Source organism: Massilia sp. KIM (assembly GCF_002007115.1).
Classification (GTDB): domain Bacteria; phylum Pseudomonadota; class Gammaproteobacteria; order Burkholderiales; family Burkholderiaceae_D; genus Telluria.
In genome coordinates, this window is sequence record NZ_MVAD01000004.1 from 397,633 (window position 1) to 455,303 (window position 57,671).

General features: G+C 67.5%; 46 protein-coding genes and 1 tRNA gene (2 of these 47 only partly in view). 23 read left to right on the top strand and 24 right to left on the bottom strand.

What is annotated here, in order from left to right:
- The 4 genes from B0920_RS24380 to B0920_RS24395 form a co-directional block, all read left to right on the top strand.
- Positions 1–908: the 3' portion of an HprK-related kinase A gene (locus B0920_RS24380; RefSeq protein WP_078035281.1), read on the top strand. Its footprint begins 4 nt before the window's first position; the window shows 908 of its 912 coding nt (coding positions 5–912); the start codon falls outside the window, past its left edge; its stop codon occupies positions 906–908.
- Positions 905–1,996: a nucleotidyltransferase family protein gene (locus B0920_RS24385; RefSeq protein ID WP_078035282.1), complete on the top strand. Its 1,092-nt coding sequence runs from the start codon at positions 905–907 to the stop codon at positions 1,994–1,996. Before B0920_RS24380 ends, B0920_RS24385 begins: the two co-directional genes overlap by 4 nt.
- Before the next feature lie 220 nt (positions 1,997–2,216).
- A complete protein-coding gene (locus B0920_RS26165; RefSeq protein WP_078035283.1) occupies positions 2,217–3,215 on the top strand; it encodes an EDSAP-1 family PEP-CTERM protein in 999 nt (332 codons plus the stop codon).
- 213 nt (positions 3,216–3,428) lie between these two features.
- Positions 3,429–4,493 (top strand): molybdopterin biosynthesis protein MoeY, encoded by a 1,065-nt coding sequence (locus B0920_RS24395; protein WP_078035284.1) that lies wholly within the window; start codon positions 3,429–3,431, stop codon positions 4,491–4,493.
- Positions 4,494–4,503: 10 nt separating this feature from the next.
- On the opposite strand, the gene B0920_RS24400 is transcribed toward B0920_RS24395, so the two are convergent.
- From B0920_RS24400 to B0920_RS24415, 4 genes are all read right to left on the bottom strand, one after another.
- Positions 4,504–5,376, bottom strand: a complete 873-nt coding sequence (locus tag B0920_RS24400) for a ThiF family adenylyltransferase (protein WP_078035285.1) — start codon at positions 5,374–5,376, stop codon at positions 4,504–4,506.
- Between the two features lie 84 nt (positions 5,377–5,460).
- A complete protein-coding gene (locus B0920_RS24405) occupies positions 5,461–6,123 on the bottom strand; it encodes a GNAT family N-acetyltransferase (protein ID WP_229456850.1) in 663 nt (220 codons plus the stop codon).
- Between the two features lie 223 nt (positions 6,124–6,346).
- Positions 6,347–9,124, bottom strand: coding sequence for an XrtA/PEP-CTERM system TPR-repeat protein PrsT (prsT, locus tag B0920_RS24410; protein WP_078035287.1), 2,778 nt, complete (start codon positions 9,122–9,124; stop codon positions 6,347–6,349).
- 228 nt (positions 9,125–9,352) lie between these two features.
- Positions 9,353–9,670 carry a hypothetical protein gene (locus B0920_RS24415; protein WP_078035288.1) on the bottom strand — a complete coding sequence of 106 codons (318 nt, stop codon included), beginning with the start codon at positions 9,668–9,670 and terminating at the stop codon, positions 9,353–9,355.
- A 105-nt stretch (positions 9,671–9,775) separates the two neighbouring features.
- Between B0920_RS24415 and B0920_RS24420 the strand changes: the two genes are divergently transcribed.
- Positions 9,776–10,045: a MoaD/ThiS family protein gene (locus B0920_RS24420; RefSeq protein WP_078035289.1), complete on the top strand. Its 270-nt coding sequence runs from the start codon at positions 9,776–9,778 to the stop codon at positions 10,043–10,045.
- Entirely contained in the window at positions 10,042–11,124 is a 1,083-nt protein-coding gene (locus B0920_RS24425) for a sialidase family protein (protein ID WP_078035290.1), read from the top strand. The genes B0920_RS24420 and B0920_RS24425 overlap by 4 nt, the downstream gene beginning before the upstream one ends.
- A 54-nt stretch (positions 11,125–11,178) precedes the next feature.
- Here B0920_RS24425 and icmF read toward each other — a convergent pair whose 3' ends face one another.
- The 3 genes from icmF to B0920_RS24440 all read right to left on the bottom strand — a co-directional run bounded on the left by icmF (position 11,179) and on the right by B0920_RS24440 (position 19,417).
- On the bottom strand, positions 11,179–14,466 hold the full coding sequence (gene icmF, locus B0920_RS24430) for a fused isobutyryl-CoA mutase/GTPase IcmF (protein ID WP_078035291.1): 3,288 nt from the start codon (positions 14,464–14,466) through the stop codon (positions 11,179–11,181).
- Between the two features lie 262 nt (positions 14,467–14,728).
- A complete protein-coding gene (locus tag B0920_RS24435) occupies positions 14,729–18,310 on the bottom strand; it encodes an indolepyruvate ferredoxin oxidoreductase family protein (protein WP_078035292.1) in 3,582 nt (1,193 codons plus the stop codon).
- Positions 18,311–18,469: 159 nt separating this feature from the next.
- A complete protein-coding gene (locus B0920_RS24440) occupies positions 18,470–19,417 on the bottom strand; it encodes a LysR substrate-binding domain-containing protein (RefSeq protein WP_078035293.1) in 948 nt (315 codons plus the stop codon).
- Positions 19,418–19,535: 118 nt separating this feature from the next.
- On the opposite strand from B0920_RS24440, the gene B0920_RS24445 reads away from it, so the two are divergent.
- Entirely contained in the window at positions 19,536–20,759 is a 1,224-nt protein-coding gene (locus tag B0920_RS24445; RefSeq protein WP_078035294.1) for an HD-GYP domain-containing protein, read from the top strand.
- 70 nt (positions 20,760–20,829) lie between these two features.
- On the opposite strand, the gene B0920_RS24450 is transcribed toward B0920_RS24445, so the two are convergent.
- Positions 20,830–21,867 carry a GGDEF domain-containing protein gene (locus tag B0920_RS24450; protein WP_078035295.1) on the bottom strand — a complete coding sequence of 346 codons (1,038 nt, stop codon included), beginning with the start codon at positions 21,865–21,867 and terminating at the stop codon, positions 20,830–20,832.
- A 345-nt stretch (positions 21,868–22,212) separates the two neighbouring features.
- Here B0920_RS24450 and B0920_RS24455 point away from each other — a divergent pair, with 345 nt between their 5' ends.
- From B0920_RS24455 to B0920_RS24505, 11 genes are all read left to right on the top strand, one after another.
- Positions 22,213–22,398 (top strand): Flp family type IVb pilin, encoded by a 186-nt coding sequence (locus B0920_RS24455; RefSeq protein WP_078035296.1) that lies wholly within the window; start codon positions 22,213–22,215, stop codon positions 22,396–22,398.
- Positions 22,399–22,456: 58 nt separating this feature from the next.
- Positions 22,457–22,969, top strand: coding sequence for a prepilin peptidase (locus B0920_RS24460; RefSeq protein WP_078035297.1), 513 nt, complete (start codon positions 22,457–22,459; stop codon positions 22,967–22,969).
- Between the two features lie 137 nt (positions 22,970–23,106).
- Positions 23,107–24,489 carry an ATP-binding protein gene (locus B0920_RS24465; protein WP_078035298.1) on the top strand — a complete coding sequence of 461 codons (1,383 nt, stop codon included), beginning with the start codon at positions 23,107–23,109 and terminating at the stop codon, positions 24,487–24,489.
- The gene (gene cpaB, locus B0920_RS24470; protein ID WP_078035299.1) at positions 24,486–25,346 is read left to right on the top strand and encodes a Flp pilus assembly protein CpaB; all 861 of its coding nucleotides are present in this window, start codon (positions 24,486–24,488) and stop codon (positions 25,344–25,346) included. The genes B0920_RS24465 and cpaB overlap by 4 nt, the downstream gene beginning before the upstream one ends.
- Positions 25,347–25,366: 20 nt before the next feature.
- On the top strand, positions 25,367–26,953 hold the full coding sequence (locus tag B0920_RS24475) for a type II and III secretion system protein family protein (RefSeq protein ID WP_078035348.1): 1,587 nt from the start codon (positions 25,367–25,369) through the stop codon (positions 26,951–26,953).
- Positions 26,954–26,995: 42 nt separating this feature from the next.
- Positions 26,996–27,304: a hypothetical protein gene (locus B0920_RS24480; RefSeq protein WP_229456852.1), complete on the top strand. Its 309-nt coding sequence runs from the start codon at positions 26,996–26,998 to the stop codon at positions 27,302–27,304.
- 31 nt (positions 27,305–27,335) lie between these two features.
- A complete protein-coding gene (locus B0920_RS24485; protein WP_078035300.1) occupies positions 27,336–28,502 on the top strand; it encodes an AAA family ATPase in 1,167 nt (388 codons plus the stop codon).
- 68 nt (positions 28,503–28,570) lie between these two features.
- The gene (locus tag B0920_RS24490) at positions 28,571–29,917 is read left to right on the top strand and encodes a CpaF family protein (protein WP_078035301.1); all 1,347 of its coding nucleotides are present in this window, start codon (positions 28,571–28,573) and stop codon (positions 29,915–29,917) included.
- Between the two features lie 9 nt (positions 29,918–29,926).
- Positions 29,927–30,904, top strand: a complete 978-nt coding sequence (locus B0920_RS24495) for a type II secretion system F family protein (RefSeq protein WP_078035302.1) — start codon at positions 29,927–29,929, stop codon at positions 30,902–30,904.
- Positions 30,905–30,925: 21 nt separating this feature from the next.
- Positions 30,926–31,885: a type II secretion system F family protein gene (locus B0920_RS24500; RefSeq protein ID WP_078035303.1), complete on the top strand. Its 960-nt coding sequence runs from the start codon at positions 30,926–30,928 to the stop codon at positions 31,883–31,885.
- A gap of 18 nt (positions 31,886–31,903) precedes the next feature.
- Positions 31,904–33,100, top strand: coding sequence for a LytR C-terminal domain-containing protein (locus B0920_RS24505; protein WP_179119285.1), 1,197 nt, complete (start codon positions 31,904–31,906; stop codon positions 33,098–33,100).
- Between the two features lie 42 nt (positions 33,101–33,142).
- Here the strand turns inward: B0920_RS24505 and B0920_RS24510 are convergent, their stop codons facing one another.
- From B0920_RS24510 to B0920_RS24520, 3 genes are all read right to left on the bottom strand, one after another.
- Positions 33,143–33,907, bottom strand: a complete 765-nt coding sequence (locus B0920_RS24510; protein ID WP_078035305.1) for a head GIN domain-containing protein — start codon at positions 33,905–33,907, stop codon at positions 33,143–33,145.
- Positions 33,908–34,033: 126 nt separating this feature from the next.
- A complete protein-coding gene (locus B0920_RS24515; protein ID WP_078035306.1) occupies positions 34,034–34,861 on the bottom strand; it encodes a family 16 glycosylhydrolase in 828 nt (275 codons plus the stop codon).
- 17 nt (positions 34,862–34,878) lie between these two features.
- Positions 34,879–35,751, bottom strand: a complete 873-nt coding sequence (locus tag B0920_RS24520; protein ID WP_078035307.1) for a polysaccharide deacetylase family protein — start codon at positions 35,749–35,751, stop codon at positions 34,879–34,881.
- A 605-nt stretch (positions 35,752–36,356) separates the two neighbouring features.
- On the opposite strand from B0920_RS24520, the gene B0920_RS24525 reads away from it, so the two are divergent.
- From B0920_RS24525 to B0920_RS24545, 5 genes are all read left to right on the top strand, one after another.
- A complete protein-coding gene (locus B0920_RS24525; RefSeq protein ID WP_229456853.1) occupies positions 36,357–39,356 on the top strand; it encodes a TonB-dependent receptor in 3,000 nt (999 codons plus the stop codon).
- 89 nt (positions 39,357–39,445) lie between these two features.
- The gene (locus B0920_RS24530; protein WP_078035309.1) at positions 39,446–40,999 is read left to right on the top strand and encodes a tryptophan halogenase family protein; all 1,554 of its coding nucleotides are present in this window, start codon (positions 39,446–39,448) and stop codon (positions 40,997–40,999) included.
- A 21-nt stretch (positions 41,000–41,020) separates the two neighbouring features.
- Positions 41,021–41,740, top strand: coding sequence for a SapC family protein (locus B0920_RS24535; RefSeq protein ID WP_078035310.1), 720 nt, complete (start codon positions 41,021–41,023; stop codon positions 41,738–41,740).
- A complete protein-coding gene (locus B0920_RS24540; RefSeq protein WP_078035311.1) occupies positions 41,721–42,734 on the top strand; it encodes a cupin-like domain-containing protein in 1,014 nt (337 codons plus the stop codon). The genes B0920_RS24535 and B0920_RS24540 overlap by 20 nt, the downstream gene beginning before the upstream one ends.
- A 12-nt stretch (positions 42,735–42,746) precedes the next feature.
- Entirely contained in the window at positions 42,747–44,258 is a 1,512-nt protein-coding gene (locus tag B0920_RS24545; protein WP_229456854.1) for a tryptophan halogenase family protein, read from the top strand.
- Between the two features lie 234 nt (positions 44,259–44,492).
- Here the strand turns inward: B0920_RS24545 and B0920_RS24550 are convergent, their stop codons facing one another.
- The 13 genes from B0920_RS24550 to B0920_RS24610 all read right to left on the bottom strand — a co-directional run.
- Positions 44,493–45,803: a sugar MFS transporter gene (locus tag B0920_RS24550; protein WP_078035312.1), complete on the bottom strand. Its 1,311-nt coding sequence runs from the start codon at positions 45,801–45,803 to the stop codon at positions 44,493–44,495.
- Positions 45,804–45,816: 13 nt separating this feature from the next.
- Positions 45,817–46,779 carry a glucokinase gene (locus B0920_RS24555; protein WP_078035313.1) on the bottom strand — a complete coding sequence of 321 codons (963 nt, stop codon included), beginning with the start codon at positions 46,777–46,779 and terminating at the stop codon, positions 45,817–45,819.
- On the bottom strand, positions 46,776–49,271 hold the full coding sequence (locus tag B0920_RS24560; RefSeq protein ID WP_078035314.1) for a glycoside hydrolase family 3 protein: 2,496 nt from the start codon (positions 49,269–49,271) through the stop codon (positions 46,776–46,778). The genes B0920_RS24555 and B0920_RS24560 overlap by 4 nt, the downstream gene beginning before the upstream one ends.
- A 37-nt stretch (positions 49,272–49,308) precedes the next feature.
- Positions 49,309–50,673 carry a GH1 family beta-glucosidase gene (locus B0920_RS24565; RefSeq protein WP_078035315.1) on the bottom strand — a complete coding sequence of 455 codons (1,365 nt, stop codon included), beginning with the start codon at positions 50,671–50,673 and terminating at the stop codon, positions 49,309–49,311.
- Positions 50,674–50,776: 103 nt separating this feature from the next.
- Positions 50,777–51,808, bottom strand: a complete 1,032-nt coding sequence (locus B0920_RS24570; protein WP_078035316.1) for a LacI family DNA-binding transcriptional regulator — start codon at positions 51,806–51,808, stop codon at positions 50,777–50,779.
- 61 nt (positions 51,809–51,869) lie between these two features.
- Entirely contained in the window at positions 51,870–52,919 is a 1,050-nt protein-coding gene (locus B0920_RS24575; RefSeq protein ID WP_078035317.1) for an ABC transporter ATP-binding protein, read from the bottom strand.
- 4 nt (positions 52,920–52,923) lie between these two features.
- A complete protein-coding gene (locus B0920_RS24580; RefSeq protein WP_229456856.1) occupies positions 52,924–53,796 on the bottom strand; it encodes a carbohydrate ABC transporter permease in 873 nt (290 codons plus the stop codon).
- 20 nt (positions 53,797–53,816) lie between these two features.
- On the bottom strand, positions 53,817–54,722 hold the full coding sequence (locus tag B0920_RS24585; protein WP_078035318.1) for a carbohydrate ABC transporter permease: 906 nt from the start codon (positions 54,720–54,722) through the stop codon (positions 53,817–53,819).
- Positions 54,723–54,726: 4 nt separating this feature from the next.
- The gene (locus B0920_RS24590; RefSeq protein WP_078035319.1) at positions 54,727–55,968 is read right to left on the bottom strand and encodes an ABC transporter substrate-binding protein; all 1,242 of its coding nucleotides are present in this window, start codon (positions 55,966–55,968) and stop codon (positions 54,727–54,729) included.
- 213 nt (positions 55,969–56,181) lie between these two features.
- Complete coding sequence (locus B0920_RS24595) at positions 56,182–56,724, bottom strand: hypothetical protein (RefSeq protein ID WP_078035320.1); 543 nt, start codon at positions 56,722–56,724, stop codon at positions 56,182–56,184.
- Complete coding sequence (locus B0920_RS24600; RefSeq protein WP_078035321.1) at positions 56,721–57,167, bottom strand: L,D-transpeptidase; 447 nt, start codon at positions 57,165–57,167, stop codon at positions 56,721–56,723. Before B0920_RS24600 ends, B0920_RS24595 begins: the two co-directional genes overlap by 4 nt.
- A 173-nt stretch (positions 57,168–57,340) precedes the next feature.
- A tRNA-Thr gene (locus tag B0920_RS24605) sits at positions 57,341–57,416 on the bottom strand.
- Positions 57,417–57,453: 37 nt separating this feature from the next.
- A protein-coding gene (locus B0920_RS24610) for a ClpXP protease specificity-enhancing factor (RefSeq protein ID WP_078035322.1) crosses the window boundary here: on the bottom strand, positions 57,454–57,671 show its 3' end. Its footprint extends 268 nt past the window's final position; 218 of the gene's 486 nt are visible here — the last part of the coding sequence; its start codon lies beyond the right edge, outside the window — the gene reads right to left on this strand; the stop codon is at positions 57,454–57,456.

Consider the following 57,671-nt stretch of genomic DNA (forward strand, 5'->3'; position numbering starts at 1 on the left):
CCACGCTTTCCGAGCTGACGGCGCCCACCCTGCGCGGCGCCCTGCGCGAAGGCAAGCTGTGCCTGCGCACCGGCGCCTTCAGCGTGCGTGTGCGTTCGGGGCTGCCCGCCGTCGCCGACACCCTTGCCCTGCTGTATGGCGACTACCCGGCCGAGGTCGGCGCGCCCTTCGCCGATTTCCACATCCACCTGCGCCGTCCGTATGGCCCGCGACGCTGGCTGCGGCCCCAGGTCGCCTTCGACATGGAGGGCGCCGCGCCCTTCCTGCCGCTGCCGCTGGACCAGGCGTTTCCCATGTTCGAGTGGGTATTCAACTGGTATATCTCGAGCCGCGCCCATAGTTACCTGATGATCCACGCCGCGGCGGTCGAGAAGAACGGCAGGGTGGCCGTCCTGCCGGCGCCGCCCGGCTCCGGCAAGAGCACCCTGTGCGCCGCCCTGGTGTGCTCCGGCTGGCGCCTGCTGTCGGACGAGCTGTGCCTGGTGCGCCTGGCCGATGGCCTGGTCCAGCCGGTGCCGCGACCGGTCAGCCTCAAGAACGCGTCGATCGGCGTGATCCGCGCCTTCGCTCCGCAAGCCGTGTTCAGCCCCGAAGTCAGGGACACCGCGAAGGGCACCATCGCCCACCTGAAGGCGCCGCGCGACAGCGTGCAGCGCGCCGAGGAAGCTGCCCGTCCGGGCTGGATCGTGTTCCCGCGCTACGTGGCCGGCGCGGCCGTGCAGATGGACACGCTCGCGCCGGCGCGCACCTTCACGCGGGTGGCGGAGAACAGCTTCAACTATGGCCTCCTTGGACGCGAGGGCTTCGAGGCCCTGGCCGGCCTGGTCGAGGCCGCGCCCGGTTTCGAGCTGAGCTACGGCCACCTGGACGAGGCGCTGGCGCTCTTCGATCGCATGGCGGCCGCATGAAGGCGCAGGCTTCGCCGCTGCTGCAGGTCCTGCGCGCGCCGGAATCCATGGCTGCGCTCGGGCTGGCCGACTGGGACCTGCTGTTGCGCCAGGCCGAGCGCGCGGAGATGAGCGCGACCGTTCTGGCCCTGGCCGAGGAGCACGGGCTGCTGGAGCGGCTTCCGGCCCCGGTGCGCGAACAGTTCGCCTGGCTGCCGCCACTGATGCGGCGCCACCGCCAGGGCTTGACGTGGGAGGTCGGCGAACTGGCGCGGCTGCTGGAGCCGCTGGGCGTTCCGCTGCTTTTGCTCAAGGGCGCCGCCTACGCGCTGGCCGACCTGCCGCCGGCGCGCGGCCGCCTGTTCTCCGACATCGACATCCTTGTTCCCCCTGAGCACCTGGGCGAGGTCGAGGCGGCCCTGATGCTGGAAGGCTGGGTCACCAGCAATCCCGACCCCTACGACCAGCGCTACTATCGCGAGTGGATGCACGAGCTGCCGCCGATGCAGCACGCCCGTCGCCAGACCGTGCTCGACGTGCACCACGCGATCCTGCCGCGTACCGCGGCCGCGCGGCCGGACTCGGCCAAGCTGTGGCGGGCTGCGCTGCCGGTGCCGGGCCAGCCGCGGCTGCGCACCCTCGCTCCGGTGGACATGGTGCTGCACAGCGCGGTCCACCTGTTCTACGAGGGCGAGTTCCACCATGGACTGCGCGGCCTGTACGACCTGCACCGCCTGTTTGCCCACTTCGGCGCCAGCGAGGATTTCTGGGATGCCTTGCCGCGCCGCGCGCGCGAGCTGGAGCTCGGACGCCCGCTGTTCTACGCCCTCCGCTACGGCAGGCGCTTGCTCGGCACGTCTGTGCCGCAGCGGGTGCTCGAGGCCATGGCGCCGGCCGCTCCCGCCGCCCCCCAGCTGGCCTTGATGGACGGCTTGTTCGAGCGCGCCCTGCGACCCCAGCACCCGAGCTGCGACGATTGGCTCAGCCCGATCGCCCGCTTTTTCCTCTACATCCGCGGCAACTGGCTGCGCATGCCGCCCTTGCTGCTGGCGCGGCACCTGACACGCAAGGCGTTTGTTTCCAAGAAGCAGCAGGTAGCTGGCGTCTGACCGCCGCCCTTGGCCGCCGCTCCCAGGCCTGGAAGCTGTCGATTTTTTTTACACCTGACCCGGCTTTGTCGCGATAGCCGGCGGCCGGAATTTACAAGTTGTTGAATAATAAAGTAAAAAATTTTCTGGCACGCTAGTTGCTTAATGATGATCGAGCGTCAACACAAAGCGAGCTCGACGAATATTACTGCTGATTGCAACGCACAACGAGGACTTACACATGAAAAACCTTAAACTGAAACTGGTCGCCGCAGCCTCGACCATGGTCATGCTTGGTGCTGCAGGCAGCGCTCAGGCAGGTTCGCACGCACTGGCTGCGATGAACATCCAGAACTTCAACATCGTCACGACCAACGTGAGCTTCTTCGCCTCGGTCGATACCTCCTCGACCAGCGCGATCCTGAACGGCGCCGGCGCAGGCCCGAACGGCGGCACCGGTATCTCGGACGCCAATATCGCCGTGGCCCCGGGTTCGAACCCGGTGCTCGGTAACAACGCCGCATTCACCGGCGGTACGATCACCCCGGTGGGCCGCGCCCTGCCAGCGACCAACTACTCCTATGCTGACGCGCTGATCGAACACGGCCCTGGTGGCGGCCTGCCGTTCAACGCCTACACCATCGCTGAAAGCCACCTGCGCGACGCAGGCTCGGCATCGGGTACCTCGACCAACTCCTCGGCGACCGGCTTTACGGCCAGCTTCACCGCTGGCCAAGGCGCGACCCTGGACTTCAGCTTCCTCGCCGACCCGCTGATCCGCACCTTCCTGCAGCCGACCACCGGCACCTTCGCACAAGGTACCCTGAGCGCCAGCCTGACCATCGCCTGCGCCTCGAGCGTTGGTTGCGGCACGCTGCCGGACGGCTCGACGATCATGGAAGGCGAGACCGTGTTCAGCTGGGCTCCGAACGGCCGTGCCGGCGGCGCCAACGGCGTGACCGGCCTGATCGGCGGCATGGAATACCTGGATGCCGAGAACCTGAACCAGTCGATCAGCCGCCTGACCGCCGGCGAATCGAACTATTCCGACCTCGCCACCCTGGGCGCCTTCCGCGCCATGACCGGCATCCTGAATGCAGGCTCCTACACCCTGACCCTGGCGATGACCTCGACCGACTCGACCCGCAAGGCCGTGCCGGAACCGGGCTCGCTCGCCCTGCTGGGCCTCGGCCTGGGTGGCCTGGGCCTGATGGGCCGTCGCCGCCAGCGCAAAGCCTGAGCTCTTCGGCGCTAGCAATCAAAGCAGTTCCGGCCTTGCCGGAACTGCTTTTTTTTATGGGCGGCAGGGCGCCCCCCGCCATGGGGGCTTTCGCTGTCCTGCATGCACAAAATGCTCTCCGGTCCCACTCACTGCGTTATCATGATCCTCGATTTACACAATGCAACTTGCAACGCTGTTGACCGCGTTGTTCGAGACAGTCGAGAGTAAACCATGAACACAAGTCAGATCGAGCAGATCCTGGACCTCGCGCGCTGGGCGCCGAGCGGCGACAACACCCAGGTCTGGCGCTTCGAGATCCTGGGCCCCGACCACTTGGTCGTGCATTGCTTCGATACCCGCGAGGATTGCGTGTACGACCTCGACGGCCATCCCAGCCAGATTTCCTACGGTGCGCTGCTCGAAACGATGTCGGTCGCGGCGACCAGGTTCGGCTTGCGTACCGAGGTCAAGCGCCTCGAGGGCGGCGCGCCGACCGAGGCGAAGTTCGAGGTGCGCTTCCTCGAGGATGGCGCGGTCGCGCCCAGCCCCTTGCTGCCGGCGATCACGGCGCGCACCGTCCAGCGCCGACCGATGAGCACCAAGCCCCTGACGGACCAGCAGAAGCGTGCGCTCGAGGAAGCCGTCGGCCCCGGCTACCACCTGATGTGGATCGAGGGCGCCGGCCCGAAACTGCGCACCGCCCGCCTCATGTTCGACAATGCCAAGCTGCGCCTGACCATGCCGGAGGCCTACGAGGTCCACCGCCGCATCATCGACTGGAACGCGCAGCGCAGTCCCGACAAGGTGCCGGACCAGGCGCTCGGCGTCGACGCCGCCACCCTGAAGCTGATGAAATGGGCGATGGTGAGCTGGCGCCGCCTGTCGACCATGAACACCCTGATGGGCACCTGGGCGCCACGCCTGCAGATGGATCTGCTGCCGGGACTCGCCTGCGCCGCCCACTTCGTGCTGAAGGCGAAGCAGGAGCCCAAAACCATCGACGACTATGTCGAGGCCGGCCGCGCGGTGCAGCGCTTCTGGCTGACCCTGACCCATCTCGGCTTGTTCATGCAGCCGGAAATGACGCCCCTGATCTTCTCGAAATACGTGCGCGAGGGTCGCCAGTTCACGCAGCTTCCCGGGCTGCAGGAGCGCGCTGCGCGCCTCGAGAAACAGGCTGCCGCGCTGATCGGCGCCGATGGCCTGTTCCCGGTCTATATGGGGCGCCTGGGCGCCGGCCCGGCGCCGCTGGCGCGCTCCGAGCGCCGCCCGCTGGCGGAACTGATGAAACGCTGAGCCGGCCCGCCTAGCGCCCCTGCTGGCGCAGGAACTGGCGTTTGCCGATGAAGATGGCGAGGCGCTGGATCGGGTGGCGGTTGCCGCCACTGCGCTTGGTGATCGTCAGCTTGTTGCGGTAGGCATCGAACTGCATGCCGTAGGGGGCGGCCAGCACGCGGCCGCGGCCCAGCAGGATCTTCAGGGCTTCGGTGCCGATGATGCCGGCACACAATTGGCAGGCCATGAAGGTGGACGGGCCGCGCTGCTCGGCGAAGTTGACCGATTCCGGCACCACCAGGTAAGGCCGGTGCAGCCCCGCCGGGGCCAGGCCGACCACGAAGCGGATCGCCTTGTCCAGGTCGGGCAGATCGCCCCACTGGAAATACTCCTCGAAGCTCATCTGGCCGGGCATGAAGTTGAGCAGGGCCGCGCCCATGCCCAGCGGCGCTGCGGTGGTGGCCGGGATGCCCAGTCGCGCGCAGGTCGCGAAGGTCTGCTGGCGCGCCTCGAAGGCGAAGAAGTCGAGCGCGTCCACGTACAGGTCCACCCCGCCCAGGAACTCCGGCAGGTTGTCGCGGTTGACGCCCTCGGGGAAGATCCGGATGTCGACCTCGGGATTGATGTCGCGCGCCATGCGCGCCAGCACCTCGGTCTTGGGCTGGTCGAGCGTGGACATCATTGCCCCGACCTGGCGGTTGAAGTTGGCGACCCCGAAGGTGTCGAAGTCGGCGATGTGGAACTTCGTCACGCCCAGGCGCACCAGGGTCAGGAGGTGAACCCCGCCGACGCCGCCGCCGCCGGCGATGGCCACGCGCTTGCCGCGCAGAACTTGCTGTTCTTCCGGCGTGACCCAGCCGATGTTACGGGAGAAGGCTTCTTTATAATCAAATGCTTGACTCATCGATCAGGATGGATTGGCGACTTGTGGATAAAACAATGTCGCGCAAGGCGCGACATGCTGGGGGAAGACAGCCGGGTGCAAGGCTCAGCCGGTATGCCGCTCGTCCATGCGCAGCAGACGGTTGATGATGCCCATCTCCTCGCGCGGAGAGAAGAAATAGGGGTAGAAGGAGCGCTCGCTGGCGCCGCTATCGGCGCCGAAAGTTCCGCCGTACCTCTTGATCTGCTCGGTGACGAACTCCAGGTTGACGCGCAGCAGATAGGCCGGCGCGTTCACCCGGGTGTTGATCTTCAGGTCGCCTTCCTGCTGGAAGCCCAGCATCCGCTCGTAGAAGCGGCGGTGACGCGGATTCACCTCGATCACGATGTCGGTGCACTCGTGCAGGTCGCGCGCATAGATCACCGCCAGGTGGAACAGGTTGGCCAACGACGCCTTGGAACGTACCGACGGATCGAAGGCGAGCTTGGTGAACTCGCACAGGCGCGCGCCGCGCTTGCGGTGCGCGTCGAGCTCTTCCTTGAAAATCTCGTCCGCCAGCATGCCAATATCAGAATCGATGCCGATCGTCAGCGTTCCCACCACATCACCCTTGTCGGTCGCGGTGAGCGTGATACGGTTGGGATCGTTGCTTAGCTGATGGGTACCTGCGTACCCTCGCCAGGCATACATCTTGTTAATCAGCATACTGGCCGAGTTGCGGCCGATCGCGGTATCGGTAAGCCTGATTCCATAAGAATCTTGGTTCACGATAACATCCTCTAGTATGGAGGAGGACATCTTATCGTGTTCTTCGACTTGATGAGCGTCCGATAGAGACTCCTCGGGTTCTTCGGCGGGACGCATTGTCTCAGCAGTATTATTCATCGTGGCTTACCTCGCTCCGGGAGAGGCCAGCTCAAGCGGGGCCTTGTTGTACTGACAATTTCCTGACTAGCAGGCATCATTTGTTGACAAAAAGAATATTAACTATTTACATAGATTTAAGCAAATTCTTTGCTTCATTCATCTGTGCGAAATTCTTGTGTTTTTGCAACAGCTTGTCGAGTTCCTGGCGCGCCGCCTCCTTGTTGCCGGCCCGATGCTGGGCGACTGCGTAGTGATAACTGATCTCCGGCGACTCCGGAGCCAGCTTGCGTGCCGACTCCAGCAGGGGCAGGGCGCGCGCGGTATTGCCCTGCTCGACCAGGATCCAGCCCAGGGTGTCCAGCACGCCGGGGCTGTTGCTGGCCAGCTTGTGTGCCTGCTCGGCGGTGGCCAGGGCGCGGCTATCCTTTTCCTGGTGATAGGCCCAGGCAAGATTGTTCAGGACCAGGGGATTGTTCGGAATTAGCGTCTGCAACTCCTCCAGCTTCGCGATCGCGGGCTTGTAGGCCTTTTGCGCCAGGTAGAGATCGCTCAACAGCAGTTGGGCGTTCACGTCCTTCGGGTTGTTCTTGGTCCACGCGAGCAGCCGGTCCTGGGCAGGCTTGAGCTTCTCGGCCGCGATCAGCGCGCGGGCGCTCTTGATCGTTAGCTCGGATACCTTGGTCAGGGCAAGCGCCTTGTCGTAGGCGATCACGGCGGCGCCGGCGTTTCCTTGCGCCATCCGGATATCGCCTTCGACCGCATGGCCAAGCGCGGCATTGCCTTCCATTTTCTGGATCTGGCGGGCCTGGTCGAGCGCCTCGTCGAAGCGCTTGGTGCGGGTGTCCAGGTCGACCAGGGCGAGGCGCGGCGGCATGAAGTCAGGACGCAGGTCGATGGCGCGCTTCAGGTTCTGGGTGGCGGCGCTCTGGTTACCTAATGCGATATTTGCACTTGCCAGACGCATATAGGCCTGAGGCGAGGTCGGCAAGAGCTTCACCAGCTTGCTATAGCTTTCCTGCGCACCGGTGTAATCCTTGCTCGCGATCTGTGCTTGCGCCTGCAGTTCGACGACCTCCGGATTGGTCGGATGCACGGTGGCGATCTTGTTGGCGAAGCTCAGGGCCTTTTCCGGCTGCTTCATGTACAGGTAATGCATGCCCAGCTTGGTCGCGGTGGCGATGACGTCCGGCTTGGCGTTGTGGGCCTTTTCGAACCAGGTGGTGGCTTCGTCGTCGCGCTTCTGGGAGCGCGCGAGTTCACCCAGGGCCATCATGGCGTCGGTACTGTCCTTGTTCGTCTGCAGGACTTTTTCGAAGCGGGCGCGGGCGGCGTCCGGTTTGTTTTCCTGGATGTCCATGCGCGCCAGGTTCAGCGCCACCGGGAAGAAGTCAGGCTGGAAGCTGAGGGCTTTCTCGAAGGCCGCACGGGCATTGGCGCGGTCGTTCTTGAACATGTAGACCGCGCCCTTGATGTTCTGTACCTCAGGGCTCTTGGGCTGCCGCTTCTCGAGGGCCTCGATGGCGGCCAGCGCCTTGTCGAAGTTCTTCAGGCGGATTTCGGTCTGCACCAGGGCCATGGTGGCCTCGGCGGAGTTCGGATCGAGGGTGGTGGCCAGCTCGAGCTCGCTCAGGCCGCGCGCCTGATCGCCCTGGGCCAGCCTGGACAGCCCCAGTGAGGTGCGCACCGCCGCCGCCTTCGGCGCCAGTTCGACCGCCTTCTCGAAATAGTTGCTGGCCTTTGAAAAGTCCTGGACCTGCATATAGGCCTGGCCGGCCAGGGCCAGCAGCTGCGCGTCCGTGCTCTGGTCCTTCAGGATGGGCTCGAGGGCCAGCGCGGCATCGCGCGGTTGCGCATTCTTGAGCAGCACCTGGGCCAGCAGCTTGCGCGCATAGACGTGGTTCGGGTAGGTCTCCAGGTAGTTGCGGACATGGCGTTCGGCCTGTTGCAGGGAGCCCAGCTGCAAGTCGACCGCGCCGGCCAGCAGGACGCTCGGCATGTGCTGCGGGGCGACTTTCAGGATCTTCTGCAGCTGTTCCTGGGCGGCGCCGTTATTGCCTTGCCTGAACTCATACAGGGCGCGGGTATAGGTGAGTTGCAGATTGTTCGGCGCCAGCTTGGCTGCCGCGTCGATTTCCAGCTTTGCCTCCGGCAGCTTGCCCCGGGCAAGCTGAATCGAGGCTTTCTCGATGTGCGCCGTACGATGATCCGGTTTCAGTTTCAGGACCTGGTCGTAGGCCGTCAGGGCTTCCTCGGGCGCGTTGCTCAGGCGCGCCAAGGCGCCCTTGGCCATCCAGACGTCGGGATCCTTGCCGGCCTGGGCGACCGCCTGGTCCATGGCGGCCTTGGCGCCGGCGCGGTCGTTTTGCGCAAGCGCGTATTGCACCTGGCCCAGCAAGGCGTCGGCGTCCTTCGGATCGAGCGCGAGGGCCTGGTCATAGGCCTGCTTGGCTTCCGGCACCTTGCCGGTCGCCAGCAGGGCGTTGCCGCGCAAGCTCAGCAAGGGAGCGGACTTTTCCGCCAGCTCGGGCTTCACCTCTTCAAGGACCTCGGCGAACTTTCCTTGTTGCAACAACACCTTGCCCAGCAGCGGCATCACCCGCTCCGCCGGCAGGCCGAGTGACTGTGCTTTTCGCGCCTCTTTGTCGGCAGAGACAAGATCGCCCAGTTCCAGGTGCACGGCGGCCAGCTGGATGCGCGCTTCGCGATCGTCGGGACTCTGCTCGACCGCATTCTTGAGCTGGATCAGGGCGGCCTTGAAGTCGCCCTTTTGCTCGTATTGCTTGGCCTCGGCGAGCAGCTCCGGCGTGGAGCCCTGGCGATCGCAGCCTGCCAGGCCGCCCGCCAGCATGGCGCCGGACATCAAGGCAGCGGTGAGAGTAAGCTTGCTACGGTAAGACGACATCGTTTTTCCTTTGGCTAGGCTGAGGCGGTGACGGCCGGCAGGCGCCTGGCGGCGCCGGCGACGAACGCGAATTATCGAGACGTGACTCTCCAGCGACAAAGCTGGTTTTGTTGTCAACAATAATACCTGAAGGAATAGTTCAGCAACCACCCAGCAGAGGCCCAGCCTGCATAAAACCTGGAAATGGTCGTGCCGCGGCAACGGCCTTGTCCGGACCGGCCAAGCTGCTCAGCCGTCGTCCGTGCCCGGCTTGCGCAGGCGGGCCAGCAAGGCCTCGACATTCTCTCCCACTGGCAATCCGTGGCGGCGCAGCAACTGCACGTGCAGCACCAGGTTCTCCAGCACCAGCTTGGCCGACACGGCCAGCAGGGTGGTGAGCTTGTCCTCGGTGCTGAACTTGTCCATGGCGGCGGCCATCTCGCACAGGTGGGTGGCGACCAGCGCGCGCAGCTCGTCTTCGGGGAAGGGCAGGTCGGCGAAATCGATCGGATCTTCCTGCTCGACTTCCTGCATCAGGGCGGCCAGTTGTTCCGGCGTGATCGGCATGCGTTGCTCCGCGAGTGGTTCAGGACTACATTGTAGGTTTCCCGGTTGAGAAACGCCCACGGGATACGCAAGGCCGGTTCAAACACTGTTCTTGAGGATGCATTGATGGCGCAACTCTTCTTTACCCAGCAGCTGGCGCGCTTCATCAGCGCCCCCGAGGTCGCCACCAGCGCCCGCCGCCTGCGCGACGGGCTGGAAAGCGCCTTCGCCCTCAACCCGCGCCTGCGCGGCTATGTGCTGGACGACCAGGGCTGCCTGCGTCCCAACGTGGCGATCTTCATCGATGGCCGGCGCTGCAGGGACACGCGGCGCCTCGACGACCCGCTTGCGCCGGACAGCAAGGTCTACGTGCTGCAAGCCTTATCAGGAGGATGAGCATGCAGGCATGGCTGGCTACCCGCAAGGGGCTGTTCGAGATCGGCTACGACGGCCGGCGCTGGGAATTCGGCGCCGCCCACTTCCTGGGCGAACCGGTATCGATGGCGCTGCACGACAGTCGCGACGGCGCGCTCTACGCCGCCCTCAACCTGGGGCATTTCGGCGTCAAGCTGCATCGCCGGCAGGGCCAGGTCTGGAGCGAGCTGCCGGCGCCCGCCTATCCGCCCAAGCCGGAAGGCAGCGAGGACAAGCTGGACTGGACCAACCGCATGATCTGGTCGCTCGAGGCCGGCGGCCCGGACCAGCCGGGCCTGCTGTGGGCCGGCACCCTGCCGGGCGGGCTGTTCCGCTCGAACGACCGCGGCGCCAGCTGGGAGCTGGTGCGCAGCTTGTGGGACGCGCCCCAGCGCGCCAACTGGTTCGGCGGCGGCTACGACGTGCCGGGCATCCACAGCATCTGCGTCGATCCGGGCGACAGCCGGCGCCTGCTGCTGGGCGTGTCCTGCGGCGGCGCCTGGCGCAGCGAGGACGGGGGCGAGGGCTGGACGGTCAGCTCGACCGGCATGCGCGCCGACTACATGCCGCCCGAGATGAACGAGAACGAGGAAGTGCAGGATCCGCACCGCATCGTGCGCTGCGCCGGCGAACCCCAGGTGCTGTGGTGCCAGCATCACAATGGCGTGTGGCGCTCGGCCGACGGCGGGCGCAGCTGGCAGGAGATCCGCGACATGCCGCTGTCGCGCTTCGGCTTCGCGGTGGCGGCCCACCCGCGCGACGGCCAGACAGCCTGGTTCGTGCCGGCCGAGAAGGACGAGCGCCGCATCCCGGTGGGAGCGGCGCTGGCCGTGACCCGCACCCGCGACGGCGGCAAGACCTTCGAGGTGCTGCGCGCCGGGCTGCCCCAGGCGCATTGCTACGACCTGGTCTACCGCCACGGGCTGGCGGTGGCGGACGACGGCCGCACCCTGCTGATGGGCTCGACCACCGGCGGGCTGTGGGTCTCGGACAATGGCGGCGACAGCTGGCACACGATCTCGACCAACCTGCCGCCAGTGTACGCGGTCGGCTTCATGTAGATGCCATAAAAAAGGGCGCGGAGACCGCGCCCTTCGTGCGGCAAGCCGCGCGTCTTACATGTTGCGGCGGTACTGCCCGCCCACCTCGAACAGGGCGGTGGTGATCTGCCCCAGCGAGCACACCCGCACCGCGTCCATCAGCCGGGCGAACACGTTCTGGTTGTCGATCGCCGCCTGCTGCAGGGCGGCCAGGGCGGCCGGCGCCTGGTCCGCGTGGCGCTGGTGGAAGGCCTCCAGGCGCTGGAGCTGCGACTGCTTTTCGTCGTCGGTCGAGCGGGCCAGCTCGATCGTGGCCGGCGCACCCGCGCCGTTCGGGTTGCGGAAGGTGTTCACGCCGATGATGGGCAGCGAGCCGTCGTGCTTCTTGTGCTCGTACAGCATCGACTCTTCCTGGATCTTGCCGCGCTGGTAGCCGGTCTCCATTGCGCCCAGCACGCCGCCGCGCTCGGCGATGCGCTCGAATTCCTGCAGCACCGCTTCCTCGACCAGGTCGGTCAGCTCGTCGATGATGAAGGAGCCCTGGTTCGGGTTCTCGTTCTTGGCCAGGCCCCATTCGCGGTTGATGATCAGCTGGATCGCCAGCGCGCGGCGCACCGATTCGTCGGTCGGCGTGGTGATCGCCTCGTCGTAGGCGTTGGTGTGCAGCGAGTTGCAGTTGTCGTAGATCGCGATCAGCGCCTGCAGGGTGGTGCGGATGTCGTTGAAGTCGATCTCCTGGGCGTGCAGCGAGCGGCCCGAAGTCTGGATGTGGTACTTGAGCTTCTGCGAGCGCTCGTTGGCGCCGTACTTGTCGCGCATCGCCACCGCCCAGATGCGGCGTGCCACCCGGCCCAGCACCGTGTATTCCGGGTCCATGCCGTTCGAGAAGAAGAAGGACAGGTTGGGCGCGAAATCGTCGATGTGCATGCCGCGCGCCAGGTAGGCTTCGACGAAGGTGAAGCCGTTCGAGAGCGTGAAGGCGAGCTGCGAGATCGGGTTGGCGCCGGCCTCCGCGATGTGGTAGCCCGAGATCGACACCGAATAGAAATTGCGCACCTGGTGCTGCACGAAGTATTCCTGGATGTCGCCCATCACCTTGAGCGAGAACTCGGTCGAGAAGATGCAGGTGTTCTGGCCCTGGTCTTCCTTCAGGATGTCGGCCTGCACGGTGCCGCGCACGGTCGACAGCACCCAGTCCTTGATCTTCTGGGCTTCGTCGTCGGTCGGCTGGCGGCCGTTGTCCGCCACGAACTTGTCGATCTGCTGGTCGATGGCGGTGTTCATGAACATCGCCAGGATGGTCGGGGCCGGGCCGTTGATGGTCATCGAGACCGAGGTCGAGGGGCTGCACAGGTCGAAGCCGTCGTACAGCGCCTTCATGTCGTCCAGGGTCGCGATCGACACGCCCGAGTTGCCGACCTTGCCGTAGATGTCGGGACGCAGGGCCGGATCGGCGCCGTACAGGGTCACCGAGTCGAAGGCGGTGGACAGGCGCTTGGCCTCCATCCCCTGCGAGACCAGCTTGAAGCGGCGGTTGGTGCGGAAGGCGTCGCCTTCGCCGGCGAACATGCGGGTCGGGTCTTCGCCTTCGCGCTTGAAGGCGAACACGCCGGCGGTGTAGGGGAAGGAACCGGGCACGTTCTCCAGCATCAGGAAGCGCAGGATCTCGCCGTGGTCCTCGAACTTCGGCAGGGCCACCTTGCGGATCGGGTTGCCCGACAGGGTCTTCTGGACCAGGCGGGTACGGATTTCCTTGTCGCGGATCTTGACCACGTAGTCTTCGCCGGCGTAGGCGGCCTGCATGTCCGGCCACATGGCCAGCAGCTTCTTGGCGCCGCCGTCCATGGCGTTGTCGCGCTCCGTGATCAGGTCGTCGAGCACCACTTCGCGGTTTGCGGCCGCCAGCATGCGCTTGGTTTCCATCAGCTGCTGGCGCTCGCGCGCCAGCTTGACCTGCTTGTGGGTGTTGCGGTGGTAGCCGCGCACGGTGTCGGCGATCTCGGCCAGGTAGCGCGCGCGCGCCGGCGGCACGATCACGTTCTTGCCGCTCGAGTACTTCTGCGACGGCGCGTTCAGCTTGCCCGCTTCGACCGGCAGGCCCAGTTCGGCCAGTTTGGGCAGCAGGCCGTGGTAGAGGGCGGTGACGCCGTCGTCGTTGAAGCGCGAGGCCTGGGTGCCGTAGACCGGCATCTCGTCCGGCGACTTGCTCCACAGTTCGCGGTTGCGCTGGTATTGCTTGGCGACGTCGCGCAGCGCGTCCTGGGCGCCCTTGCGGTCGAACTTGTTGATGGCGATGAAATCGGCGAAGTCCAGCATGTCGATCTTCTCGAGCTGGGAGGCGGCGCCGAATTCCGGGGTCATCACGTACATCGAGGTGTCGACGTGGGGCACGATGGCGGCGTCGCCCTGGCCGATGCCCGAGGTCTCGACGATCACCAGGTCGAAGCCGGCCACCTTGCAGGCGGCGATCACGTCGGGCAGGGCCTGGGAGATTTCCGAGCCCGCTTCGCGCGTCGCCAGCGAGCGCATGAACACGCGCGCCTGCCCATTCCAGGGATTGATCGCGTTCATGCGGATGCGGTCGCCCAGCAGGGCGCCGCCCGACTTGCGGCGCGAAGGGTCGATCGAGATCACGGCGATGTTCAGGCGGTCGCCCTGGTCGAGGCGGATGCGGCGGATCAGTTCATCGGTGAGCGAGGACTTGCCGGCGCCGCCGGTGCCGGTGATGCCCAGGACCGGGGCCCGGACCGACTCGGCGGCCTCCAGGATCTGCTGGCGCAGGCCGGATTCCACCTTGCCGTTCTCGAGGGCGGTGATGAGCTGGGCCAGCGGGCGGTGGCGCGCGGCGATCTCGCCGGCGCGCAGGGCCTCGATGCTGGGCGGCGCATAGGAGGAAAGGTCGACGTCGCAGGCTTCCAGCATGGAGCGGATCATGCCGACCAGGCCCATGCGCTGGCCGTCCTCGGGGCTGAAGATGCGGGTCACGCCGTAGGCGTGCAGTTCCTCGATCTCGTGCGGGACGATCACGCCGCCGCCGCCGCCGAAGACCTTGATGTGGGCGCCGCCGCGCTGGCGCAGCAGGTCGATCATGTACTTGAAGTATTCGACGTGGCCGCCCTGGTAGGAGGAGATCGCGATGCCCTGCACGTCTTCGGCGAGGGCCGCGGTGACGACTTCGTCGACCGAGCGGTTGTGGCCAAGGTGGATGACTTCGGCGCCGTTCGACTGCAGGATGCGGCGCATGATGTTGATCGAGGCGTCGTGGCCGTCGAACAGGGAGGCGGCGGTGACGAAGCGCACCTTGTTGGCCAGTTTCGGCTGCTCCGGCAAGTCGAGCTTGGCGGCGGGGGTGATGTCGTTCATGGAAAGGGTCCTTGTGTGTCGGCGGACTGAGGATATTCTGTACGGTATATGACGTTAACGTTAACGTCAAGCAGGCTTCGCTTACTGGTGATGGGCGCAACGCGCGCCAGGCAATATGTACTCTTGCCCGCGCCTTCAACCCGTCGTCCCCGCGAAGGCGGGGACCCAAGTTCTCTACCGTGAGCCGGACGGTGCGCGTGGCCGGTGAAGAAACTTGGGTTCCCGCCTTCGCGGGAACGACGTGCTAGCGCTCGGGGGTCGTTCAGGCGGCGCGGCGCTTGACCTTGCCGGAGAGCAGCTCCTCCTTGCGCGCCCGGTACTCCGCCACCGCCTTTTCCTTCACGTGGCCGAAGCCGCGGATCTGCTCCGGCAGGTTCGCCAGCTCGACGGCCGTGGCGTGATTGGACGCATCGAGGGTGCCCAGCAGGCCCTCGATCATCGCGCGGTATTCCGCGATCAGGGCGCGCTCCATCTTGCGCTCCGCGGTATAGCCGAACAGGTCGAAGGCCCCGCCGCGCAGCCCTTTGAGCTTGGCCAGCAGCCCGAAGGCCTTCCACACCCACGATCCATACTGCGCCTTGACCAGGTGGCCCTGGGCATCCTTCTTCGCCAGCAGCGGCGGCGCCAGGTGGAACTGGAGGCTGAAGTCGCCCTCGAACTGGCTCTTGAGCTGCTCGACGAAGCGGCCGTCGGTGTACAGGCGCGCCACTTCGTACTCGTCCTTGTAGGCCATCAGCTTGGCGTAGTGCTTCGCCACGGCCATGGACAGCTTGTTGCCCAGTCCCAGCGCGCTTTCGCGCTCGCGTACGCGCTGCACCAGGTCGAGGTAGACGGCCGCGTAGGCGGCGTCCTGGTAGCCGGTCAGGTGCTCGACGCGCTTCTTGATTACGCTGTCCAGGCTCTGCGGCATCTGCAGCACCACGGCCTGGGCCGGGATCGCCTGCTTCTCGACGCGCTTGATGTCGACCGCCGCGCGGCGGCCCCACAGGAAGCTCATCTTGTTCGAGGCCACCGCCACGCCATTGAGTTCGATCGCGCGCAGCAGCGCGGCTTCGGACAGCGGAATGCGGCCCTTCTGCCAGGCGTAACCCATCAGGAACAGGTTGGTGGCGATCGAGTCGCCCATCAGCGCGGTCGCCAGTTTGGTGGCGTCGACGAAGTCCACGCCATCCTCGCCGCCCACCGCTTCCAGGATCAGCGCACGCACGTCGCCGGACGGGAATTCCCAGTCGCGCTGCTGGGCGAAGGTGCCGGTCGGCTGCTCGTGCAGGTTGACCACGGCCAGGGTGCGGCCAGGGCGCATCTTCGAGACCGCGTCGGCCGCGCCGGTGGTCAGGATGTCGCAGCCCAGGATCAGGTCCGCTTCGCCGGTGGCGATGCGCTGGGCGCGCAGGCGTGCCGGTGAGGCGGCGATCTTGACGTGCGAGGTCACCGAGCCGTTCTTCTGGCTCATGCCGGTCATGTCCAGCACCGAGGCGCCCTTGCCCTCGAGGTGGGCGGCCATGCCCATCAGGGCGCCGACCGTGATCACGCCGGTGCCGCCGATGCCGTTGATCAGGATGTTGTAGGGCTGGTCCACGCCCGGCAGCACGGGCTGGGGCAGCTCGCCCCAGCCGTCGTTGGCGCCGTCCTTCGACACCCCGGTCTTGCTCTTCTTGAGCGCGCCGCCTTCCACGCTGACGAAGCTCGGGCAGAAGCCCTTGGCGCAGGAGAAGTCCTTGTTGCAGGACGACTGGTCGATCTGGCGCTTGCGCCCGAATTCGGTTTCCTTGGGCAGGATCGAGACGCAGTTGGACTGGATGCCGCAGTCGCCGCAGCCTTCGCACACGGCTTCGTTGATCACCATGCGGCGCGCCGGGTCGGGGAACTCGCCCTTCTTGCGGCGGCGGCGCTTCTCGGCCGCGCAGGTCTGGTCGTAGATGATCACGGTCACGCCCGGCAGTTCGCGCAGCTCGCGCTGGATCTCGTCCATGTGCTTGCGGTCATGCAGGGTGACGACGGCCGGCAGGTTCGAACGGTCGGCATAGCGCGACAGGTCTTCGGTCACCAGGGCGATGCGCTTGACGCCTTCGGCCGCCATCTGCTGGGCGATCATGGGCACCGAGGTGGTGCCGTCCACCGGCTGGCCGCCGGTCATGGCCACCGCGTCGTTGTACAGGATCTTGTAGGTGATGTTCACCTTGGCCGACACCGCCGCGCGGATCGCCAGGTAGCCCGAGTGGAAATAGGTGCCGTCGCCCAGGTTCTGGAACACGTGCGGCACCTGGGAGAACGCGGCCTGGCCGATCCAGGGCGCGCCTTCGCCGCCCATGTGGGTGGTCAGCTTGTTCATCTCGGGGTAGATCGAGGTGGCCATCACGTGGCAGCCGATGCCGGCCAGCGCGAAGGAGCCCTCGGGCACCTTGGTCGAGGTGTTGTGCGGGCAGCCGGAGCAGTAGAAGGCCGGGCGGAAGGGCGTGGTGACGGCCTTCTGCAGCACGGCGTCCTTGGCGTCCAGGAAGGCCAGGCGCGCCTTGATCAGGGCGCGCGTGGACTCGTCGAGGTCGAGGCGTGCGATGCGGGCCGCGATCACGCGCGCCACCTGGGCCACCGAGAAGTCGGCCTTGGGCGGCAGCAGCCAGTCGCCGCGCGGGGCCACCCATTCGCCCTTGTCATCGAACTTGCCGACGATGTGGGGACGCACGTCGTCGCGCCAGTTGTAGAGCTGTTCCTTGAGCTGGTACTCGACCACCTGGCGCTTTTCCTCGACCACCAGGATCTCTTCCAGGCCCTGGGCGAATTCGCGCACGCCTTCCGGCTCCAGCGGCCAGATCATGGCCACCTTGTACAGGCGCAGGCCGACCTTGGCCGCCATGGCTTCGTCGATGCCCAGCTCTTCCAGCGCTTCCAGCACGTCGAGGTAGGACTTGCCGGAGGCGATGATGCCCAGCTTCGCGTCCGGGCTGTCGATGGTGGTGCGATTGAGCTTGTTCTCGCGCGCGTAGGCCAGGGCGGCGTAGATCTTGTAGTCCTGCATCAGCGCTTCCTGGGCGCGCGCCTGCTGGCCCAGCGGCACCGAGGACAGTTTCGTGTTCAGCCCGCCCTCCGGCATGGCGAAGTCGCGCGGGTACTTCACCTCGACGCGGAAGGGATCGGCGTCGACCGAGGCGCTCGATTCGACGGTGTCGGCCAGGGCCTTGAAGGCCACCGCGCAGCCGGAGTAGCGCGACATGGCCCAGCCGTGCACGCCCAGGTCCAGGTATTCCTGCACGTTGCAGGGGTAGAGCACCGGGATCATGCAGGCCGAGAAGATGTGGTCGGACTGGTGCGGCAGGGTCGAGGAATAGGCGCCGTGGTCGTCGCCGGCGACCAGCAGCACGCCGCCGTGCTTCGCGGTGCCGGCGTGGTTCATGTGCTTGAAGACGTCGCCGCAGCGGTCCACGCCCGGGCCCTTGCCGTACCACATGGCGAACACGCCGTCGTACTTGGCCGGGCCGATCAGGTCCACGGTCTGGGTGCCCCAGACGGCGGTGGCGGCCAGGTCTTCATTCACGCCCGGCACGAACTGCACGTGGTGCGTTTCCAGGTGCTGCCTGGTCTTCCACAGGGTCTCGTCCAGGCCGCCCAGCGGCGAGCCGCGGTAGCCGGAGATGAAGCCGGCGGTGTTCAGGCCGGCGGCCAGGTCGCGTTCGCGCTGCATCATCGGCAGGCGCACCAGGGCCTGGATGCCCGACAGGAAGATGGTGCCGGTCTTCGCGGTGTACTTGTCGTCCAGGGTGACGGTGGTGAGGCGGGACGAAAAGTCCGGGGAAGGGGCGGGCGCTGCCGGGGGCAGGCCGGCGCCGTGGGTCACGGTGTCGGGCATGGCTGTCTCCAAGGGTGTCGGGCCGGCGCCGGGTAGGCGGGCCGCATTGCGCCGGGCGGGTTGCGCGCCGGCGGGCTTTATCCGCATGGAGTGTAGGGATTTCCCCGTTCGCCAGCCAATAGGGTTTGCGGATGGGGGTATAAGTAAAAACGATGACTGTTATTCAGCGGACGGCGGTCCGGCCAGGCGCGCCCCCGGCCAGGCCCCGCGCGCGCACAGGTCTTCGGTGACTTCGCGCAGCAGGCGGCCGATGGCGGCGGCGGCGTTGGTGAGGGGGATATTGCGCGAATTGCACAGGATCACGCGGCGGGTCAGCGCGGGATCGGCGACCCGCCAGGCGCGCATGGCGCCGCGCGCCAGGTCGTCCTGCAAGGGGGCGGGCGGCAGCAGGGTCGCGCCGAGGTCGGCCAGGATGGCCGAACGCAGGATGGCGATCGAATTGATCTCGATGACCTTGCGCAGCGCCAGGCCGGCGGCCAGCGCGCGCGCTTCCACCAGCGGGCGCACCCCATGCTGGCGCGCCGGCAGGATCAGGGTCGAGGCCAGGGCCTGGCCCAGGCTCATCGCCTCGCCATCCGGCGCCAGGGGCGAGCCGGCGCGGCAGATGAAGACCAGGTCTTCCTCGACCAGGGGCGTGGCGCTGAACTGGGCGGTGGGGGCATCGTCGAACAGCACCGCCAGGTTCAGGCGGCCCGACTTGAGCTGCTCGGTCAGGCTGCCCGAGATTTCCTCGGTCAGCTGCAGGGTGATCTCGGGATAGCGCGCGCGCGCCGCCGTCAGCAGGGGCAGGGCGAGGGCGCCCGAGATGCTGTGCGGCAGGCCCAGGCTGACGTTGCCGGAAGGGCGGTCGAGCGACTGCACCACCGCCGTGCGCGCATCCAGCACCTGCTTCAGGATCGCCTGGGCGTGCTCGTAGAACACCTTGCCGGCGTCGGTGCTGACCACCCCGTGGGCCGAGCGGTGCAGCAACTGGGCGCCCAGCTCTTCCTCGAGCTGGCGCAGTTGCTGGGTGAGGGCCGGCTGGGCCACGTGCAGCACCCCGGCCGCGCGCGAGAGCGAACCGTGGTCGACGATGGCGACGAAATAGCGCAGCTGGCGTAGTTCCATGACAAACTTGTTAAATTCTGTATCCGTATAGCAACAATGTAAAAGTCCGTCCAAGCGTTGTTGCTATACTGCACCGTGGCCGCAAGGGCGGCGAAGATTACCATAGCAGGATGACAGTATGTTGAAGAAGGTCGATTCATCGCAACTGAAAGTCGGGATGTTCATCCACGACCTGGATTGCGGCTGGATGGAACACCCCTTCTTGCGCAACCGCTTCGTGCTCAGCACCGAGGACGAGATCCGCAAGATCCGCGCCGCCCGCATCCGCGGGGTGGTGATCGACTGCGCGCGCGGCCTGGACGTCGACGACGCGCCCACCCTGGCCCAGGCCGAGGCCGCCACCGAGGCCGAAGTCACGGCCATCGCCACCCGTCCGCGGGCCGTTCCCGCCAAGGCCTCGCTGAGCGAGGAGCTGGCGCGCGCCGCCACCGTCCGCAAGCAGGCCGCCGGCCTGGTACGAACCGTGATGCAGGATGCGCGCCTGGGCAAGGCGGTCGAGCTCGACCAGGTCAGCCCGGTGGTGCAGAGCGTGACCGAATCCATCCTGCGCAATTCGGGCGCCTTGCTGGGCCTGCTGCGCATCAAGAACAAGGACGACTACACCTTCCTGCACTCGGTCAGCGTGTGCGCGCTGCTGGTGGCTTTCTGCCGCTCGCGCAACATGGACGAGGAAACTACCCGCCAGGCCGGCATCGGCGGCCTGCTGCACGACACCGGCAAGGCCCTGGTGCCCGACGAGGTCCTGAACAAGCCGGGCCGCCTGAGCGACGAGGAATTCGCGCTGATCAAGCGCCATCCGCGCGACGGCTGGGAGATCCTGCGCAAGTCGCCCGGCATCGGCGCGATCCCGCTCGACATCACCCTGCACCACCACGAGCGGCGCGACGGCAGCGGCTATCCGGAGTCCCTGGGAGAAGGATCGATCAGCGAACTGGCCCAGATGGCGGCCATCGTCGACGTCTACGACGCCATCACCTCGGACCGCTGCTACCACAAGGGCATGTCGGCGGCCGAAGCCCTGCGCAAGATCTATGAGTGGAGCAAGTTCCACTTCAACCCGGCCCTGGCCCAGGAATTCATGCGCTGCGTAGGCATCTACCCGGTCGGCACCCTGGTGCTGCTGGAATCGGGACGCCTGGGCGTGGTCGTCGAGCCGCACGAGACCAGCCTGCTCACGCCCAAGGTCAACGTCTTCTTCAACACCAAGACCCAGGTCTACATCCGTCCCGAAACGATCGACCTGTCGCGCGCCCTCGGCTTCGGCGGCGGCGACAAGATCGTGCGCCACGAGTCCCCCGAGAAGTGGCAGGTCGACCCGCTGCGCTTCATGCAGCTGGCCTGATCCACCTCTGGTTCGTCACGGGCCGCCGCCTTGCCGGCGGCGCCGTCCGTGGCGAAGCCCAACCATCCTTTCAGAAGAATTCGGCGGTGTCGTTGGCGGCCACGGTCTGCAGCAGGCCCTGGGCCACCAGTTCCTCGTAGTGGCAGGCGCGGTTGCGGCCGTTGGCCTTGGCGTAGTACAGGGCCTGGTCGGCGTGGCCGAGGGTCACCACCGGCGAATCGGCGGCGCTGACGCTGGTGAAGCCCACGCTCACCGTCACCCGTCCGACCTGGGGGAACTCATGGCCCTCGACGTTGCTGCGGAAGCGGTCGATGATCTTGCGCGCGTTCTCCAGCGTGGTGGAGCGCAGCAGCACCACGAATTCCTCGCCGCCGAAGCGGAACACCCGGTCCTGGGAGCGGAAGGAGGACTGCAGCAGGTTGGCGATCAGGATCAGGACCTCGTCGCCGTAGAGGTGGCCGAAGCGGTCGTTGACGCCCTTGAAGTGGTCGACGTCGACCACCGCCAGCCACTGCTTTTCCTCGCCCTGGTGGTGGCGCCGCTCGGGCTGGCCGGGCACCAGGGGCTCGGCGTCGGAGGCGTGCAGCATGCGCGCCAGCTGGTCGTCGAAGGTCTTGCGGTTCAGGAGGCCCGTGAGCGAATCGCGCTCGCTGTAGTCGAGCAGGTTCTGGAAATTGCGGTAGACGCTGACGATGCCGCTGATGGTGTGGATCGCTTCCGGCGTGAACGGGCCCAGGTGGACGATCTCGAGGCAGGTGTCGGCCTTGTCGCCGAACCAGATCGGCAGCCACAGGTGGCGCAGGCCGTGGGCGTCGACCGATTCGGCGCGCGAATCATGCTGCAGCAGGCAGTGCGCCAGCGCCGGATAGGCGGCGATTGGCTCGCCGGGGCTGGCGCCGTCGTGCGACTCTTCCGGACAGGCCACGCCGCCCTGGCGGATGCAGGCGCGCGAGCGCACGAAGCGCTGGCCGCACACGGTGACGATGCTCAGCACCCGCGTCTGGACCGCACGCGACAGCTCCTGTACCGCTGAAATCACGGAGATGTCCAGCATCGTGTGATCGCGGTGGCCGGTCATGTCCACCATGTGGCGCAGCAGGGAATCCATGTCGTTCACAGAAACGTCGTCAGTCAAGGGCACGGGACTTCGGTACCGGAAGATGCCGCTTTTTTGGGCGGTCAAGCAAAACAGGATAGCCCCTTTTTGTATTACAGGCAATTATTCTTAACAAGATTTATCGTTTTTATCTCCTTTGCCACACACCCGGCCAGCTCCCTCGGCTGCGGGTTTATTCCTCATCAGAATCTTAGATTTCCACACGGCAAACTTGCGTGCAGTCAACTTGCCGTATGGAACTATTGGGTACAGTGAATTCACTGGCAAACGCAACAAAGCAGTCGCGACGGGGCCCCGGAGCAGCCAGTTTTTTTCAACCACCACAAGGAGTCTGTCATGAGCACGATTACCTCCGCCATCAAAACCTTCATCGCCGATGAGAACGGTGTGACTGCCATCGAGTATGGCATGATCGCCGCCCTCATCGGGGTGGCGATGGCGGCGGTCGCTGGCGAAGTCGGCGACAAGATCGAAGACGCATTCGAGTACATCCGCGACCACATCGTCGTCCCGGCAGCTTGATCGCCGTGCCCCCCGAGCAGCAGCAAGCCCGGGGGGCTTTTTTTTCTGGAGCCCCATCATGCCCGTCGCACTCTACCTGGATACGCTGCTGCTGCTGATGGTGGCGGCCGCCGCCGTGAACGACCTGGTCAGCCGGCGCATCCCGAACCTGCTGCTGCTGGCCGGCGTGGTCGGCGCGCTCGTGCTGCACCTGGCCTCGCCCGATCCACGCGCCGGCGTGCTGTCCTGGCTGGGCGGCATGGCCGTCGGCCTGCTGGTCTTCCTGCCCTTTTACCTGGTCCGCGGCATGGCTGCCGGGGACGTCAAGATGATGGCCGCCGTCGGCGCCTTCACCGGCGCGCCCGACGCGCTGCGCATCGCCATCCTGGCCTGGTGCGCCGGCGGCGTGATGGCGCTCGCGATCCTGCTGGTGCGCGGCCGCCTGCGCCTGGCCTTCGCCAACCTGCGCTGCATGCTGCTGCGCCTGCCGCCAGCGGGCGAGGGCGGCGCCGCGGCCAGCGCCGGCTCCATGCCCTATGGCGTGGCGATCGCGGCCGGCGCCCTCTGCGTGCTGGCCGGACGCTACGGCTAGCGCGGCGCCGGCGCGCACGCGCGTCGTCGGCGCCGCGCCAAGGCCGCCTTTGTGGGCCATCAAGGGCCTGGAAAGTGCCCTCGCTAGAATAAAAATCAAGTTCTCCCGAACATTTGCATCGAGCAGGAGGTTGCAATATGGAAGCGATATCGGCCAACACGGCCGCCAGCGACGCGGCTCCCGCCTTGGCTTCCGCCTTGGCCTCCCCGCCGGATCCCGAGGTCCTGCCGGTGCTGCCGCGCCAGGCCCGCACCGTGCGCGACACCGGCCTGGAGCCGCGCTTCGTCACCGCCCTGGTGGTGAAGGCGATGCACGCCGGCGGCAAGACCCCGCTGTCGCTGCTGACCGGCCGCCTGCGGTTGTCGGTGAGCGTGGTGCGCGAGGTGCTGCAGGGGCTGATCGCCTCCCAGCAGGCCGAAGTCGCCTGGTCGGGCGAATCGGACATCGACGTGCACTACCAGCTGACCGCCTTCGGCCAGCGCAGCGCCGCCGAGCTGCTGCAGGAGTCGCGCTACGCCGGCCCGGCCCCGGTGCCGTTGGCGGCCTGGCGCGCCATGGTGCTGGAACAGTCGCTGCGCCGGCCGGGCGCGGCGCGCGTCACCCCGGCCGAGCTGCACGCGGTGCTGGGCGAGGACGGACTCGATCCGGCGGTGCGCGAGCTGATCGGCGCGGCCCTGCACTCGAACCGTCCGCTGCTCCTGTACGGCCCCTCCGGCGGCGGCAAGACCACGCTGGCGCGTAAGCTGGCCCGCCTGCGCCAGGAAGCGGTGGCGGTGCCCTATGCGGTGCTGGTCAACCACGAGATCATCCAGGTCTACGACCCGGCCGTCCACCCGGCGCCGCTGTCGGCGCGCGGCCAGGAAGAGCGGCGCAGCTGCGACGCGCGCTGGGCCCTGTGCCAGCGCCCGCTGGTGCACGTGGGCGCCGAGCTGACCCGCGACATGCTCGAACTGCGCCACGATCCCGCCAGCGGGGTGTTCCGCGCGCCGCCCCAGCTGCTGGCCAACAACGGGCTGCTGGTGGTGGACGACCTCGGGCGCCAGCGCCTGCCGGCCGGCGAGCTGCTGCACCGCCTGCTGGCCGCCTTCGAGCACGGACAGGACCACGTGGCGGTGCCGGGCGGCGCCAGCCACGCGCTGCCCTTCGACCCCGGCCTGGTGCTGGCTTCCAGCCTGGCGCCGGAATCGGTGCTGGATGAATCCTGCCTGCGCCGCATCGGCTACCGGATCGCGATCGGCGCCCTGTCCGAACCCGCCTACCGCAACCTGCTGCTGCGCCAGGCGCGCCTGCAGCGCATCGAGGTCGAGCCTCAGGCGGTCGACTACCTGGTGCAGGAACTGCACCGACGTACGCGGCGCCCGATGCTGGCCGCCTATCCCCACGAGCTGCTCGGGCGCATCCTCGATTTCGCCGGCTTCGCCCGGCGCACTCCGCGCCTGGACCTCGACAGCCTGGCCCAGGCCTGGAGCAGCCTGTTCGGCGCGGGGACGCTGCCGCCGGCTGCGGGAGAAGCAAGATGAAGAACCGCCGCGCATTGATCGTGATGGTCCTGGCCGTGGTGTTCGGCCTCGCCGCCGTGCTCCTGGCCGCCCAGTGGCTGCTGCACGCCCCGGCCCCGACCAGCAACCGCATCGCCGTCGCCGCCAGCGACATCAACATCGGCCAGCGCCTCACTCCCGAGATGCTCAAGCTGGTCGAATGGCCGGCCGACAGCGTGCCCAAGGGCGCTTATCTCGATCCGCAGAAGCTCGCCGGCCGGGTGCTGCGCACCAGCGTGCTGGCCGGCGAACCGGTGAGCGAAGCCAAGCTGGCGCCGGCCGGCACCCTGGGCGGGCTGTCGGCCCTGATCACCGAGGGCAAGCGCGCCATCACGGTGAGGGTCAACGACGTGATCGGCGTGGCCGGCTTCGCGCTGCCCGGCAACTACGTCGACATCATCGTCAGCACCGAGACCGATCCTTTGCCCGAGCAGCAGCAGCGCGGCGGGCCGCGCGAGCGCAGCATCTCCAAGATCGTGCTGGAGCGGATCCTGGTGCTGGCCGTGGCCCAGGAAGTGAACCGCGACGAGACCAAGCCCAAGGTGGTCAACGCCGTCACCCTCGAGGTCACCCCCGAGCAGGCCGAGAAACTGGACCTGGCGCGCAGCGTCGGCACCCTGTCGCTGGCGCTGCGCAACCAGGTCGACCCGGCCGCCGCCGAGACCAGCGGCGCGACCAAGGACAACCTGCTGCCGCAGGCCGCGCCGGTGCGCCGCGTGGCGCTGCCGGCGCCGGCGCCGCGGCCACGCGCGCAGGCGCAGCGAGCGCCGGCGCCGGCCCCGCAGCGCGACTGCGTCAAGGTGATCAACGGCCTGCACGCCTCGCAGGAATGCTTCTGACTCACGCTGGGATGAACGCCATGAACAGATGCCTCACGATCGCACGCCTGTGCGCCGGATTTGCCGCCAGTCTTGCCGCCGGGGCCGCCGCAGCGGCGCCCGCAGCGGCGCCCGCAGTGGCTCCCGCAGCGGCCCGCGCCGACGCGCCGGCGGGCAAGCCCGCGGCGCGCCCGGCGCCGCGTCCTGACGCCTGCGTCGGCGAAGCCGCGCGTCCGGCCGCGATGCAGCTCCACCTGGGCAAGTCGACCATGCTGCGCCTGCCCGAGCCGGTGCGCCAGCGCAGCGTCGGCAACCCGGCGGTGGTCCAGGCCATGCTGGTCGCGCCCGACACCCTGTACGTGGCCGGGGTCGATGTCGGCAGCACCAACATGATCGTGCAGGGCAGGAGCGGCGCCTGCAGCATCGTCGACATCACGGTCGCGCTCGACCCGTCCGGCCTGCAGGCCACGCTGGCGGCGGTCATGCCGGAAGAAAAGGAGATCCGGGTGCTGGGCGCGGCCGATTCGCTGGTGCTGACCGGCGCCGTGAGCGATACCGAGGCCGCCGTCCGCGCCCTCGACCTGGCCCAGGCCTTCGTGCGCCGGCCGCTGCGCCAGATGTCGAGCGCCGCCAAGGACAACGACCACGACGGCGTGATCGCGGTCCCGACCGGGGGCGCCGGCGCCGGCGGCGGCGAGGGCGCGCGGGTGGTCAACCTGCTGTCGGTGCGCGCGCCCCAGCAGGTCCAGCTCGAAGTCAAGGTGGCCGAGGTCTCGCGCTCCCTGATCGAGCGGCTCGAAGGCAACACCCTGTTTTCCTTCGGCTCGGGCAGCTGGACCACGGTGCTGGGCGCCGATTTCCTGACCGGGCTGGCGCGCGGCGGCATCGGCGGCCAGAAGACCAACGGCAACCGCTTCGCCCTGGAAGCCGACAAGCAGGACGGCCTGGTGCGCATCCTGGCCGAGCCGAACGTGCTGGCGATCAGCGGCCAGGAAGGCACTTTCCTGGCCGGCGGCAAGTTCTACATCCCGGTCTCCCAGGAGAACAACAAGGTCACCCTGGAAGAGAAGGAGTTCGGGGTCGGCCTGCGCTTCACCCCGACCGTGCTGAGCGGCGGACGCATCAACCTGCGGGTCGCGCCCGAGGTCTCGGAACTGTCGCGCGAAGGGATCGGCATCAGCGCGGTCGGCATCAACGGCACCGCCATCATGCCCCTGGTGACCACGCGCCGCGCCAGCACCACGGTGCAGCTCTACGACGGGCAGAGCTTCGCCATCGGCGGCCTGGTGAAGAATAACCTGGTGACCAACCTCAAGGCCCTGCCGCTGCTGGGCGAGATCCCGGTGCTGGGCGCGCTGTTTCGCAGCACCGACTACCAGCAGGACCGCACCGAGCTGGTGTTCGTGATCACCGCGCGCCTGGTCAAGCCGCTGGCCGGCCCCGGCTACAGCCTGCCCACCGACAAGGCCGGGGCCCCCGGCCGCGCCGAGTTCCTGCTGGGCGGGCGGATGGAGGGCGAGCCGCCCGCCGCGACCACCGCCGAACTCTCGGCCCCCGCCGTCTCCGCGCCGCCCGCCGCGCCCGCGGCGGCGCCGGCCGCGACCGCGGGCGGCTTCGAACTTCGCTGAGCACTTCCACCCACCCCGAGATACAGCACAAGGAAAAAGGCCATGGACAGCACAATGACCCGTCCGTTCCGCCGCCTGCCGCAGGCGCTCGCCACCGCGACGGCCGCCGTCATCCTGGCCGGCTGCGCGTCCTCCACGCCCACCCTGGACCGCGAGTTCGGCCGCGCCGTGCGCGCCAACCTGGCGGCCCAGGTGGCCGATCCCGCCGCCGCGGCCAATCCCAATCTCGATCCGGCCGCGGGCATCGACGGCCGCGCCGCTCGCGCGGCCCACGACCGCTACCAGCGCTCGTTCGCCCGTCCCGAACCCGCCGCATCCGCCCCGCTGGTGTCCAGCGGCTTAAGCAAATGAACGCCGGCCGCCCCGGCGCCCCGAGGATGCCATGAGAGCGCTCCTGATCAGCCGCGACAGCCAGCTGTACTCGGAGATCGCGTCCCAGGGCGCGGCCCGGGTGCCGCCCCTGCACCTGGCCGCCACCCGCGCCAGCCTGCGCGAAGCGCTCGACCGCCCCGAGGCCGACAGCCCCCAGCTGGTGATCATCGACGCCAGCGAGACCGAACCGCTGGAAGCGGCGCTGCTCGAGCGCGTCGGCCGCCAGTACCCCTCGGCCCAGCTCATGCTGCTGACCGACCACAACCAGCCCGAACTCCTGATCACCGCCATGCGCGCCGGGGTGCGCGAAGTGCTGCAGCTGCCCCTGGTGCACCGCGCCTTCCACGAGGCCATGGACCGGATCTCGACCGCCGCCGGGGTGTCCGCCCTGCGCGACGGCAAGGTGCTCGCCTTCATCGCCTGCAAGGGCGGCAGCGGCGCGACCTTCATCTCGACCAATTTCGGCTACGCGCTGGCGACCCTGGCCGGCAAGAAGGTGCTGCTGATCGACCTGCACGGCCAGTTCGGCGACGCCGCCCTGTACGTGTCGGACCAGAAGCCGGCCATGACCCTGTCCGACGTGTGCGCCCAGATCCACCGGGTGGACGCGCCCTTCCTCGATTCCTGCCTGGTGCACGTGACGCCCGGCTTCGGCGTGCTGGCGGCGGCCGACGATCCCTCGCAGGCCAAGGAGGCCAAGCCGGAGCACATCGACACCGTGCTGCGCATGGCGCGCCAGCACTACGACTACGTGCTGCTCGACGTCGGGCGCCAGATCGACGCGGTGTCGCTGCGCGCGCTCGACATCACCGACACCATCTATCCGGTGCTGCAGCTGGCCCTGCCCGACATCCGCGACGCGCGCCGCCTGCTCGACATCTTCCGCTCGCTCGGCTACGTGCTGGACAACATCCGCCTGATCGTCAACCGCTACGAGAAGGGCGGCAAGCTGCGCCTGCAGGACCTGCACGCGGCCCTGGGCTGCGAGGTGATGCACACCTTCCCCAACGATTACATCGCCGTCACCGATTCGGTGAACCAGGGCGTGCCGGTGCTGCAGCTGTCGCGCTCGAGCGCGGCGGCGCGCAGCCTGGCCGAGATGGTCGAGCTGGTGACCTCGCGCCGGGTCCAGGAAAGCAAGGGCCTGCTCGACCGCCTGTTCGGCGGGGGCGCCTAGCCGGGGCGCCGGGCGCCGCCGGCCAGGCGCCCCCGCCGGCACACGACAATTGATGATTGGAGCCGTCCATGTCCTTACGCGAACGACTTGCGGGATCCGGCCAGGAACGTCCGGCGACGGGCGGCCTGCCGGATGCCGGCAACCAGGCCTTCCAGGAGCTCAAGAAGCTGATGCACCAGATGATCCTCGACCGGATCGACCTGGAGCGCCTCAAGCGCCTGACGCCCGAGCAGTTCAAGCACGAGCTGGCGCTGCTGGTCCAGCGCATCATCGAGGAGGAGCGCATCGTCCTCAACCAGCACGAGCGCCATCACCTGGTGCTCGACATCCAGCACGAAATGCTCGGCTTCGGCCCGCTCGAACCGCTGCTGAACGACCCCAGCGTCTCGGACATCCTGGTCAACACCGCCAGCAAGGTGTACGTCGAGCGGCGCGGCAAGCTGGAGCTCACCGACATCAGCTTCCACGACAACGCCCACCTGATGAAGATCATCGAGAAGATCGTCTCGCGCGTGGGGCGCCGGGTGGACGAGTCGAGCCCGATGGTCGACGCCCGCCTGCCGGACGGCTCGCGCGTGAACGCGATCATCCCGCCGCTGGCGGTGGACGGCCCGCTGCTCTCGATCCGGCGCTTCGGCGCCAGCCCGCTGACGGTGCAGAACCTGCTCGACTACAAGAGCCTGACCCCGCCCATGATCAAGGTGCTGGAAGGCCTGGGCGTGGCCAAGGTGAACATCCTGATCTCGGGCGGCACCGGCAGCGGCAAGACCACCTTGCTGAACCTGATCTCCGGCTTCATCCCGCCCAGCGAGCGGGTGGTGACGATCGAGGACGCCGCCGAGCTGCAGCTGCGCCAGCCGCACGTGGTGCGCCTCGAGACGCGCCCGCCCAACATCGAGGGCAAGGGCGAGGTGACCCAGCGCGCCTTGGTGCGCAACGCGCTGCGCATGCGCCCCGACCGCATCATCCTGGGCGAAGTGCGCGGCGCCGAGGCGCTCGACATGCTGCAGGCGATGAACACCGGCCACGAGGGCTCGTTCGCCACCATCCACTCGAACACCCCGCGCGACGCCCTGTCGCGGCTGGAGAACATGGTCAGCATGGCCGGCGCCAACCTCACCCAGCGCGCGATCCGTCAGCAGATCGTGTCGGCGGTGACGGTGGTGGTGCAGGTCTCGCGCCTGACCGACGGCACCCGCAAGGTGGTCAGCCTGCAGGAGATCACCGGCATGGAGGGCGACATCGTCTCGATGCAGGAGATCTTCCGCTTCGAGCAGCGCGGAGTGGCCGCCGACGGCAAGGTGCTGGGCCACTTCTGCGCCACCGGGGTGCGCCCGCGCTTCGCCGACCGCCTGCGCCTGTTCGGCGTGCCGGTGCCCGACGACGCCTTCGACCCCGACCGGGTCTTCGACTGAGGGGGCGGCATGGACGCGCTGTTCTACGGTTTCGTGGTGTTCATGTTCGCGGCGGTGATCCTCGCCGTCGAGGGCATCTACCTGTGGTGGATGGGCACCCACGGCGCGGCGGCGCGCCGCATCGCGCGCCGGCTGCAGCTGATGTCGGGCGGGGTGGGGCGCGGCGGCGAGCGCATCTCGATCCTCAAGCAGCGCCGCTACAGCAGCGCGCCCGCCCTCGACCGCCTGCTGCACCGCGCCGGGCTGGCGCACCGCGTCGACGTCCTGCTGGTGCAGGCGGGGTCGCACTGGTCGGTGGGCCAGTTCCTGGCCTGGTCCGGCGCCTGCCTGGGCGCGGCCCTGCTGGTGTCGAGCGGCTGGCCGCTTCCCTTGGCCGCCTGGCTGGCGCTCGGGCTGGCCGCTGCCAGCCTGCCCTGGCTGGCCCTGCGCCGCGCGCGCCGGCGCCGCCTGCTGCGCATCGAGCAGCAGCTGCCCGAGGCGGCCGACTTCATCGCGCGCGCGCTGCGCGCCGGCCACTCCTTCAGCAACGTGCTGCAAATCGTCGGCAACGAGCTGCCCGAGCCGCTCAGCAGCGAATTCCGCATCGCGCGCGAAGAGATCAACTACGGCGTGCCGATGAACGAGGCGCTGCACGGGATGGCGGCGCGGGTGCCGCTGACCGACCTGCGCTACCTGATCATCGCGGTGCTGATCCAGCGCGAATCGGGCGGCAACCTGGCCGAGATCCTCGGCAACATCAGCCAGATCATCCGCGCCCGCCTGAAGCTGGTGGCGCACGTGCGCGTGCTCTCGGCCGAGGGGCGCATGTCGGCCTGGATCCTGGGCCTGATGCCCTTCGGGGTGATGGCGGTCATGACGCTCACCAGCCCGGACTACGTCGGCATGCTGTGGAAGGACCCGTCCGGCCAGCGCCTGCTGTGGTACGGCGCCGGCATGATCGTGATCGGCGTGTTCTGGCTGCGCAAGGTCATCCGCATCCGCATCTGAGCCGACTCCCGAGGTGAAACCATGCAATCCTCCCAACTCGTCTTCCTGGCCATCGTCTTCTTCGTGATCTGCGGCCTCGGCTGGCTCGGCCTGGCGCTGTTCGCCCCGCTCGCGCTGCGCGAGCGCCTGCGCCGCTTCCTCGGAGGCGGCGCGGCCGCCGCCGAGGGCGAAGCCGGGGCAGGGGCGGCCGGCCAGGCCTGGTTCGAGCGCGTGGCCAGCGCCGCCAAGCCGCTCACCAAGCTCTCGATCCCCGAGGAAGGCTGGGAAAAGTCGGCCCTGCGCACCCGTTTCATGAATGCCGGCTGGCGCAATCCCGCCGCGCCCACCCTGTTCTTCGCCTCCAAGACCGGCCTGGCGCTGCTGCTGCCGCTCCTGACCTCGCCCTTCCTGGTGCTGTACGGCGCCGGCCTGGGCGCGAACAAGCTGCTGGCCGTGCTGCTGCTGGCAGCGGCCCTCGGCTACTACCTGCCGAACGTGGTGCTGGCACGCATCGTGGCGCGCCGCCGGCGCGAAATCTTCGAGACCATTCCCGACGCGCTCGACCTGCTGACCGTGTGCGTGGAGGCCGGCCTGAGCCTGGAGCGTGCCATGGTCAAGGTGGCGGGCGAGATCCACATCAAGAGCCTGGTGCTGGCCCAGGAGCTGCAGCTGGTGCTGATGGAGATGCGGGCCGGCTTCAGCAAGGAGAGGGCGCTGCGCAACTTCGCGCTGCGCTCCGGCGTCGAGGACGTCGACACCCTGGTGGCGATGCTGGTGCAGTCCGAGCGCTTCGGCACCAGCGTGGGCGACTCGCTGCGCGTGTACGCCGATACCCTGCGCCACAAGCGCCGCGTGCGCGCCGAGGAGTGCGCCGCCAAGATCGGCCTCAAGCTGCTGTTCCCCCTGATCTTCTGCATTTTCCCGACGCTGATGATGGTGCTGCTCGGGCCAGCCGCGATCCAGCTGTCGCGCACCCTGAGCGCGCTGCCCGGCGCGCGCTGAACCCTGATGGAGATTGCCATGCGAACCCCGATCCGTTCCCGCACCCTGCCCAAGCTCCCCACGCTGCGCACCCTGGCGCTGGCCTGCGCCGGCGCCGGCCTGCTGGCCTGCACCTCCCTGCGGCCGGAAATTTCGCCATCCGCCGCGCCAACCGACGCGCCGACGGCCGCCGCCGACGCCTACCTGGCCGGCCGCAACCACCACCTGGCGCGCCGCTACGACGAGGCGCGCGCCGCCTACCAGGCCGCGCTGCGAGCCGACCCGCAGCACGTGGACGCCCGCAATGGCCTGGCCACCCTGCACGCCGAGCAGCGCGACTTCGCCGCCGCGGTGCGCATCTGGCGCGAACTGACCGCCTCGCTGAACATGGCCTCCGGGCCGGGCAAGGCCTATTTGTTCGGCAACCTGGGCCACGCCTACTTCCTGAGCGGCGACTACGACCAGGCCCTGGTAGCCCTGGAAAAGGCCTGCCTGCTCGATCCGCTCAACCACCGCTCCTGGCAGCTGCTGGGCGAGACCCTGGGCAAGCTGGGCCAGGAAGGGCGCGCCGCGCAGATGCTGCGCCAGGCCGAGGCCTTGCGCCGGCACGACCTGCGCGCCGACCTGGCGGCGGTGGGCGGCAGGACCCCGGTGGCGGCGATCCGGCGGGCGGCGGACCGCCAGGCCGAGGCCCCGCGCGAGGAAAGGGAGTGGCTGCAGGCCGAGCTGCACCCGGACGAGGGCGGCCTGCTGGAACTGAGACGCGGCAAGGACACGCCCGCGCCGGCGCCCGAACCGCTCGCGCCGGACACGCCGGCGCCGCTCGAGCATGCCGGCGTGGCGCGCCTGGAGATCCGCAACGGCAACGGCGTCACCGGCATGGCGCGCGCGCTCGCGCGACAGCTCGGCCAGCAGGAGGTCTCCGGGCTGAAGGTGACGCGGCTGTCGAACCACAAGGGCTTCGCGGTGCGGCGCACCCGCATCGACTACGAAGCGGCCTTCCGCGCGCAGGCCGAGCGCCTGGCCGAACGGATCGACGAGGTGCAGTTGCGCGAGGTAAGCGACTGCGCTCCGGCCAACCTGCGGCTGGTGCTGGGACGCGACCTGCCGCGTCGCGGCCTGGTGCTGCGGCCGCTGGATGACGCGGCGCCGGCGGCGCCTGCAGTGGGAACGGCGAGCTCGGCCGCTGCCCGCGACACGCCCGCCTTGCCCGCTGGCGCAGGCAAGGCAGGCTAAGCGCTGCCTTGCCTGCCTGCTGCGGCGAGTCCTGTTAGCAGCTCATTTCCAGTTGATCTTGCCCAGCCCGCTGGCATTGGCGTTGCGCTTGGCCGGGTTGCCCAGCACGGTGGCCGAACCGAGGCCGCTCAGGCGCACGTCCGCCGCCTGGCTGGCGCGCACCGTGGCGCCGCCCAGGCCGGTCAGGTCGAGGTCGACGGATTCGGCCTGCAGGTCCCTGGCTTCGAGGCTGCCGACGCCGCCCAGTCTGGCCTGCAGCGTGCGGGTCTGGCCCTGGACCGTCATGCGGCCGGCGCCGCGCATGTCGAGGTCGACCCGTTCGGCGCGCACGCCGTTGATGGTCATCGCGCCGACCCCGCCCAGGCGGGCGTCGATCCGGCGAAAGCCGCCGTCGACGGTGACCGCGCCCGCGCCGTCGAGGGCCAGCTTGACGGCCTCGCCCGAGAACCCGCTGACGGTGGAGCTGCCCACGCCGCTCGAGGAAAACTCGGCCAGGTTCGGCACCGTCAGTTCGGCGCGCAGCCTGTGCTCCATGTCGCCCTTGCGGGTGTTGAAGGATTCGGTGCCGATTTCCAGGGTATCGCCACGCTGGGCGGTGGTGATGCGTCCGACGTAGCGGCGGTCGCCGCTGAGCACCAGCGAAGGGGTCGCGCCCTGGCGCAGGACCAGGTCGACCACGCCGCCCAGCCTGACCTTGTTGACCCTGGCGTCGACGCTGCGGTTTTCACGCACGGCCTCCTCGGCGAAGGCGGCGCTGGCGCCGAAGGTGAGGGCGGCGGCGACGGCGGCGGTCAGCAGTGTTTGCATGGTGGTTCTCCGGGAAAGGTGTCGATGATGCCAGACTAAGCCAGCTTCCCGGATCTGCCTGCCGGATTGCGACGGACTGCAGGATCGGCGGTGCGGACCGCAGGAAACCGGCCCTGTCGGGACGGCTCAGCCGCCCGGCGCCGTCTTGCGGTAGACCCGCACGTAGTCCACCAGCATCTGCTGCGGCAGCACGGTGCTGCTGTCCGGATAACCCGGCCAATAGCCCCCCACCGCCAGGTTGAGCAGGATGAAGAAGGGATGCTCGAACACCCAGTCCCCGTTCACCAGCCCGGGTTTCGCGGTGTGGTAGTGGATGCCGTCGCGGTACCAGCGGATTTCACCCGGCTCCCATTCGACCGCGAACACATGGAAGTCGTCGGCGTAGGCGCCCTGGTCCAGCTTCGAGGGCTGTCCATAGGCCTTCTCGCCCGAGTAGCCCGGACCGTGCAGGGTGCCGTGGACCGTGGACGGTTCCTTGCCGATGTTCTCCATGATGTCGATCTCGCCCGAGCGCGGCCAGCCGACCTTGCCGATGTCGGCGCCCAGCATCCAGAACGCCGGCCAGATGCCCTGGCCTTTCGGCAGCTTGATGCGCGCCTCGAAGCGTCCGTGCATGCGCTCGTACAGGCCGGCCGTCTTCAGGCGCGCCGAGGTGTACTCGCGGTTCTCGTAGCGCTCCCTGCGCGCTTCGATCACCAGCATGCCGCCGCTCACGCGCACGTTCTCCGGCCGCCCGGTGTAGTACTGCATCTCGTTGTTGCCCCAGCCGTGGCCGCCGGTTTCGGCCACCCACTTGCCGCGGTCGAGGGTGTCGCCGTCGAATTCGTCGCTCCAGTCGAGGGTCCAGCCGGCGGCGGGGTCGAAGCCGGCGGGCGCGCTCCGGGTGGCGCATCCCGCGCACAGGGTGAGGGCGGCGAAGGCGGCCAGTGCGGCCAGTCTGGTGGTGAAGGGCATGGGGTCTCCAGTGGCCGTCAGCGCGCGGCAGGCTGGCGCGCCTGCTCCTGCTTGACGTGCTTCATGATGTTGAGAAAAGTGTCGGTCCAGTACTCGTCCTTGTGCGCGACCAGGTAGCGCAGCAGTTCCTGGTGGGCCTCGGCCGACACGCTCAGGTAGTCGCCGCCGATGCCGTGGAAGGTGAAGGCGACCATGGTGCCGCGTGCGCCGGCCTGGCGCACCAGTTCGATCAGCTCCTTGCCGCTGGAGCCCACCGGCGCCACCACCGGCACCGCATACGGGTCGAAGCCGGCCATGCTCGAGGCCACGCGCTCGCCGCCGCCGGCCTTGATCGCGACGAAGGCCGTGCGCAGCGCCGCGACGTAATCGCGGCCGGCCGCCCTGGTGTCGCCGCAAGGCGCGGTATAGGTGCGCTCGCGCCGGCCGTCGAGCGCTTCCAGCATGGTGTTGCCGAGCAGGACCTGGTCGCGCATCTGTTCCGGCGTGGTGGTGTCGAGGTTGCGGTGGGCCTGCACCCAGGCCCGGTCCGCGATGGATGCCGAGCACTGGTGGAACAGGCTGTGGTTGCCCAGTTCGTGTCCGCGCTGCGCCGCCGCGCGCCATTCGCCCATGCGCTGGGCGACCGCCGGATTCGAGAGCTGCAGGTAGAAGCTGCCCTTGAGCCCATGGCGGTCGAGGGCGGGAATCGCGTGGTCGAGCTGGGAATCGAGGGCGTCGTCGTAGGCCAGGCTGACGGCGGCGCGGGCGCCGCCCGGCCAGCGGAAGGCGCCGTCCTGGGCCAGCGCGGCTTCAGCCGCGAACACGCCGGCGACCAAGGCGGCGCAGGCCGCGAACAGCCGCGCGGACCGGCGTGCAGGCGGCCGGAAAGAGGGAAGGGCAGGGCGTTCCACGGAGCGGTTTCTCCCGGTGAGTTTGGAAACGTTACCAAAAAGACAAGCCGACTATAGCACCTTGGAAAAAACAGTGTCAACAAGACGCTGCGCGCCGCATCACCAGGGGCGTCGCCCTGGATGCAGCGGCAGGCCGGCACGGTGTTGCAAAACTGCCGCATATCGACCCATATCTATATGGAATATTCCGTTGACAATTTTTTTTGCTAACCCTAATATTCAAACAACTCACATGGAAACGTTTCCATGACCGGATGAAGTTCTCTCTCGACGCATCGGCGAGGACAGATGAAACAGCGCAGCGCATCACCCGATCCGCAAACCAGCGAGGACCTCGGCCCCGGCCGCAGGTCCTCGCTGCGCCGCTTGCAGGCCGGGGTTTCGCGCACATGGAACCCGGCGCCGCCGGGCTTGCCGGCAGGGTCCGGCGCACGACGTAGGCAAGGAGGTGTCCGGGTCCAGGGATAGGCGATGTGGCGGTCGGAGCGAGGCGCGTGGCGCCTTCGGCTGGTAGTGGAGACGAGTGACAAGACCGTGGTTGGGTGACGGTCATATTTACAATAACAGGAGAGCACATGTATTACCCCAAGGCGAAACAGACACTGATGAGCCTGGCAGTAGCCAGCGCCTGCGCGGCCTATCTGCCGGCATCCGCCCAGGACCAGGCGGCATCCTCGAGCAGCGCATCGACGACCCCGACCAGCGCGGCTTCCCAGGCCACCGACACCGCCAGCGCCCCCGGCCTGTCGCCCGGCGGCACCACCCAGACCGTGGTCGTCACCGGCCTGCGCGCATCGCTGGAATCCTCGCTGAACCTCAAGCGCAATGCGCAAGGCTTCGTCGACGGCATCGTGGCCGAAGACATCGGTAAGTTCCCCGACACCAACCTGGCCGAATCGCTGCAGCGCATCTCGGGCGTGTCGATCGACCGCAGCATCGGCGAAGGCTCCAAGGTCACCGTGCGCGGCGTCGGCCCCGACTTCAACCTGGTGCTGCTGAACGGCCGCCAGATGCCGACCTCCGGCCTGGGCGACCGCAACGGCCGCGCCTTCGACTTCGCCAACCTGGCCTCGGAATCGGTCTCGCAGATCCAGGTGTACAAGTCGGCCCGCGCCGAAACCCCGACCGGCGGCATCGGCGCCACCATCAACATCATCACCCCGCGTCCGCTCTCGCGTCCCGGCCTGCAGGCCAGCGTCGGCGTCAAGGGCGTGTACGACAAGTCCGCCCTGAACCTGCCCGACGACGTCAGGCGCGGCGACAACGTGACCCCGGAAATCTCGGGCATCTATTCGAACACCTCGGCCGACGGCCGCTTCGGCATCGCGATCACCGGCAGCTACCAGGAACGCAACCTGGGCTTCAACCAGGCTTCGGTGGGCAACGGCTGGAAAGGCCCGTTCCGCGGCGACGAGAACAACTGGGGCACCATTCCCCAGCCGGGCACCCCGGGCTCGGAGCTGATCACCAACCGTCCGAAGCCGGGCGACGTCTACCAGGTCCCGCAGAACCTGAACTACAGCCTGAACGGCGTGCAGCGCCAGCGCACCAACGGCCAGGTGGTGTTCCAGTTCGCCCCGACCAAGGCGCTGACCACCACCCTCGACTACACCTACTCGGAAAACAAGGTCCAGACCCGTCGCAACGACGTCTCGGCCTGGTTCAACTTCGGCCCCTCGTCGAGCTCCTGGACCGACGGCCCGGTCGCCAGCCCGCTGGTGTACACCGAGCTGATCCCGGCCGGCAACAGCGACATCGCCATGGGCGCGGCGGACTTCGCCACCAAGAACGAGAACAAGTCGCTCGGCTTCAACGCGGCCTGGAAGGTCAACAGCGACGTCCGCCTCGAGTTCGACATCCACCACTCGACCGCCGAATCGACCCCGGACAGCCCCTACGGTTCGAGCAACACCCTGGGCACCGCGAGCTTCAGCCGCGGCGACACCTCGGTCGACTTCACCCAGGAATTCCCGGTCCTGAGCATCAAGGGCGCCGACTTCGCGCGCGCCCCGCAGCAGGTCACCGGCTCGGTGTTCGAGAACGGCTACATGAAGACTGAGATCGACCAGGTCCAGACCCACGGCAGCTGGAAGATGCTCGAAGCGTCCGAGCTGAAGTTCGGCCTGGCGGCGACCAAGGTCGACTACCGCTCGGCCTTCTCGGTGCAGCAGCGCGACACCTGGACCGGCGCCACCAGCCCGGCCGACTACCCGGCCAGCGCCTTCCACCGCGAGACCCTGCGCAAGTACTTCGACAACCTGAGCGGCAGCGGCAACCCGAACCTGTTCAACCAGTTCAACACCTTCGACTTCGAAGAAGTGCGCAACCTGGCGATCAAGGCCACCGGCCGCCCCGACCTGTACACGCCGAAGACCACCTACGACACCGACCGCCGCACGGAAGAGAAGTCGAAGAGCCTGTACCTTCAGTTCAACACCGACTGGGATACCCGCTTCCCGCTGCACACCTCGATCGGCGTGCGCTACGAGAAGACCGACGTCACCTCGACCGCGCTGGTGCCGACCCCGCTGGCGATCACCTGGGTTTCGCAGAACGAGCTGCCGATCAAGTTCGGCGACGCCGGCTTCACCACCCTCAAGGGCAAGTACAACCACGTGCTGCCGAGCTTCGACGCCGACGTCGACCTGCGTTCGGACATGAAGGCGCGCTTCAGCTATGGCGAAACCATCGGCCGACCACGTTATGACCAGATCGCCGGCGGCCAGACCCTCGACAACCTGGCGCGCGTCGAAGGCGGCACCGGCAACCAGGGCAACCCGGCGCTGAAGCCCGTCAAGTCGAAGAACATCGACCTGGCCTTCGAGTGGTACTACGCGAAGTCGAGCTTCGTCTCGCTGAACCACTTCCGCAAGCACCTGGACAACTACGCCGGCCAGTCGCAGATCATTGCCCAGCCCTTCGGCGTGCGCACCCCGGTCGGCGGCGCCTACTGGAACGCGGCGCTGGCCAATGGCTGCGGCAACGGCGACACCACCTGCATCCGCAACTACATCCTGCGCAACTTCGCCGGCCAGCCTGGCGTGGAACGCGGCCCGGATGACGGCGCGGGCAACCCGACCGGCGTGATCACCGCGACCGCGACCGATCCGGTGGCGAACTTCCGCATCACCACCTTCTCGAACCAGAAGCGCGACCGCATCCGCGGCCTGGAATTCAACCTCCAGCACATGTTCGGCAACAGCGGTTTCGGCCTGGCGGCGAACTACACCTACGTGCACTCGGGTCTGCAGTACAACAACGCCAGCGTCGGCGAGCAGTTCGCGCTGGTCGGCCTGAGCGACTCGGCCAACCTGGTGGGTATCTTCGAGAACGACAAGTGGAACGTGCGCGCGGCCTACAACTGGCGCGACAAGTTCCTGTCCTCGACCTTCGACGGCGCGGGCCCCAACCCGAACTACGTCGAAGCCTACGGCCAGCTGGACCTGAGCATCGGCTACAACATCAACAAGAACCTGAGCTTGCAGTTCGAGGGCATCAACCTGACCGACGAGACCTCGCGCGTGCATGGCCGCACCAAGAACCAGGCGCTGTACGTGGTGCAGTCCGGCCCGCGCTACATGGTGGCGGCGCGCTACAAGTTCTGATGATCGCGTAGCAGGAAGGGGCCGCGGGTGTTTCGCCGCGGCCCGATCCGGGTTAGACTTCCCGCATCGCTTTTTTCAGGAAGCCCCCCATGGTGACGAGCACCATCAGTCACGTCGTGATCGTAGGCGGCGGGTCGGCCGGCTGGCTGACCGCCGCCGTTCTCGCCGCGCGCTACCGCCCGCTCGAACACGGCGGCCTGCGCATCACGCTGATCGAATCCCCCGACGTCGCGCCGATTGGCGTGGGCGAGGGCACCTGGCCCACCATGCGCGATACCCTGCGCGAGGCCGGGGTGTCCGAAACCGCCTTTTTCCGCTCCTGCGACGCCGCTTTCAAGCAGGGCTCGCGCTTCAACCGCTGGGTCAGCGGCGCCGAAGACGACTACTACTTCCACCCCTTCGTCCTGCCCCAGGGCTATGGCGAGACCGACCTCGGACGCCATTGGCAGAAGCGCCATGCACAGGTGCCCTTCGCCGACCTGGTGAGCTACCAGCCCCACCTGTGCGTGGCCGGGCGCGCGCCCAAGCAGGTGAGCACCCCCGAATTCGCGGGCGTGGCCAATTACGGCTACCACCTGGACGCCGGCAAGTTCGGCCTCTTCCTCAAGGCTCACTGCCTCGAGAAGCTGGGCGTGCACTACGTGCCCGACCACGTCACCGGCATCCGCTCGCACGAGAACGGCGACATCGCGGCCCTGCACACCAAGGAGCACGGCGAGCTCGAAGCCGACCTGTTCGTCGACTGCACCGGCATGCAGTCCATGCTGCTCGGGAAGCACTACGGCGTGCCCCTGCTGTCGCAGAAGCACGTGCTGTTCAACGACAGCGCGCTGGCGGTGCAGGTGCCCTATGCCGGCGAGAACGACCCGATCGCCTCCCAGACCACCTCCACCGCGCAGAGCGCGGGCTGGATCTGGGACATCGGCCTGCCGACCCGGCGCGGCGTGGGTCATGTGTATTCCAGCGCCCACGTCTCGGACGAAGAGGCCGAGCGCGAGCTGCGCGCCTACCTCAAGTCCACCGGCGTCACGGGCGAGATCCCGGCGCCGCGCAAGCTGGGCTTCCAGCCCGGCTACCGCGAGAAATTCTGGCACCGCAACTGCGTCGCCATCGGCCTGTCGGCCGGCTTCATCGAACCGCTGGAGGCCTCGGCCCTGGCCATGGTCGAGCTGTCGGCCGCCATGCTGGCCGACGAAATGCCGGTCACCCGCGACCAGCTCGACGCGTGCGCGCAACGTTTCAACGAGACCTTCACCTACCGCTGGGAGCGGGTGATCGACTTCCTCAAGCTGCACTACGTGCTGAGCCGACGCGAGGACAGCGACTACTGGCGCGACAACCGGCGCCCGGAAACCATCCCGGAGCGGCTGGCGAATCTGCTGACCCTCTGGCGCCACCGCCCTCCCTCGCGCTACGATATCAACCGCATCCAGGAAGTATTCCCGGCGGCGAGCTACCAGTACGTCATGTACGGAATGGGCTTCCGCCACGAACCCGGGCCGGCGCTGCGTCATGAAGACGCGGCGCTGGCCGACAGCTACCTGCGCGAAGCGGCGAGCCTGACTCGCCGGATGCTGCCGGCCCTGCCGGACAACCGCGCACTCATCGACCATATCCGGCGTCATGGGCTGCAACAACGATAAACCAGAAAGAAAGAGACACACATGCCCAACATCGCCCTGCTGAACAACGTCGAGCACAAGGACCTGCGCATCATCACCGATCACCGTCCCGGCCTGGGCGACGAGATCGCCTGGTGCCCGACCTACTCCAACGAGTTCCGCACGCTGCAGTCGACCTACCCGATCATCTTCCGCAAGATGGAAGACGGCATTCCTTATGAAGCGATCGTGCTGTTCGGCTTCACCGAGAACGAAAACCTGTTCCTCGGCCAGGACGGCTGGGACGCGCCCGTGATCCCGCTGCTGATCCAGCGCCAGCCCTTCATGATCGGCCTGCGCGGCGAGGAACTGATGATCCAGGTCGACCTGGACAACCCGCGCGTCAGCCGCACCGAAGGCGTGCCGGTGTTCCTCGAGCACGGCGGCAGCACCGAATACCTCGACACCGTCAACAGCATCCTGTCGACCATCCACCACGGCCTGCAGCGCGAAGCCGGCTTCATGGCCGCGCTCGAGAAATACCAGCTGCTCGAGACTTTCGCGCTCGACATCCAGCTCGACGACGGCTCGATGAACCGCATGTCGGGCTTCTACACCATCAACGAAGAACGCCTGGCCGCCCTGGAAGCCGAGGCCCTGGGCGAGCTGCACCGCGCCGGCTACCTGGCCCCGATCTACTTCGCCCTGGCCTCGCTGTCGAACTTCCGCAATCTCATCGATCGCAAGAACCGCAGGCTGCGCCATGCTACCGATCGCCAATAAAATCCGCGAAATCACCGGCCTGCGCCCGGGCGACCTGGGCGACGCCATCCTGACCTCCACCGAGCCGCTGCTGCTGCGCGGCCTGGTGGCCGACTGGCCGCTGGTGCGCGCAGCGCGCGCTTCGCAGGACGAGGCCGACGCCTACCTGCGCCGCTTCTACCGCGACGCCACGGTCAACGCCATGCTGGGCGCGCCCGAGATCGAGGGCCGCTACTTCTACAACGAAGACCTGACCGGCTTCAATTTCTACCCGATCCGGGTGCGCCTGGACGCCGTGCTGGACGAGCTGCAGAAGCACCGCCACACCGAGCCGCCGCCCTCGATCTACGTGGGCTCGACCACGATCGACACCAGCCTGCCGGGCCTGCGCGCCGAGAACGACGTCGACCTGGGCGAGCGCGACCCCCTGGTGAGCCTGTGGATCGGCAACCGCACCCGCATCGCCGCCCACTACGACCTGCCGGACAACCTGGCCTGCGTGGCCGCCGGCCACCGCCGCTTCACGCTGTTCCCGCCGGACCAGCTGAACAACCTCTACGTCGGCCCGCTCGACTACACGCCGGCCGGCCAGGCCATCAGCCTGGTGGACTTCGCCAGGCCCGATTACGAGAAATTCCCGCGCTTCGCCCAGGCCCTGGAACACGCCCAGGTGGCCGAGATGGAGCCGGGCGACGCCCTGTTCATTCCCAGCATGTGGTGGCACCATGTGGAAGCGCTGGACCGCTTCAACATCCTGGTGAACTACTGGTGGCGCCAGTCGCCGGGCTACATGGACACGCCGACCAACGCCCTGATGCACGCCCTGATGACGGTGCGCGACCTGCCGCCGGCCCAGCGCAAGGCCTGGGAAGGCCTGTTCCGCCACTACGTGTTCGAGGCCAACGAGGACACCGCCGCCCACATCCCGGAAGACGCGCGCCGCATCCTGGCGCCGCTGGACGACGACATGACGCGCGCGATCCGCACCCAATTACTCAAGCGGATGAACCGCTGACAGGAGACAGACGTGGAACACAGCAAGCAAACGACGGGCGGCGCGCGGCCGGTGCGCCGGGTGGTGATCGCCGGCGGCGGCACCGCCGGCTGGATGGCGGCGGCCTGCATCTCGAAGGTGCTGGGCAAGCGCCTCGACATCAAGCTGATCGAATCCGACGAGATCGGCACGGTGGGCGTGGGCGAGGCCACCATCCCGACCCTGGTGCACTTCCACAAGCTGCTCGAGATTAACGAGCAGGAGTTCATGGCCGCCACCAAGGCGACCTTCAAGCTCGGCATCAGCTTCGAGGGCTGGCGCAACGTCAAGGAAGACTACATCCACTCCTTCGGCATGACCGGCACCGACCACTGGACCGCCGGCTTCCAGCACTTCTGGCACAAGGGCCGCGAGCGCGGCCTGGCGGGCGACTACGGCGACTACTGCCTGGAGCTGCGCGCGGCCCAGGAAAAGCGCTTCGCCCACCTGCCGCGCGACGGCATGAACTACGCCTACCACCTGGACGCGACCGCCTACGCGCGCTTCCTGCGCCAGTTCAGCGAGCGCCACGGGGTGCAGCGCATCGAGGGCAAGATCGTCGACGTCACCACCAGCGCGCTGACGGGCCACATCCGCTCGATCACCCTGGATTCCGGCGCCGACATCGAGGGCGACCTGTTCATCGACTGCACCGGTTTCCGCGCGCTCCTGATCGGCCAGGCCATGAAGGTGGACTACGAGGACTGGTCGCAATGGCTGTTCAACGACAGCGCGGCGGCGGTGCAGACGATGTCGGTGGGCGAAGCCGTGCCCTACACCCGCTCGATCGCCCACGGCTTCGGCTGGCAGTGGCGCATCCCGCTGCAGCACCGCGTGGGCAACGGCATCGTGTTCTCGAGCCGCTACGCCGGGGAAGAGCAGGCGATCCAGGCCCTGATGGACAATGTCGAGGGCGAGGCCCTGATGAAGCCGCGCGTGATCAAGTTCACGCCGGGCCAGCGCAGGCAGGTCTGGAAGGGCAACTGCCTGGCCATCGGCCTGGCCAGCGGCTTCCTCGAGCCGATCGAATCGACCAGCATCCACCTGATCCAGCGCAGTATTGTCCGCCTGATGCAGATGTTCCCGAGCGACGGCATTTCGCAGTCGGACGTGGACGAGTACAACAAGCAGGCCTGGACCGAGATCGAGCACATCCGCGATTTCATCATCCTGCACTACCACGTCACCAACCGCGGTGACACGCCCTACTGGCGCGACGCCCGCAACATGGACGTGCCGGCCAGCCTGCGCCACAAGATCGACCTGTTCCGCGAGACCGGGCGCGTGTTCCGCATTTCGAACGAGCTGTTCGCCGAGAATTCGTGGATCCAGGTGATGCTGGGGCAGGGCGTGATGCCGGCGAGCCACCACCAGGCGGCCGACCTGATGGGCGACATCGAGCTGTCGCAGTTCCTGGGGTCGATCAAGGGGTCGATCGACAAGACCGTGAGTCAGCTGCCGTCGCACCAGCAATACGTCGAGCGTTACTGCAAGTCGCCGATGTAAATCGTCGGGCCAAACGTCGTTAGCTTAAAAACGGCGTTGGCCCCAAAACGTCGTCAGCCCCAAAACGTCGTTAGCCCCAAAACGTCGTTAGCCCCAAAAAGTCGTTAGCCTAAAAACGTCGTCCCCGCGAAGGCGGGGACCCAAGTTAAGCGCTGTGGTAACGCATAAAACTTGGGTCCCCGCCTTCGCGGGGACGACGTTGTTTACTGCTTGGTTTTTTTCAGCGGCGCCGCTTTATTCGGCCGCCACCTTCTGGCGATGCAGGTTCGCGTACTTCACCCCGAAGTACATGATGAACAGGTAGCAGGCCGCCGGCACCAGGAAGGACGGTTGCAGGCCGATGGTGTCGGCGAACATGCCCTGCACGAAAGGCACGATGGCCCCGCCCACGATGGCCATGCACAGGATGCCCGAACCCTGGCCGGTGTACTTGCCCAGCCCGTGCAGCGCCATGCTGAAGATGGTCGGGAACATGATCGAGTTGCACAGGCCGACCGCCAGGATCGCCCACATCGCCAGCGAACCCGAGGTGAAGGTCGCGAGCAGCACCAGCAGGATCGCGCCCAGGGCGGTGACCGCCAGCGACTTGCCCGGGCTGACGTAGCGCATTACGGCGAAGCCGATGAAGCGGCCCACCAGCGCGCCGCCCCAGTACAGGCTGACGTAGTGCGCGCCGTCGGCGTGGCTCAGGCCCGCGATATGGCTCTCGCCAAGGAAGTTGATCAGGAAGCTGCCGATCGAGACCTCGGCGCCCACGTACAGGAAGATCGCCAGGGTGCCCAGCACCAGGTGGCGGTAAGCCAGGGCGCCGCCCTTGCCGTCGGTCGCGACGGTGGTGCTGTCGTCATGGCTGATCTTCGGCAGCTTGGCCACCGCGAACAGAACCGCCAGGATCGCCAGCGCCGCGGCCAGGCCCAGGTAAGGACCCTGCACGGCGGCCGCTTCCTTGGCGCGGTAGGCCGCCTGGTCGGCGGCCGACAGGGCCGCCAGCTGGTCGGCGCCGAGGGTGGCGGCCGACAGGATCAGGATGCCGCCCAGGGCCGGCGCCACGGTGGTGCCGAGCGAGTTGAAGGCCTGGGTCAGGGTCAGGCGGCTGGACGCGGTGCGCGCCGGGCCGAGCACGGTGACGTAGGGGTTGGCCGCCACCTGCAGGATGGTGATGCCGCTCGCCAGGATGAAGAAGGCGAACAGGAACAGGCCGTAGCCACCCTGCGAGGCCGGGTAGAACAGGGCGCAGCCGGCGGCCGCGATCATCAGGCCGGTGACGGCGCCGTTCTGGTAGCCGATGCGGCGGATCAGGGCGCCGGCCGGCAGCGAGACGATGAAGTAGGCGCCGAAGAAGCAGAACTGCACCAGCATGGCCTGCAGGTAGGTCAGGGTGTAGATCGACTTCAGGTGCGGGATCAGGACGTCGTTCAGCGAGGTGAGCAAGCCCCACATGAAGAACAGGATGGTGACGATCACCAGCGCGCCGGTATGCGGATTGTGTTCGCTGTCGAGGGCCGTGGCGGCTGCCGGCGGCGGGGTCTGGGCCGTGTTGTGCATGGTGTCTCCGTTGTTATGGGTGGGTCGCGAGGTGGTCGGCAAGCATAGCAGACACGCCGCGCAGCGCCGGGTACTGTTCGGTGATCAGGTAGGTCGGGATGCGCGCGAGGTAGGGACTGAGCCGCCCCTTGTCCTCGAAGCGCGCGCGGAAGGCCGAGTTGGTAAACAGCTGGCCGAGGCGCGGCACGATGCCGCCGCCGATGTACATGCCGCCGGTGGCGCCCAAGGTCAGCGCCACGTTGCCGGCCACGCTGCCCAGCACTGCGCAAAAGATTTCCACGGTGCCGGCGCAGTCCTGCGAGGAGCCGTCGAGGGCCGCGCCCGTGATCTCGGGCGCGCCGATGCGCTTGCCGGTGCGCGCCCAGTGGATCAGCTCCAGTCCCATGCCCGAAAGCAGGCGCTCGGCCGAGACGTGGCCGAATTCGCCCCACAGGGCTTCCAGGATCGCCACTTCCTCGCGGTTGGCGGGCGAGAAGCTGACGTGGCCGCCTTCGCCGGCCAGGGCGATCCAGCGCTTCCCGGCCGGGATCACGCCCGACACGCCCAGGCCGGTGCCCGGGCCGATCAGGCCGATAGGGCGCCCCGGCAGCTCGACCCCGCCGCCGATGCGCTGGCGGCCGTCCTCGAGCAGGTGAGGCAGGGACATCGCCAGCGCGGCGAAGTCGTTCACCACCAGCAGCGTGGCCAGCCCCTGTTCCTGGCGCAGGCCCTCGATCGAGAAGCTCCAGTGGTGGTTGGTCATCTTGACCTCGTCGCCCTCGACCGGGTTGGCGATGGCGATCGCCGCGTGGCGCACCGTTTCCACCGCCAGGCCGCGCGAGCGGGCATTGGCGAGGTAGGCGCGCATGGCCTCGCCCAGGCTCGGGTAGTCGGCGCAGGCCAGCACCTCGACGTCGGCGAGGCCCAGGCCCGACTCCAGCGCGAAGCGGGCGTTGGTGCCGCCGACGTCGGCCAGCAGGCGCAGTTCCTGACTCATCGCAGTTCCTCGCAGCGCACCGCATCCGGCTCGGCGGCGCCGCCGCCGGCGATCTCGATGTTGGTAAAGGCGGCGGCGAAGACGCCCTCGCTGGTGATGCTGAACGGGGTGTCGACCTTGGCCAGGTCCAGTCCCTTGGCCTGGAAGCAGGCCAGCGGAATCTTGACGGTCTGCTTGCCCTTGCCGGCCAGGCGCTTGAACAGGGCGGTGGCGTCCACGCTGGCGCCCTGCATCGCCATGCTCACCCTGGCGGCGGGGGCTGCCTGGACGATGGTGTCGAAGCGCAGCGCCGCGTTGTTGGCCGCGGCCGGCGGCAGCACCATGGCGCGCGCGCCGCGCGCTTCCACCGTGGCAGGACCGGTCCAGGTCAGCAGCTTGGCGTCCTGCTGGGTGTTCACCTGCGAGGTGGTGGCGGTGATGCCCGGCAACGAGAAGCTGGCGTTGAGGTCCGCGCCCAGCACCGTGGTTTGGGTCCCGCTCCTGATCGCCAGCGGGAAGCTGGCGCGGTCGGCCTGGCTGAAGATCGGGAAGCTGCTGCTGACGCCGCAGCCGCCGGCCGGGATGCTCTCGTCCAGCTTGCCCAGGCGCGAGCGGGTCGCCTTCTTCAGGCCATAGCCGTAGGCGAACAGCGGCGCATAGTCCTTGTCGCCCACGTTCAGGCGGGTCTGGCAGGCCGACTTGGGCCAGGAGAAGGGCAGCTTGCCGCTGAAGTCGTAGGTCTTGCCGCCGGCGACCAGCAGGTCGGACACGCCCTTGCCCTCGGAGCCCGGCAGCCAGGCCGCGATGAAGGTGCTGGACAGGTTGAGCAGGTCGTTGGCGTACAGCGGACGGCCCGAGACCATCACGGTGATCACCGGTTTGCCCTTGTTGGCGACCGCCTGCAGCACGGCCAGGTCTTCCGGATAGCGGCTGCTGTGGCGCAGGGTGCCGGACAGGCCGATGTCGCCGTCGCCTTCGGCGTAGGGGCGCTCGCCGATCACCGCGATCACGGCGTCGAACATCGAGACGTCGACGCCCTTGGCGTCCAGGCTGTAGCTGACGTTGGTCGCGCCGGCCGCTTCGCGGATGCCGGCCAGGATGGTGTCGGCATTGCGGAAGTCGGCATTGGTGTTGGCCGTGCCCTGCCAGGTCAGCGACCAGCCGCCCGACTGGTTCGAGAGGTCGTCGGCGCTCTTGCCGACCACCAGGATCTTGCTGCCGCGCGCCAGCGGCAGCGCCGGGCCTTCGTTCTTGAGCAGCACCAGCGATTCGCGCACCGCCTGGCGCGCCAGCGCGCGCGCCTGCATCGACTCCTCCTTGCCGGCGTGGGCGTTCTGGGCCGGGCTCTTGTCGAACAGGCCGGCGCGCAGCTTGACCCGGATGATGCGGCTGACGGCGTCGTCGATGCGCGCCATCGGGATCTCGCCGCTCTCCACCTGCTTGATGGTGTTGGCGATGAAGGCCTTCCAGTCGTCCGGCACCATGATCATGTCGATGCCGGCGTTGATCGCCTGGGCGCAGCTGTCGTTGCGGCAGCCCGGGATCTCGCCGATGCCGTTCCAGTCGCTGACCACGAAGCCGTCGAAGCCCATCTTCTCCTTCAGGATGCCGGTCAGCGCCGCCTTGCTGCCGTGAAGCTTGCCGTGTTCGGTGCCGCTGGCGGTGTCGGTCCAGCTGTTGAAGGAGGCCATCACGGTCTGGGCGCCGGCCTGCAGCGCGGTCAGGTAGCCCTGGCCGTGGATGCCCAGCAGCTCGGCCTCGCTGACCTTGGTCACGCCGCGGTCCTTGCCGTTCTCGGTGCCGCCATCGCCGATGAAGTGCTTGGCGGTGGCGACCGTGTTGGCGTCGTCCTTGAAGGCGCCCTGCATGCCGCGCACGTATTCGCCGGCATAGCTCTTCACCACCTGCGGGTCTTCGGCATAGCTCTCGTAGGTGCGGCCCCAGCGGTCGTCGCGGACGACGGCCAGGGTCGGGCCGAACACCCAGGCGATGCCGGTGGCGCGCACCGCCTTGGCGGTGGCCGCGCCGATCTCGCGCACCAGCTTGGGATTGCGCGCCGCGCCCAGGCCGATGTTGTGCGGGAAGAGGGTGGCGCCCGGCACGTTGTTGTGGCCGTGGACCGCGTCCGTGCCCCAGATCACCGGCACCTTGACCGCCATGTCGGTCTTCATCGAGGCCTCGTGGTAGGCCTGGGCCAGCGCCAGCCAGTCCTTGGCGCTCGCATGCTTGTTGTTGTTCGGCCAGCTGCCGCCGCCATTGAGCACCGAGCCGAGGTAGTAGCGGCTCACGTCCTCCGGGGTGGCGGTCTTGATCTCGGGCTGGGTCATCTGGCCGATCTTCTGGGCCAGGGTCATCTTGGCGACGATCTCGGCGACGCGCTTCTCGATCGCGTCGTCTTTCTTGATCGCGCTGCTGATCTTCGGCCAGTCGGCCGCCGGCGCGGCCTGCGACAGTGCGGGCAGGGCGAAGGCCAGCGCGATCGCCAGCGCGGAGGAACGGAGCTTGGGTGTCATGGGTGTCTCGCTGTGTTGTTGTCTGTTCTGGTGTTCGTCATTCGGGGCGCAGGAAGGAGCGGTACCACTGGCCGCTGCTCTTCAGGATGCGCTTCTGGGTCTCGTAGTCGATGTAGGTCAGGCCGAAGCGGCGCTGGTAGCCCTCGGCCCATTCGAAGTTGTCGAGCAGGCTCCAGGCGAAATAGCCCTTGACCGGCACGCCGTCGGCGATGGCCGACTTGAGCGTGGCCAGGTGGCGCATCAGATAGTGGCGGCGGCCGACGTCGTCGACCTGGCCGTCCGGGCCCAGGGTGTCTTCGTAGCAGGAGCCGTTCTCGGTGATGTAGATCGGACCCGGGTGGTAGTCCTTCTCGATGCGCAGCAGCAGTTCGGCCAAGCCCTGTGGCGAGACTTCCCAGCCCATGGCAGTGGTTTCGACCTCGCCAGGGGGCAACACCTTCGCGTCCAGCGGCGGGTGGCCGGCTTCGTGGGCGATGGTCTCGGGGAAGTAGTAGTTCACGCCCAGGAAGTCGGTCTTGACCGCGATGGCGTCCAGGTCGCCCGGCAGGACGGTGGGGGCGGCGTCGCCGATGATGTCGAGGAGCGCCTGCGGATAGCCGCGGCCGTGCAGCGGGTCGAGGAACCAGCGGTAGCGCAGGTTGTCGTGGCGCTCCATGGCGGCCAGGTCTTCCGGCTTGCTGCTGGCGGCGCGCAGCGGGTGCAGGCTGAGGGCGATGCCGACCTTGGCGTCCGGTACGTTGGCGCGGATCAGGGGCACGGCCTTGCCGTGCGAGAGCAGCACGTGGTGGGCCACCTGCAGCGCAGTGCCGAAGTCGGTATTGCCCGGCGCGTGCCAGCCCTCGAAATTGCCGATGATGGCGGTGCACCAAGGTTCGTTGTGGGTGATCCAGTGCTTGACGCGGTCGCCCAGGGTGCGGGTCATGGCGTCCGCGAACTCGAGGAAGGCGTCGACGGTGGAGCGCTCGGCCCAGCCGCCGCGGTCCTGCAGGTATTGCGGCAGGTCCCAGTGATACAGGGTGGCCCAGGGCTGCAGGCCGCGCTCCAGCATGCCGTCCACCAGGCGCGAGTAGAAGTCCAGGCCTTTCTGGTTGGGCTTCCCGCCCAACTCGCCGAAGATGCGCGGCCAGGCGATCGAGAAGCGGTAGGCGTTCAGGCCCAGTTCGCGCCCGAGGTCGAAGTCTTCCGGCCAGCGGTGGTAGTGGTCGCAGGCGACCGAGCCGTTGGAGCCGTCCTTGATCTTGCCCGGGGTGGCGGCGAAACGGTCCCAGATGGATTCGACACGACCGTCAACGGCGCCGGCGCCCTCGATCTGGTAGGACGAAGTGGCGCAGCCCCACAGGAAGTCGGGGGCGAAGTCGCTGCGCGCTGGCGCGTGAGGCTCGGGGCGGGTGGCAGTGGTCATGATCTCGCTTCAGGTTAACGGCGTTGTTCGGACATTCTAATGGAAAGCTTTCCAATTCGGTGCTAAAAAAAAGGGCCGGCGTGCGGCCACAGGGCTCAGGGGCTCATTTTTTCCGGCTCCGCGTGCCGCCCGGAGCCTGCGCCAGCGAGGCGCGCAGGGTGACGCTGACCGGGAAGGTGCGCGACACCGGGCGTTGCAGGTCGTAGCAGCGGTTCAGCAACATGTTCAGGCCGTTGAGCGTCATTTCGCGCCAGGGCATGTGCACGGAGGTCAGGCGCGGCGCCGAGAAGGCCGCGCTTTCGGTGTCGTCGTAGCCGATCACCGACAGGTCGCGCGGCACGCTGATGCCGGCCTCCTGGAAATAGGACAGGGCGCCGACCGCCATCTCGTCGTTGGCGCAGAACAGGGCGCTGCACTTGGTGCCCGATTCGATCAGGGCCTTGGCCGCGGACCAGCCGCCGGCCGGCGAGAAGTCGCTCTCGACGATCCAGATCTTGGCGGTGTCGATGCCCTCCGCCGCCAGTTCGTGCATGAAGCCGTCGATACGGGCCACGTTGTCGGCCAGCGCGCTGGGGCCGGCGATGACGGCGATGTCGCGGTGCTTGTAGTCCAGCAGGGTGCGCGCGGCCAGCCGTCCGCCCAGGGTATGGTCGACGGTGAAGCACTGCTCGGGAATGGCGTCGAAGGCGTGGTTCAGGGCCACCAGCTGGTGGCGCTTGGCGCCGAGCGAGGCGATGTCTTCCTCGAGCAGGGCGCTGGTCATCATGATCAGGCCGTCGCAGCCGCGTTCGATCAGGAATTCGATGCCTTCCATCGCCTGGCGCCGGGCGTCGCCCAGGCCGACGCCGAAGGCCACCACCATGTGCAGGCCGGCGGCGCGCAGCTCGGTGTCGATGATCTGCAGGATGGGCGTGTAGAAGGTGCCGCTCAGGGCCGGGATGTAGACACCGATCATGCGGCTGGTGCCGGACAGCAGGGCGCGCGCGGCGTGCGAAGGCCGGAAGCCCAGCTCGTCGATCGCCTTGCGCACGCGCTCCAGCGTGGCCGGGGACACCGAACCCTTGCCGCTGACCACCCGCGAGGCGGTGCCGAGGCCCACGCCGGCGAGACGCGCTACATCCTTGATTGTCGCCACAGAACGATCCCTGACTAGTTATTTTACGAACACTGAAGCATACACCATGCGTACCGCGTCTTTACAAGCGGCGGCCGCTGGCAGGGTCGAACAGCGAGACCCGCGCCGCATCGATCGCGAAGCGCACCGATTGGCCGGACGCCATCGGCTGCGGCTCGTGCACCATGCACGAGAGCGCGTGGCCGCCGCAGTCCAGCCACACCACCTGGTGATTCCCCATCGGCTCGACCAGGGTGATGCGGCCTTCCAGCGGGCCGTCGGGGCGGATGTGCAGGTGTTCCGGGCGCGCCCCGAGGACGGCCGCGCCGGGCAGCACGCTGCCGTCGGCCAGCGGCAGGGACAGCGCGCCGGCGCCGAAGCGCCCGTGCACGTCGACCTCGCCCTCGATGAAGTTCATCGACGGCGAGCCGAGGAAGCCGGCGACGAAGCGGTTGGCCGGACGGTCGTAGACCTCGCAGGGCGTGCCGATCTGCTGGATGCGGCCGCCCTGCATCACCACGATGCGGGTGGCCAGGGTCATCGCCTCGGCCTGGTCGTGGGTCACGTAGATCATGGTCGAGCCGAGCGTCTGGTGCAGCATCTTGAGCTCGCGCCGCAGCTCGGTGCGCAGCTTGGCGTCAAGGTTCGAGAGCGGCTCGTCGAACAGGTAGACGCCGGCCTCGCGTACCAGGGCGCGGCCGATCGCCACGCGCTGGCGCTGGCCGCCCGACAGCTGGGCCGGTTTGCGGTCGAGCAGGGCGTCGAGCTGGAGCATCTCGGCGGCGCGGCGCACGCGGCGCTGGATTTCCGGCTTCGGCGTGCCCGAGATGCGCAGGCCGAAGGACATGTTCTTCTCGACCGTCATGGTCGGGTAGAGCGCATAGGACTGGAACACCATGCCGATCCCGCGTTCGCTCGGGTCGGCGTAGCTCATGTCGCGCCCGCCGATCTCGATGGAGCCGCCGGACAGGTCGATCAGGCCGGCGATGCTGTGCAGGAGCGTGGACTTGCCGCAGCCCGAAGGCCCGAGCAGCACCAGGAATTCGCCCGGCTCCACCTGCAGGTCGAGGTCGCGGATGATCTCGTTGCTGTCGCGGGTGATGCACAGTTTGCGCAAATGGACGTTCGACATGCGTTCAGCCTTTCACGGCGCCGGCGGCGATGCCGCGCACGAACCAGCGCCCGGAGAAGAAGTAAATCGCCAGCGGCACCGCCGCCGTCAGGATGGTGGCCGCCATGTTCACGTTGTACAGGCGCACGCCGGTGGTGGTGTTGATCACGTTGTTGAGCTGGACCGTCATCGGCGCGTTGTCGCGGCCGGCGAACACCAGGCCCAGGATGTAGTCGTTCCACACGCCGGTGATCTGCATGATCGCCGCCACCACGATGATGGGCAGGGACATCGGCAGCATCACCTGGGCGAAGATGCGCCAGAAGCCGCCGCCGTCGATGCGCGCGGCCTGGAACAGCTCGTGCGGCACCGAGGCGTAGTAGTTGCGGAACAGGAGGGTCATGACCGGCATGCCGAAGATGCAGTGCACCAGCACGATGGCGGGCAGGGAGCCGAACAGGCCGGCCTTGGCCATCATCCAGACCAGCGGGTAGATCATCACCTGCACCGGGATGAAGGCGCCGGCCATCAGGACGCCGAACAGCAGGTTGGCGAAGCGGGGGCGCCAGAACGAGAGCGCATAGCCGTTGATGGCGCCGATCAGGATCGGCAGGATGGTGCTGGGCACCGTGATCGCGACCGAGTTCCAGAAGCCGACGCTGACCTGGTCCCAGGCGTTGCGCCAGGGGTCGAGCGTGAACTGGGCCGGCAGGGCCAGCACGCTGCCCATCCGGATCTCGTCCATCGGCTTGAAAGAGGTGGTGATCATCGCATACAGCGGCAGCAGGAAGAACAGCGCGGCGCTGAACAGGAAGGCGTAGACGCCGATGCGCGCGGCGTTGAGGCGCTTGCGGCGCGGCGCGGCGCAGGTAGCGGAGGGCGGGACGGCGGCGGCCATGGCCGGGGCGGTCGGGTGGCTCATGCGTGTCCTTTCTGGCGCGGACGCTTGCCGAAGCCGCGGCTGCGCGCATAGGCATAGGGCGCCAGCACGGCCAGCACCGGAATCAGGAGCATCACTGCGCCGGCCGAGGCTAGGCCGACGTTCGAGCGCAGGAACAGGTGGTCCATGATGAACTTGGCCGGCACCTCGCTGGCGATGCCCGGTCCGCCCTGGGTCATGGCGACCACGGCGTCGTAGAGCTTGACCACGGCGGTGGACAGCAGCAGGAACACGGTGGCGATGGTGGGGCCGAGCATGGGCAGCACGATGGAGACGTAGACGCGCCAGGCCGGGATGCCGTCCAGGCGCGCGGCCTTCCAGATCTCGGGGTCGATGCCGCGCAGGCCGGCCAGCATCAGGGCCATCACCAGGCCCGAAGCCTGCCACACGGTGGCGATGACGACGGCGTAGATCGCCATGTCCTGGTCGATGATCCACTCGAAGCGGAAGCTCGAGAAGCCGAAGCTCTGCACCGTGGCCTCGATGCCGCTGCCGGGGGTGAGCAGCCATTGCCACACCAGGCCGGTGGCGATGAAGGACATCGCATACGGGTAGAGGAAGACGGTGCGCAGCAGGCCTTCGCCGCGCACGTTCTGGTCGATGAAGACGGCGAGCAGGAAGCCGATCACCATGCAGGCGATGATGAACAGGACGCCGTAGACTGCGAGATTGTTCAGCGAGAGCATCCAGCGCTCGTTGTCGAACAGGCGCACGTACTGGGCCAGGCCGATCCACTTCTCGGACGGGAAGGTGCGCGAGGCGGTCAGCGAGGTGCGGAAAGTCCACAGGGCCGCGCCGATGTAGGCGACCAGCACCGTCAGCGCCATCGGCAGCAGGGCGGCGTGGGGCGTGAAGCGGTTCAGGCTGAAGGGGCGGGCGAGCATGGCGTCAGTATTTGAGGGCGTTGGCGATGCTTCTCTGAACCTTCTCGACCGGCAGGTTCATGTTCCAGTAGGCGGTGAGGATGTCCTGCAGCGCGCCGTTCTGGTCCGGGGTCAGGTAAACCTCGGTCACGCCGAGCTGGCGCGAGCGGTCCTTGATGATCTCGATGCCCTTCTGGGCGCAGATGTCCAGCTCCGCCGCATTGATGTCGGTACGGACCGGGATCGAGCCTTTCAGCTTGCTGAAGGTGACCTGCAGGTTGGGTTGGGCGACCACACCGGCCAGCAGGTTCTGGGCTTTCACCGCGGCCGGGTCGTCCGTGCGCGGGAAAACGAAGACGTCGCCCTGGATCAGGTAGGGGCTGGCCGGGCCGAAGCCGGCGATGCAGCCGTAGTGCACGCCCGGCTGCTGGCGCGCGTTGGTGAATTCTCCTTTGGCCCAGTCGCCCATCACCTGGAAGCCGGCCTTGCCGCTGATGACCATGGCGGTGGCGTCGTTCCAGTTGCGGCCCGGGGAGTTCGGGTCGACGTAGGATTTCAGGCGCTTGAAGGTCTGCAGGATCTGGCGGAAGGCGGGCGAATTCATGGTCGCCTGGTCGCGGTCGCGCAGCACCTTCAGGTACATCTCGCGGCCGCCGATATTGGCCAGCACCGCCGAGAACAGCAGGGTCTCCTGCCAGGACTGGCCGCCGTGGGCGAGGGGGATGATGCCGGCGGCCTTCAGCTTGTCGAGGGCGGCGAAGAATTCAGGGATGGTCGCTGGTTCCCTGGTGATGCCGGCTTTCTGGAAGGCGGCCTTCGAGTACCAGAACCAGGTCTGCATGTGGATGTTCAGCGGCACCGCGTAGTAGTGGCCCTGCACCTTGATCACATCGATGATCGGTTGGGGCAGGATCTGGTCCCAGTTGTGGGCCTGGGCGACGCTGTCGACGTTGTTGAGCATGTTCTGCTCGATGACGTCGAGGAATTGCTTGGAGGTGTTGAACTGGGCTGCGGTGGGCGGGTTGCCGCCGACGATGCGGTTGATGGTGACGGCGCGGGACTGGTCGCCGCCGGCGATCGCGGTGTCGATCCACACGCCGCCGGCGTTGCGGTAGGCGTGGGCGACCTGCTTGACGGCGGCGGATTCGCCGCCGGAGGTCCACCAGTGGATGACTTCCGCCTTCGGCACGGCTGCCTGGGCGGCGTGCGCGGATGCGGCGGCGCACAGCCAGGCGCAGGCTGCAGCCAGAATGCGTACTGTGACCATCGTGTCTCCGTTGTCCGCCCTTGTTTTATTGGCACGTTTGGAAACGTTCCCATAGGCTTCGCCCGACTATAGCATCGGGGTAGATGGCGGTCAAACAAATGTTGCAATTTGGGATTCTGGCACAGTTTTCGCGGTAGTTCGACTGTTTTTGCTGGAAGGATACGTTGTTGACGACTTAACTCGGAATGGTGGCGGTGTGTTGCAAATCTGTCCTTACACTGGCCCATGCTCAGTGCATGGACTCTGCAATCGCTCGAAGGTCGCGTAGCTGACATCGATCTCTGCGCGGGTGTCTCCGTATAGCAGGGCGGTGCGCTTCAAATCCCGCGACGTGTAGAACACCATGCTGATCGGGCCCTCTCTCGTCAGGCGGTCGACGATGTCGACTTTGCCTATCTGAAGGGGAAAATCCGTCGCAAGCTGTTCCGGGGTAAGCAGCCGATGAGCGGAGATGGAAAACAATGTGCGGACCGAGTTGATCAGATTTTTCGAGGAGCGGCATTCCTGACTCGGCTGCCCATCGATGGGCCTGACGGCGATGTCGAATCCCTCATCCGTGTGCAAGGATCGCAATGTGACGTCTACCACGCTGTTCTTGAATATGAGTGTTTCGACTTCTGCAGGCAGCACCGCAATCACGGGCTCTTTAGGAAGCGCCCTGAGCTCCCCGCTCGGCCGGAAATACAGGTAAGCGCCTGTTGCGGCAGTCAGTACGAGGAGGCCGATCTGCCAGGATCGGGTAATTGCATGCTTCATACGACCGTCACCTGTGTGCCAATTGGCGCCCATTCGTAGAGCGCACGTGCGTCGGTTTCCGACAAGCGGACGCATCCATGGGAGCCAAACCAGGCGCTGACTCTACTGCGCAGGGTGCGTAGTACCGATAAGGGGGCGGGGCCGTGGTATTGATGAAGCGCCTTGACCGGGGGCCGCCGAGGCTCGCGGATGAAGAACATGGCGTAGTTCATCTGTACGTCGTATGCACGGCTACGGTAGGGATGATGTTTGCGAAGGATGCGGAAGCTTCCCCGATCTGTCGGGTGATCATCGTCACCGCTCACACACTCGAACTGATGAACTTTGGCGTCGTCTTCGTAGGTCTCCACCGTCTGCTTGGCGAGGTCGACCTTGATGCGCTTGGTTTTTGGTTTTGCGGCCGGCCGAGCGCTAACGGGTCTGGGTGAGGGTTGGGTTGCCATACGGTCTCCACAGTGAGCATCGTGGAGAGATTGGCAGTGGAAGCGTGGCGGGGTCTTGAGAGGGATCAGGGTCTTGTGCCGACCGCGCATGATCGACAATATGCGCACTACATAGCCCGCCCCGGAAAGCAAAAAGCCCAACCGATATGGGTTGGGCTAGTGCAAGATCAAACTGGTGCCGGCTGCAGGACTCGAACCCGCCACCTGATGATTACAAATCAACTGCTCTACCTGATGAGCTAAGCCGGCTGCGATCAATGTGATCGTTAGGGCGAGGATTATACCTTTATTTGATACGCGTCAACGTCGGCCGTCCGCCTTTTTTCGGCGGATCATTGTCATCATCCGGCGCCGTCGTAGCCGGCTCAGCGGGCGACGCACTCGCATTCTCGCCGTTCGGCACCGCCGACAGGGACGGCGCCCCCGACGATTCCGCCGGCGCCGGCATCTCCGCCGCCGTGACGTTCACCTCGAAGGCCATCCCCTGTCCATTCTCGTTGGCGT

Excerpts from the sequence above, each read along its gene's own strand:
- B0920_RS24385 (WP_078035282.1), top strand. The coding sequence starts at position 905 with ATGAAGGCGCAGGCTTCGCCGCTGCTGCAGGTCCTGCGCGCGCCGGAA.
- B0920_RS26165 (WP_078035283.1), top strand. The coding sequence starts at position 2,217 with ATGAAAAACCTTAAACTGAAACTGGTCGCCGCAGCCTCGACCATGGTC.
- B0920_RS24395 (WP_078035284.1), top strand. The coding sequence starts at position 3,429 with ATGAACACAAGTCAGATCGAGCAGATCCTGGACCTCGCGCGCTGGGCG.
- B0920_RS24400 (WP_078035285.1), bottom strand. The coding sequence starts at position 5,376 with ATGAGTCAAGCATTTGATTATAAAGAAGCCTTCTCCCGTAACATCGGC.
- prsT (WP_078035287.1), bottom strand. The coding sequence starts at position 9,124 with ATGTCGTCTTACCGTAGCAAGCTTACTCTCACCGCTGCCTTGATGTCC.
- B0920_RS24415 (WP_078035288.1), bottom strand. The coding sequence starts at position 9,670 with ATGCCGATCACGCCGGAACAACTGGCCGCCCTGATGCAGGAAGTCGAG.
- B0920_RS24420 (WP_078035289.1), top strand. The coding sequence starts at position 9,776 with ATGGCGCAACTCTTCTTTACCCAGCAGCTGGCGCGCTTCATCAGCGCC.
- B0920_RS24425 (WP_078035290.1), top strand. The coding sequence starts at position 10,042 with ATGAGCATGCAGGCATGGCTGGCTACCCGCAAGGGGCTGTTCGAGATC.
- icmF (WP_078035291.1), bottom strand. The coding sequence starts at position 14,466 with ATGAACGACATCACCCCCGCCGCCAAGCTCGACTTGCCGGAGCAGCCG.
- B0920_RS24435 (WP_078035292.1), bottom strand. The coding sequence starts at position 18,310 with ATGCCCGACACCGTGACCCACGGCGCCGGCCTGCCCCCGGCAGCGCCC.
- B0920_RS24440 (WP_078035293.1), bottom strand. The coding sequence starts at position 19,417 with ATGGAACTACGCCAGCTGCGCTATTTCGTCGCCATCGTCGACCACGGT.
- B0920_RS24445 (WP_078035294.1), top strand. The coding sequence starts at position 19,536 with ATGTTGAAGAAGGTCGATTCATCGCAACTGAAAGTCGGGATGTTCATC.
- B0920_RS24450 (WP_078035295.1), bottom strand. The coding sequence starts at position 21,867 with ATGGATTCCCTGCTGCGCCACATGGTGGACATGACCGGCCACCGCGAT.
- B0920_RS24455 (WP_078035296.1), top strand. The coding sequence starts at position 22,213 with ATGAGCACGATTACCTCCGCCATCAAAACCTTCATCGCCGATGAGAAC.
- B0920_RS24460 (WP_078035297.1), top strand. The coding sequence starts at position 22,457 with ATGCCCGTCGCACTCTACCTGGATACGCTGCTGCTGCTGATGGTGGCG.
- B0920_RS24465 (WP_078035298.1), top strand. The coding sequence starts at position 23,107 with ATGGAAGCGATATCGGCCAACACGGCCGCCAGCGACGCGGCTCCCGCC.
- cpaB (WP_078035299.1), top strand. The coding sequence starts at position 24,486 with ATGAAGAACCGCCGCGCATTGATCGTGATGGTCCTGGCCGTGGTGTTC.
- B0920_RS24475 (WP_078035348.1), top strand. The coding sequence starts at position 25,367 with ATGAACAGATGCCTCACGATCGCACGCCTGTGCGCCGGATTTGCCGCC.
- B0920_RS24480 (WP_229456852.1), top strand. The coding sequence starts at position 26,996 with ATGGACAGCACAATGACCCGTCCGTTCCGCCGCCTGCCGCAGGCGCTC.
- B0920_RS24485 (WP_078035300.1), top strand. The coding sequence starts at position 27,336 with ATGAGAGCGCTCCTGATCAGCCGCGACAGCCAGCTGTACTCGGAGATC.
- B0920_RS24490 (WP_078035301.1), top strand. The coding sequence starts at position 28,571 with ATGTCCTTACGCGAACGACTTGCGGGATCCGGCCAGGAACGTCCGGCG.
- B0920_RS24495 (WP_078035302.1), top strand. The coding sequence starts at position 29,927 with ATGGACGCGCTGTTCTACGGTTTCGTGGTGTTCATGTTCGCGGCGGTG.
- B0920_RS24500 (WP_078035303.1), top strand. The coding sequence starts at position 30,926 with ATGCAATCCTCCCAACTCGTCTTCCTGGCCATCGTCTTCTTCGTGATC.
- B0920_RS24505 (WP_179119285.1), top strand. The coding sequence starts at position 31,904 with ATGCGAACCCCGATCCGTTCCCGCACCCTGCCCAAGCTCCCCACGCTG.
- B0920_RS24510 (WP_078035305.1), bottom strand. The coding sequence starts at position 33,907 with ATGCAAACACTGCTGACCGCCGCCGTCGCCGCCGCCCTCACCTTCGGC.
- B0920_RS24515 (WP_078035306.1), bottom strand. The coding sequence starts at position 34,861 with ATGCCCTTCACCACCAGACTGGCCGCACTGGCCGCCTTCGCCGCCCTC.
- B0920_RS24525 (WP_229456853.1), top strand. The coding sequence starts at position 36,357 with ATGAGCCTGGCAGTAGCCAGCGCCTGCGCGGCCTATCTGCCGGCATCC.
- B0920_RS24530 (WP_078035309.1), top strand. The coding sequence starts at position 39,446 with ATGGTGACGAGCACCATCAGTCACGTCGTGATCGTAGGCGGCGGGTCG.
- B0920_RS24535 (WP_078035310.1), top strand. The coding sequence starts at position 41,021 with ATGCCCAACATCGCCCTGCTGAACAACGTCGAGCACAAGGACCTGCGC.
- B0920_RS24540 (WP_078035311.1), top strand. The coding sequence starts at position 41,721 with ATGCTACCGATCGCCAATAAAATCCGCGAAATCACCGGCCTGCGCCCG.
- B0920_RS24550 (WP_078035312.1), bottom strand. The coding sequence starts at position 45,803 with ATGCACAACACGGCCCAGACCCCGCCGCCGGCAGCCGCCACGGCCCTC.
- B0920_RS24555 (WP_078035313.1), bottom strand. The coding sequence starts at position 46,779 with ATGAGTCAGGAACTGCGCCTGCTGGCCGACGTCGGCGGCACCAACGCC.
- B0920_RS24560 (WP_078035314.1), bottom strand. The coding sequence starts at position 49,271 with ATGACACCCAAGCTCCGTTCCTCCGCGCTGGCGATCGCGCTGGCCTTC.
- B0920_RS24565 (WP_078035315.1), bottom strand. The coding sequence starts at position 50,673 with ATGACCACTGCCACCCGCCCCGAGCCTCACGCGCCAGCGCGCAGCGAC.
- B0920_RS24575 (WP_078035317.1), bottom strand. The coding sequence starts at position 52,919 with ATGTCGAACGTCCATTTGCGCAAACTGTGCATCACCCGCGACAGCAAC.
- B0920_RS24580 (WP_229456856.1), bottom strand. The coding sequence starts at position 53,796 with ATGGCCGCCGCCGTCCCGCCCTCCGCTACCTGCGCCGCGCCGCGCCGC.
- B0920_RS24585 (WP_078035318.1), bottom strand. The coding sequence starts at position 54,722 with ATGCTCGCCCGCCCCTTCAGCCTGAACCGCTTCACGCCCCACGCCGCC.
- B0920_RS24590 (WP_078035319.1), bottom strand. The coding sequence starts at position 55,968 with ATGGTCACAGTACGCATTCTGGCTGCAGCCTGCGCCTGGCTGTGCGCC.
- B0920_RS24595 (WP_078035320.1), bottom strand. The coding sequence starts at position 56,724 with ATGAAGCATGCAATTACCCGATCCTGGCAGATCGGCCTCCTCGTACTG.
- B0920_RS24600 (WP_078035321.1), bottom strand. The coding sequence starts at position 57,167 with ATGGCAACCCAACCCTCACCCAGACCCGTTAGCGCTCGGCCGGCCGCA.